At 71.2% G+C, this 57,671-nt stretch carries 50 protein-coding genes (2 of these 50 only partly in view); 29 read left to right on the top strand and 21 right to left on the bottom strand.

All coding sequences use genetic code 11. From position 1 onward, the window contains the following. The 3 genes in view from ABZ877_RS13820 to ABZ877_RS13810 are tightly spaced (at most 30 nt apart) and all read left to right on the top strand, a layout consistent with a single transcriptional unit that may run on beyond the window. Positions 1-1,220 carry the 3' portion of a DUF262 domain-containing protein gene (locus ABZ877_RS13820; protein WP_361069347.1) on the top strand. Its footprint begins 19 nt before the window's first position, so 1,220 of the gene's 1,239 nt are visible here — the last part of the coding sequence; its start codon lies off the left edge, out of view; the stop codon is at positions 1,218-1,220. Between the two features lie 19 nt (positions 1,221-1,239). Continuing rightward, positions 1,240-2,367: a DUF3696 domain-containing protein gene (locus ABZ877_RS13815; protein ID WP_361069344.1), complete on the top strand. Its 1,128-nt coding sequence runs from the start codon at positions 1,240-1,242 to the stop codon at positions 2,365-2,367. A gap of 30 nt (positions 2,368-2,397) precedes the next feature. After that, complete coding sequence (locus tag ABZ877_RS13810; protein WP_361069341.1) at positions 2,398-3,330, top strand: hypothetical protein; 933 nt, start codon at positions 2,398-2,400, stop codon at positions 3,328-3,330. A 6-nt stretch (positions 3,331-3,336) separates the two neighbouring features. Here the strand turns inward: ABZ877_RS13810 and ABZ877_RS13805 are convergent, their stop codons facing one another. Further along, positions 3,337-4,953 (bottom strand): sigma-70 family RNA polymerase sigma factor, encoded by a 1,617-nt coding sequence (locus ABZ877_RS13805; RefSeq protein ID WP_361069338.1) that lies wholly within the window; start codon positions 4,951-4,953, stop codon positions 3,337-3,339. A gap of 163 nt (positions 4,954-5,116) precedes the next feature. Here ABZ877_RS13805 and ABZ877_RS13800 point away from each other — a divergent pair, with 163 nt between their 5' ends. From ABZ877_RS13800 to ABZ877_RS13745, 12 genes are all read left to right on the top strand, one after another. Further along, the gene (locus ABZ877_RS13800; protein ID WP_361069336.1) at positions 5,117-8,281 is read left to right on the top strand and encodes a helicase-related protein; all 3,165 of its coding nucleotides are present in this window, start codon (positions 5,117-5,119) and stop codon (positions 8,279-8,281) included. Further along, positions 8,278-10,134, top strand: coding sequence for a DUF1998 domain-containing protein (locus ABZ877_RS13795; protein ID WP_361069333.1), 1,857 nt, complete (start codon positions 8,278-8,280; stop codon positions 10,132-10,134). The genes ABZ877_RS13800 and ABZ877_RS13795 overlap by 4 nt, the downstream gene beginning before the upstream one ends. Further along, complete coding sequence (locus ABZ877_RS13790) at positions 10,131-11,225, top strand: AAA family ATPase (protein ID WP_361069330.1); 1,095 nt, start codon at positions 10,131-10,133, stop codon at positions 11,223-11,225. Before ABZ877_RS13795 ends, ABZ877_RS13790 begins: the two co-directional genes overlap by 4 nt. An 86-nt stretch (positions 11,226-11,311) precedes the next feature. Next, a complete protein-coding gene (locus ABZ877_RS13785; RefSeq protein WP_361069327.1) occupies positions 11,312-17,989 on the top strand; it encodes a DEAD/DEAH box helicase in 6,678 nt (2,225 codons plus the stop codon). Next, the gene (locus ABZ877_RS13780) at positions 17,986-20,235 is read left to right on the top strand and encodes a UvrD-helicase domain-containing protein (protein WP_361069324.1); all 2,250 of its coding nucleotides are present in this window, start codon (positions 17,986-17,988) and stop codon (positions 20,233-20,235) included. Before ABZ877_RS13785 ends, ABZ877_RS13780 begins: the two co-directional genes overlap by 4 nt. A 145-nt stretch (positions 20,236-20,380) precedes the next feature. Next, complete coding sequence (locus tag ABZ877_RS13775) at positions 20,381-20,851, top strand: DUF2563 family protein (RefSeq protein WP_361069321.1); 471 nt, start codon at positions 20,381-20,383, stop codon at positions 20,849-20,851. A 100-nt stretch (positions 20,852-20,951) separates the two neighbouring features. Further along, positions 20,952-22,661: a hypothetical protein gene (locus ABZ877_RS13770; RefSeq protein WP_361069318.1), complete on the top strand. Its 1,710-nt coding sequence runs from the start codon at positions 20,952-20,954 to the stop codon at positions 22,659-22,661. Positions 22,662-22,676: 15 nt separating this feature from the next. Beyond that, a complete protein-coding gene (mycP, locus tag ABZ877_RS13765) occupies positions 22,677-23,999 on the top strand; it encodes a type VII secretion-associated serine protease mycosin (protein ID WP_361069315.1) in 1,323 nt (440 codons plus the stop codon). 39 nt (positions 24,000-24,038) lie between these two features. Further along, positions 24,039-24,446, top strand: a complete 408-nt coding sequence (locus tag ABZ877_RS13760) for a hypothetical protein (protein ID WP_361069470.1) — start codon at positions 24,039-24,041, stop codon at positions 24,444-24,446. Positions 24,447-24,542: 96 nt separating this feature from the next. Then, positions 24,543-25,868, top strand: a complete 1,326-nt coding sequence (locus ABZ877_RS13755) for a hypothetical protein (RefSeq protein ID WP_361069312.1) — start codon at positions 24,543-24,545, stop codon at positions 25,866-25,868. Positions 25,869-25,895: 27 nt separating this feature from the next. Continuing rightward, a complete protein-coding gene (locus ABZ877_RS13750) occupies positions 25,896-26,396 on the top strand; it encodes a hypothetical protein (protein WP_361069309.1) in 501 nt (166 codons plus the stop codon). A gap of 74 nt (positions 26,397-26,470) precedes the next feature. Continuing rightward, on the top strand, positions 26,471-26,869 hold the full coding sequence (locus ABZ877_RS13745) for a hypothetical protein (RefSeq protein WP_361069306.1): 399 nt from the start codon (positions 26,471-26,473) through the stop codon (positions 26,867-26,869). A 307-nt stretch (positions 26,870-27,176) separates the two neighbouring features. Here the strand turns inward: ABZ877_RS13745 and ABZ877_RS13740 are convergent, their stop codons facing one another. Genes ABZ877_RS13740 through ABZ877_RS13720 form a run of 5 tightly spaced genes read right to left on the bottom strand, consistent with a single transcriptional unit; the run spans position 27,177 to position 29,916 of the window. Beyond that, positions 27,177-27,332 (bottom strand): type II toxin-antitoxin system prevent-host-death family antitoxin, encoded by a 156-nt coding sequence (locus ABZ877_RS13740; RefSeq protein ID WP_361069303.1) that lies wholly within the window; start codon positions 27,330-27,332, stop codon positions 27,177-27,179. Positions 27,333-27,350: 18 nt separating this feature from the next. Continuing rightward, a complete protein-coding gene (locus ABZ877_RS13735; protein WP_361069300.1) occupies positions 27,351-28,256 on the bottom strand; it encodes a glycosyltransferase in 906 nt (301 codons plus the stop codon). Positions 28,257-28,300: 44 nt separating this feature from the next. Next, positions 28,301-28,888, bottom strand: coding sequence for a GrpB family protein (locus ABZ877_RS13730; protein ID WP_361069297.1), 588 nt, complete (start codon positions 28,886-28,888; stop codon positions 28,301-28,303). Next, entirely contained in the window at positions 28,888-29,235 is a 348-nt protein-coding gene (locus ABZ877_RS13725; protein WP_361069294.1) for a MazG-like family protein, read from the bottom strand. Before ABZ877_RS13725 ends, ABZ877_RS13730 begins: the two co-directional genes overlap by 1 nt. Before the next feature lie 51 nt (positions 29,236-29,286). After that, the gene (locus ABZ877_RS13720) at positions 29,287-29,916 is read right to left on the bottom strand and encodes a DoxX family protein (protein WP_361069291.1); all 630 of its coding nucleotides are present in this window, start codon (positions 29,914-29,916) and stop codon (positions 29,287-29,289) included. 119 nt (positions 29,917-30,035) lie between these two features. On the opposite strand from ABZ877_RS13720, the gene ABZ877_RS13715 reads away from it, so the two are divergent. Next, positions 30,036-30,359: a nuclear transport factor 2 family protein gene (locus ABZ877_RS13715; RefSeq protein WP_361069288.1), complete on the top strand. Its 324-nt coding sequence runs from the start codon at positions 30,036-30,038 to the stop codon at positions 30,357-30,359. Between the two features lie 61 nt (positions 30,360-30,420). Continuing rightward, positions 30,421-31,413, top strand: a complete 993-nt coding sequence (locus ABZ877_RS13710) for an aldo/keto reductase (protein WP_361069285.1) — start codon at positions 30,421-30,423, stop codon at positions 31,411-31,413. A gap of 10 nt (positions 31,414-31,423) precedes the next feature. Here ABZ877_RS13710 and ABZ877_RS13705 read toward each other — a convergent pair whose 3' ends face one another. The 3 genes from ABZ877_RS13705 to ABZ877_RS13695 all read right to left on the bottom strand — a co-directional run bounded on the left by ABZ877_RS13705 (position 31,424) and on the right by ABZ877_RS13695 (position 33,757). Beyond that, positions 31,424-32,299, bottom strand: coding sequence for a PhzF family phenazine biosynthesis isomerase (locus tag ABZ877_RS13705; protein ID WP_361069282.1), 876 nt, complete (start codon positions 32,297-32,299; stop codon positions 31,424-31,426). An 80-nt stretch (positions 32,300-32,379) separates the two neighbouring features. Continuing rightward, positions 32,380-32,844: a lamin tail domain-containing protein gene (locus ABZ877_RS13700; RefSeq protein WP_361069279.1), complete on the bottom strand. Its 465-nt coding sequence runs from the start codon at positions 32,842-32,844 to the stop codon at positions 32,380-32,382. 127 nt (positions 32,845-32,971) lie between these two features. Further along, complete coding sequence (locus ABZ877_RS13695; RefSeq protein ID WP_361069277.1) at positions 32,972-33,757, bottom strand: SDR family oxidoreductase; 786 nt, start codon at positions 33,755-33,757, stop codon at positions 32,972-32,974. Positions 33,758-33,904: 147 nt separating this feature from the next. Between ABZ877_RS13695 and ABZ877_RS13690 the strand changes: the two genes are divergently transcribed. Continuing rightward, positions 33,905-35,536, top strand: a complete 1,632-nt coding sequence (locus ABZ877_RS13690) for an alkaline phosphatase D family protein (protein ID WP_361069274.1) — start codon at positions 33,905-33,907, stop codon at positions 35,534-35,536. Between the two features lie 283 nt (positions 35,537-35,819). Here ABZ877_RS13690 and ABZ877_RS13685 read toward each other — a convergent pair whose 3' ends face one another. Beyond that, positions 35,820-36,818, bottom strand: coding sequence for a Gfo/Idh/MocA family oxidoreductase (locus tag ABZ877_RS13685; protein ID WP_361069272.1), 999 nt, complete (start codon positions 36,816-36,818; stop codon positions 35,820-35,822). Positions 36,819-36,921: 103 nt separating this feature from the next. Between ABZ877_RS13685 and ABZ877_RS13680 the strand changes: the two genes are divergently transcribed. From ABZ877_RS13680 to ABZ877_RS13670, 3 genes are read left to right on the top strand one after another with little or no spacing between them, the layout of a single operon-like run. Continuing rightward, positions 36,922-38,271 (top strand): multidrug effflux MFS transporter, encoded by a 1,350-nt coding sequence (locus tag ABZ877_RS13680; protein ID WP_361069270.1) that lies wholly within the window; start codon positions 36,922-36,924, stop codon positions 38,269-38,271. Further along, positions 38,226-39,407: a serine hydrolase domain-containing protein gene (locus ABZ877_RS13675; protein WP_361069267.1), complete on the top strand. Its 1,182-nt coding sequence runs from the start codon at positions 38,226-38,228 to the stop codon at positions 39,405-39,407. Before ABZ877_RS13680 ends, ABZ877_RS13675 begins: the two co-directional genes overlap by 46 nt. A 24-nt stretch (positions 39,408-39,431) precedes the next feature. Next, complete coding sequence (locus ABZ877_RS13670; protein ID WP_361069264.1) at positions 39,432-40,505, top strand: small ribosomal subunit Rsm22 family protein; 1,074 nt, start codon at positions 39,432-39,434, stop codon at positions 40,503-40,505. A gap of 51 nt (positions 40,506-40,556) precedes the next feature. Here the strand turns inward: ABZ877_RS13670 and ddaH are convergent, their stop codons facing one another. Together ddaH and ABZ877_RS13660 are read right to left on the bottom strand one after the other, a co-directional pair. Further along, positions 40,557-41,336 carry a dimethylargininase gene (ddaH, locus tag ABZ877_RS13665; RefSeq protein ID WP_361069467.1) on the bottom strand — a complete coding sequence of 260 codons (780 nt, stop codon included), beginning with the start codon at positions 41,334-41,336 and terminating at the stop codon, positions 40,557-40,559. Positions 41,337-41,493: 157 nt separating this feature from the next. Beyond that, positions 41,494-41,676, bottom strand: a complete 183-nt coding sequence (locus ABZ877_RS13660) for a DUF6243 family protein (protein ID WP_361069261.1) — start codon at positions 41,674-41,676, stop codon at positions 41,494-41,496. A gap of 131 nt (positions 41,677-41,807) precedes the next feature. On the opposite strand from ABZ877_RS13660, the gene ABZ877_RS13655 reads away from it, so the two are divergent. Beyond that, positions 41,808-42,494 carry a TetR/AcrR family transcriptional regulator gene (locus tag ABZ877_RS13655; protein WP_361069258.1) on the top strand — a complete coding sequence of 229 codons (687 nt, stop codon included), beginning with the start codon at positions 41,808-41,810 and terminating at the stop codon, positions 42,492-42,494. Here the strand turns inward: ABZ877_RS13655 and ABZ877_RS13650 are convergent. Then, positions 42,469-43,341, bottom strand: a complete 873-nt coding sequence (locus tag ABZ877_RS13650) for a glycerophosphodiester phosphodiesterase (RefSeq protein WP_361069255.1) — start codon at positions 43,339-43,341, stop codon at positions 42,469-42,471. The genes ABZ877_RS13655 and ABZ877_RS13650 overlap by 26 nt on opposite strands. Positions 43,342-43,482: 141 nt before the next feature. Between ABZ877_RS13650 and ABZ877_RS13645 the strand changes: the two genes are divergently transcribed. Continuing rightward, entirely contained in the window at positions 43,483-44,205 is a 723-nt protein-coding gene (locus ABZ877_RS13645; protein ID WP_361069253.1) for a bifunctional DNA primase/polymerase, read from the top strand. Between the two features lie 110 nt (positions 44,206-44,315). Here ABZ877_RS13645 and ABZ877_RS13640 read toward each other — a convergent pair whose 3' ends face one another. From ABZ877_RS13640 to efeO, 4 genes are read right to left on the bottom strand one after another with little or no spacing between them, the layout of a single operon-like run. Beyond that, positions 44,316-45,296, bottom strand: coding sequence for a hypothetical protein (locus ABZ877_RS13640; RefSeq protein WP_361069250.1), 981 nt, complete (start codon positions 45,294-45,296; stop codon positions 44,316-44,318). Positions 45,297-45,333: 37 nt separating this feature from the next. After that, positions 45,334-46,179, bottom strand: a complete 846-nt coding sequence (gene efeU, locus ABZ877_RS13635; protein ID WP_361069247.1) for an iron uptake transporter permease EfeU — start codon at positions 46,177-46,179, stop codon at positions 45,334-45,336. Position 46,180: 1 nt separating this feature from the next. Continuing rightward, positions 46,181-47,467 (bottom strand): iron uptake transporter deferrochelatase/peroxidase subunit, encoded by a 1,287-nt coding sequence (efeB, locus tag ABZ877_RS13630; protein ID WP_361069244.1) that lies wholly within the window; start codon positions 47,465-47,467, stop codon positions 46,181-46,183. A 6-nt stretch (positions 47,468-47,473) separates the two neighbouring features. Continuing rightward, positions 47,474-48,628 (bottom strand): iron uptake system protein EfeO, encoded by a 1,155-nt coding sequence (gene efeO, locus ABZ877_RS13625; RefSeq protein WP_361069241.1) that lies wholly within the window; start codon positions 48,626-48,628, stop codon positions 47,474-47,476. Between the two features lie 227 nt (positions 48,629-48,855). On the opposite strand from efeO, the gene ABZ877_RS13620 reads away from it, so the two are divergent. Beyond that, the gene (locus tag ABZ877_RS13620; RefSeq protein WP_361069238.1) at positions 48,856-49,497 is read left to right on the top strand and encodes a PhzF family phenazine biosynthesis protein; all 642 of its coding nucleotides are present in this window, start codon (positions 48,856-48,858) and stop codon (positions 49,495-49,497) included. Positions 49,498-49,571: 74 nt separating this feature from the next. Here the strand turns inward: ABZ877_RS13620 and ABZ877_RS13615 are convergent, their stop codons facing one another. Further along, positions 49,572-50,222 carry a biliverdin-producing heme oxygenase gene (locus ABZ877_RS13615; protein ID WP_361069235.1) on the bottom strand — a complete coding sequence of 217 codons (651 nt, stop codon included), beginning with the start codon at positions 50,220-50,222 and terminating at the stop codon, positions 49,572-49,574. Positions 50,223-50,381: 159 nt separating this feature from the next. Then, on the bottom strand, positions 50,382-51,266 hold the full coding sequence (gene map, locus ABZ877_RS13610; protein WP_361069232.1) for a type I methionyl aminopeptidase: 885 nt from the start codon (positions 51,264-51,266) through the stop codon (positions 50,382-50,384). A gap of 66 nt (positions 51,267-51,332) precedes the next feature. Between map and ABZ877_RS13605 the strand changes: the two genes are divergently transcribed. Next, complete coding sequence (locus ABZ877_RS13605; RefSeq protein WP_361069229.1) at positions 51,333-51,560, top strand: hypothetical protein; 228 nt, start codon at positions 51,333-51,335, stop codon at positions 51,558-51,560. Positions 51,561-51,573: 13 nt separating this feature from the next. Here ABZ877_RS13605 and ABZ877_RS13600 read toward each other — a convergent pair whose 3' ends face one another. Then, a complete protein-coding gene (locus tag ABZ877_RS13600) occupies positions 51,574-52,185 on the bottom strand; it encodes a hypothetical protein (RefSeq protein ID WP_361069226.1) in 612 nt (203 codons plus the stop codon). Positions 52,186-52,327: 142 nt separating this feature from the next. On the opposite strand from ABZ877_RS13600, the gene ABZ877_RS13595 reads away from it, so the two are divergent. The 3 genes from ABZ877_RS13595 (at position 52,328) to ABZ877_RS13585 (ending at position 54,493) form a co-directional block, all read left to right on the top strand. After that, positions 52,328-53,440, top strand: a complete 1,113-nt coding sequence (locus ABZ877_RS13595; RefSeq protein ID WP_361069224.1) for a sialidase family protein — start codon at positions 52,328-52,330, stop codon at positions 53,438-53,440. Between the two features lie 14 nt (positions 53,441-53,454). Then, a complete protein-coding gene (npdG, locus tag ABZ877_RS13590) occupies positions 53,455-54,192 on the top strand; it encodes an NADPH-dependent F420 reductase (protein WP_361069221.1) in 738 nt (245 codons plus the stop codon). Between the two features lie 118 nt (positions 54,193-54,310). Next, complete coding sequence (locus ABZ877_RS13585) at positions 54,311-54,493, top strand: hypothetical protein (protein ID WP_361069218.1); 183 nt, start codon at positions 54,311-54,313, stop codon at positions 54,491-54,493. On the opposite strand, the gene ABZ877_RS13580 is transcribed toward ABZ877_RS13585, so the two are convergent. Then, positions 54,480-55,283 carry a site-2 protease family protein gene (locus ABZ877_RS13580; protein WP_361069215.1) on the bottom strand — a complete coding sequence of 268 codons (804 nt, stop codon included), beginning with the start codon at positions 55,281-55,283 and terminating at the stop codon, positions 54,480-54,482. The genes ABZ877_RS13585 and ABZ877_RS13580 overlap by 14 nt on opposite strands. A gap of 436 nt (positions 55,284-55,719) precedes the next feature. On the opposite strand from ABZ877_RS13580, the gene ABZ877_RS13575 reads away from it, so the two are divergent. Beyond that, on the top strand, positions 55,720-57,671 hold the 5' portion of the coding sequence (locus ABZ877_RS13575; RefSeq protein WP_361069212.1) for a BTAD domain-containing putative transcriptional regulator. 1,306 nt of this gene lie beyond the right edge of the window; the window shows 1,952 of its 3,258 coding nt (coding positions 1-1,952); the start codon lies at positions 55,720-55,722; its stop codon lies off the right edge, out of view.

The raw sequence follows: 57,671 nt of genomic DNA, 5'->3' as shown, positions 1-57,671 counted from the left end.
GCAGCCAGGGGCGTACGCGGGACCGGCGGTCTGTGTACGAGCGGTATCAGGGAACCGGGGATCAGGGCGTCATCGAGCACGACCTCTTCTCCCTGGAGACCGCTTCCGACGGTCAGCCGACCGACGTCGAACGCGAGGACACCGACGCGGGCGTCGACGAGATCACCTCGCCCTTCGATCCCGAGCACATCGACATCGAGACCCGTACGACCACGGTCGACCTGCTGCTCTCGCGGCTCCGCAACGAGATGATCGACCTCGCCCCCGACTTCCAGCGCCGAGCCGGCATCTGGACGGACGAAAAACAGAGCCGTCTGATCGAGTCGCTGCTTCTGCGCATCCCCATCCCGTCCTTCTACGCCGCGGAGCAGAAGGACGGAAGCTGGGCCATCGTCGACGGCATCCAGCGCCTGACCTCGATCGCGCGATTCCTCGACGCCGACACGGTGAAGGCTCCGTCGCTGAAACTGAAGGGTCTGGAGTACCTGCGTAATTTCGCGGGGGCAGGCTTTCAGGACCTCTCCGGCAAGCTCCAGATCCGTCTCCGCGAGACCGAGGTCGTCGTCCACGTCATCCGGCGCGGCACACCGGAGCCGGTCATGTTCAACGTCTTCGCCCGGATCAACACGGGTGGTGAGCCGCTGACCCGGCAGGAGATCCGGCACGCGCTGATCCCGGGACGCGCCAGAAGCTTCCTTGCCGAACTGGCCGAGTCCGACGAGTTCCGCTACGCCACCGGCGGCAGCGTGGTCGGGGACCGGATGGCCGACCGCGAGATGGTTCTGCGCTTCCTGGCCTTCCGGCTCACCTCGCCGAACGACTACCGGCTCGGCGACTTCGACGCCTTTCTGGCGGACGCCATGCACCGCATCAACCGCCTCCCTGACGGGGAAGAGGAGCGTCTGCGGGTGGAGTTCTGCACCGCGATGACAGCGGCCGAGCGCATCTTCGGGCAACACGCCTTTCGTAAGTACCGGACAGGACAGCAGCGTAAGTCACCGATCAACAAAGCCCTGTTCGAAACCATCGCGGTGAACCTGGCCTGGCTCGACTCCCATGACCACGCCAAGCTGGTGCAGCTCGACGTGCTGGAAGCGTTCGCGGACCTCATGGAGGACTCGGAGTTCGAACGGTCCATCTCCGTGGCCACGGGCGACCCCAAGAAGGTGCGTAAGCGGTTCGACGCCGTACAGGAACTCTTCGAAGACCTCCTCTCCTGATCCCCGGAGCCACCCGACAGTGATCACTCGACTCACCCTGGTCAACTTCAAGGCGTTCCGCCGCCTGGAACTCCCTCTCGGCCCGCTGACCCTCCTCACTGGCCTGAACTCGTCCGGCAAGAGCAGTGTTCTGCAAGCCCTCGCTCTGCTGAGGCAGTCGTTCGGTCCTGATCGGTCGACGGCCCACGCGGACGGGAGTTTCCTGCTCAACGGGGACTTGATCGAGATGGGCACGGCACGAGACGTGCTGCATGACGATTTCGGCCCGGCGGACGACCTGCTCACCAGTGATGCTCCGGCTGTGGGGTTCGTGGTCGAAGCGGACGAGTCCTCTCAGTTCATCGCCCGTTACGATCTTGAGCAGCCTGACGAGGATGTGATGGAGGCCGACCTCCATGTCTTCGTCCCCCGGTGGCTCCATCTCCCCTTCCAGTACCTCCACGCGGACCGCATCACCCCGGCCGTCACCTACCCGCGCTCCCGCCAGATCGCCATCGACCGCGGCTTCCTCGGTGCGCGGGGCGAACACACCGTTAACTACCTCCGCCACAACGCAGAGCAGGAAGTCCCGGAAGGCCCGCTCCGGCATTCCGGCGCCACCTCCCCGCAGCTCCTCGACCAGACCGTCGCCTGGATGCAGGAGCTCTGCCCCGGTGTGAACCTCCAGGCCGACGCCATCGAGGGCACCGATTTCGTCCGCCTCTCCTACGGCTTCGGCGGCACAGCAGGCATCAACGCGACCCGTCGCCGCCGCCCCACCAACGTCGGCTTCGGGCTCACCTACGCGTTGCCCATCGTCGTCGCCTGCCTCACCGCGACACCCGAGAGCCTGATACTGCTGGAGAACCCCGAGGCCCACCTGCATCCCAAGGGGCAGAGCAGGATGGCCGCACTGCTCTCCGCTGCCGCCGCCACCGGCGCCCAGCTGATCGTCGAGACCCACAGCGACCACGTTCTGAACGGCGTCCGCATTGCCGTCAAGCAGGCGGTCCTGCAGCCCGAGGACACGGTCGTGCACTACTTCCAGGGCAACGGGGCCGGCACCGAGGTCGTCACCCCCCGCATCGACAAGGACGGCATGCTCCAGCAGTGGCCCGAGGGCTTCTTCGACGAGTGGGAGAACTCGCTCGACCAGTTGCTGGACTGACGGTACGGGCTTACACAGGGGGAGCAAGAGGTGCCACTGCTGTTTTTGAACGAGAAGTCCTGGGGGACGGCCTGCGACCCGGCGCGAGCCGAACGGGCCATGGCCGACTTCGTGAACGCCGTGCGCGCCGCCGCGAACGCGGGCGGGTCGGACACGGCGCTGGTGAGCGAAGTCGACGTCAAGGCGCTGGAGATCGCTGAGGGGTACCCGGTCAACAAGTGGATCGGCGCCAGCCCCCGCAACCGCGCTCTCTGGCAGCGCCTCCGTGGCTTACAGGGAAGATCTCCCGTGCGCAGCGTCTTCCCGGCGCGGGACGCCGCCGACCATCTGGAATACCGGCATGACGGCGAGATCGTCCTGGGACTGGGCGCCGCGCACTTCATGGACGGCATCGCGGTCGGTCTCGCGGTGGCCCGGCAGTGGCAGGCCGACCACGTGAGCCTGGAACGGAGCGAACTGGTCGAGGACGACGACGGCACACTGGAGATGCGGCAGGACACCGTCGATGTCCGGCATCTGGCAGCCGAGCCGCACCTCGACGGGCATCTGGACTGGATCCGCAAGACGCGCCAGGAAGGCGTCACCACCGGCCTGCGCATCTGGGACAGCCGGGCCGACCTCTACCCTCACCTCACGTTCTTGCCACGTGTCGAGGACCAGCTCAGCGACCTGAACCCGCACTGGGTCGTGCCCGTACGCCGCTGCCTGGAAAAGCTGGACGCGGCGACCGCCGCATGGGACCCGGCCACCATGGCCGAACCGGAATGGCAGACCAAGGTGACTCCAGAGGGCGAGACCCGGAAGCGGGTGTGCCAGTTCGAGGACCTGGACGGGAAGGTGGAGACGTTCCACCTCCATGCCCGCTTCACCCCGGGAGCCGGCCGCATCCACTTCCGCCCGATCAGGGAGGAGGGAAGGCTCCGTATCGCGCACATCGGTGGGAAGATCCGCCCGGACCTCTGACGCACCTCAGAACAGCGTCTCCTGGCCTTCCGGAACGCGCGACCGCTTGCCCCTGGGTGCCGGGGCGGTGACGTCCGCGACCGGTGCGGGCACGGGTGACTGCTGCGGCTCCTCTTCCTGCGCGGGCACGGGAGGCTGCGGTGACGCCTCCTCCTGCGCGGGCGGCTTGCGCTTGCGTCCCCGCTTGCCCCGAGGCGCGGGCACCCCGCCTTCCAGCACCTCCTTCAAACGGTCCCGCGCCCGCGTCTCCAGTTGCCGGATACGCTCGCGCGAGACCCCGTACTCCTTGCCGATGTCGTCGAGCCTCTCCCGCTCACCGCCCACCAGCCCGCAGCGCCGCCGCATCACGTCCGCCTCACGCTCGCTGAGGTCGGCTCGGGCCAGCAGTTCCTCCACCCGCTGCCGGGAGTACTTCGGGGCCAGCACCTCCTCCGGTGCGGGCGCGAGGTGCAGCGTCGCGATCAGGTCGCCCAGGTGTGTGCCGTCGCCGATCTCGCGATCCAGTGAGTCCGTCGGCCGACTGATGCGGCGGACCGCGTCGACCTCGGCCACCGTGAGGTTCGCCGCGACAGCCACCGCGCCCGCGGAGAGGGACTTCCCCTCGGCGGCCAGCCGTGACTCGACCATCGCGACCTTGCGCACCTTCTCGTGCATGTGCACCGGGATACGGATCAGCCGGCTCTCGTTGCCCAGCGCCCGCTCAAGGGCCTGCCGGGCCCACCAAGTCGCGTACGTCGAGAACTTGAAGCCCTTGGTCGGATCGAACAGACAGGCCGCGTGCATCACCCCGGTCATGCCGTGCTGCACCAGGTCCTCGTACTCGAGGCCCTGACCCTGCAGACGCTGGGCGAGTTTGTGCACCAGCCGGAGATTGTGCATGACCAGCGTCTCGTAGGCGCGGCGGCGGACGTCGGTGACGGGCAGCGCCGCCAGCTCGGCCTCCTCCACTCTCCGCCCGAGGTGTTCGGGGCCGCCCTTGAGGAGGACGCTCAGCCCGACCTCCTGCTCTGCAGTCAGCAGCGTCTTCCACGCCGTGTGCCGGAACCGGTCCTCGTCCATGCGGGCGTGCGCGGCGGCCACGGCCGCGCCCAGGTCCGTAAGAACCTCGCCCCGCCCGCCCAGCTCCTCCGGGGCGGGCTCCTCGGGGCCTTCCGGTGCGTCTGCCGCGTCGAGTGCTTTCGGCGTGGCAGTCTCGGTATCCAGCGCACGCCTGGGCGTCGGGATCTCGCCGATCACAACCCCCTCGCTTTGCAGGGTGGCGGTCAGCAACTCCCGCTCAGCGGCGTCCAGTCCGCACAGCGAGACCAAACCCGTGAAAGTGGGCGCGGGCACCGCGCCGGCTGTCACGTACTTGTGGACCAGCCCCAGGACCCGGCCCACCCGGACGCTCCCCTTGGAGGCGCCGGTGGCTCGCTCCACGACCAGACCCTGCTGCGCCAGCGCCGCTTCCAGCCGTTTCAGGCCCTCGGTATCCAGCCCCAGCGAAGCCGTCTCCGCCCGGAAGTCGTCCTCCGTCACGCGCCCGCCACGCGCGCGGCCGTGCAGGCTGGTCAGCAACGACGCCATCGCGCCGCGCAGTTCGCGCACCCTGATCCCCCGGGTGCCCGGTGCGTCCGCCGTCATGAGGAGACTGTGACACAGGGCACTGACAACGGACCTGAGGTGTCGGGACGCTGCGTCAACTGGCTGTGGCTGGAAGTGAGCGATTCCTCGCGAGGGGGAGCGCTTTCCGGCATATGCCGTCTACGATCTCCCGGACCGGTACGTTCGGTCGCCAGGGGGTTGCATGGGGGACACGGGAGCCATGGGGGCCATTGAGGTCGCGGGACCTAGAGAAGAACTCGTCGCGTTCGTACGCAGTCAGCTTGTCGGGCCCGCCTACGGTGAGCACGAGACGGTGACGACGCCGCCCGACCGGCTGTATCTGATGGGCACCCTCTACCCACAGGACGCGGACCTGCATCGGCAGTTGACGCTCTCCGGCGAGGTGCTCGACGCACCGGGTGCGGAGGAGCAGCGGGAGGACACCGCCCAGCGCGAGGACCCGGTGCCGGAGGCCAACTCATGGCTTCCCTCGTCTCTCGGGCTGTCGTTGTTCACCACGGCCGCCGAACTCCGGGTCACGGTCGAGGGGGCTCGCTATCCGACCGGGCGCGGTGAGCGCGGACGGCAGTGGCAGCGCATCCCGTTGCCCCCCGAGCCGCACTCCTTCAAACCGGGCGGAACCAGCCAGCTCGTGTTCGACGGACGCGGGGAGATCCGGGTGACCTGGCGGACGTTCGGGCACGGCCGGCTCGTCACCGTCGCCCTCGTCAACACCGCCCGCGCGCCCCACAAGCCACTCGGCGCCGTCGAGCGGGAGCGGCAGTGGGACAGCATGCTCTTCCAGGTGGGGCTGCGCGTCGAGGCGATCGACGGGGAGGTCCTGCCGTATCCCGGCGTGCGGCTCGCCAGCCGGGACGAGGAGGAGCAGGAACTGCGCCTCCAGTACCGGCACGTGAAGACCTACGCCGTCGGCCACTGCTGTGCCGCGAGGGAGGTGCGTGCGGAAGACGGAAGGGTGACTCGTGTCCATGCCGAGGTGATGCCGCGGACCGAGGTGCCCAGGGTACGGGCGGCCGGGCCGAAGACGCCGGTACTACTGCTGGCACGGCTCGCCGACGCCTCGCTGCCCGTCGAGCAACTTCGCGCAGAGCTGGACGAGTTCGTTCGGGGCTACCGCGCCTGGAGTGACGAGCAGTCGGCCACGGACGTACCGGCCTGGGCCCGGCCCGCCGCCCGGCGCATCCTGGAGCGGATCTCGACCGCCGTACAGCGCATGGAGTCCGGCGTGCGAGCCTTGTGCGCCGAGGAGAACGAGGACCTGCGGCGCGCCTTCCGCACCGCGAACGCGGCGATGGCGCTCCAGATGCGGCACAGCGCACCCGACCAGGCGGGACAGCGACACGCGCGCGGGGCCGCTGTACAACTGGACCCGGCACCCGACCCGACCGCCGCATGGCGGCCCTTCCAGCTCGCTTTCTTCCTCATGGCGCTGGAGGGCGCGGCCGATCCGTCGCATCCCGACCGGGAAACGGTCGACCTGATCTGGTTCCCGACCGGTGGCGGCAAGACCGAGGCGTATCTGCTGCTCGCCGCGTTCGTGATGGTCCTGCGACGGCTCCGGCCGCGCGGCACCTCCGGCGGCGGGACCTCAGTATTGAGCCGGTACACGCTGTCGCTGCTGACCACGCAGCAGTTCCAGCGGGCCGCCACCACCGTGTGCGCCTTGGAACGGCTGCGTGAAGCCGATCCGGTGACGCTCGGGAACGAGCCGTTCACCATCGGGCTGTGGGTCGGTGAGACGACGACCCCCAACTCGTACCAGTCGGCCGTGGACGCCTACGACGAGGTGCGCGCCGCGGCCACCCCGGACGACCGGTTCATCCTCGACCGCTGCCCCTGGTGCGGCACCCGCATCGTGCCCGAGCGCAAGTCCCCGGACCGCGACGACTACGGCATCGACGCCCGCGCCTCGTCCTTCAGATTCTTCTGCCCGCGCGACGACTGCGCCTTTCACGACCGGCTGCCAGTCGCCGTCGTCGACCACCACCTCTACGACCATCCGCCGACGTTCGTCCTCGGCACCGTGGACAAGTTCGCGCGGCTCGCCTGGGAGAAGGACGCCGGCCGGCTCTTCGGCACCGGTGGCCACCTGCCCCCCGACCTCGTCATCCAGGACGAGCTGCACCTGCTCACCGGCCCCCTCGGCACGACCGTCGGCCTGTACGAGGCGGCCATACTGCAACTGTGCTCGCCCGCCCAGCACGGGCCGAAGGTCGTCGCCTCCACGGCCACCATCCGCCGTTCCAACGAACAGGTCCGCAGACTCTACGGCCGCCCCGTGCAGCTCTTCCCGCCCGCCGGGCTCGATGCCCGCTCCTCCTACTTCGCCGAGCCCGACACCGAACGCCCCGGCCGTCTGTACGTCGGCGTGATGGCGCAGGGACACACCGCCGGCCGGGCCACCGTCACCACCGCCGCGACCCTGCTCCAGGGACCGCTGCAATTGCCCGAGGAACATCGGGACGACTACTGGACCCTCGTCGCCTACCACCACAGCCTGCGCGAACTGGGACGTACCGTCACCGCCGCGGCCGACGACATCCCCGCGCAACTGGCCGGCATCGGGGCGGTCGCCGAGCGACGCGTACTCACCGAGGGGCAGGTGCAGGAGCTCACCAGCGGCCTCGACCGCAGCGAACAGCCGCTTGTCCTCGACCGATTGGAGAAGCCGTGGGACCACCCGGCGGCGATCTCCTTGCTGCCCTGCACCAACATGCTCTCCGTGGGCGTGGACGTGAAGCGCCTCGCGCTGATGCTGATGCTCGGCCAGCCCAAGGCAACCGCCGAGTACATCCAGGCCACCAGCCGGGTGGGACGTCACGACGTGCCGGGATTGGTCGTGACGTTCCTCAACGCCACCAAGCCGCGCGACCGTTCCCACTACGAGACATTCGGCACGTACCACTCCGCCCTGTACCGGCACGTGGAACCGACCACCGTCACCCCTTGGTCCGTACCCTCCCGCAGGCGTGCCCTGCACGCGGCCCTGGTGGTGCTCGTCCGGCACGGCCTGGGGCTCGACGCGGAGGACGCGGCCGGGGAGGTTCTCGACCGGGTGGCCGACGTCAGCACACAGGCGGAACGACTCGTGGACTGGGTCACCCGCAGTGACCCCGAGGCGGCGCCCGGAGTCCGTGACGACCTGTTCGGGCTGTTCCAGGACTGGCTGGAGGCGGCGCGGGAGGCGCGGAGCGATGGCAAGCGGCTGCACTACCGCACCCAGGGCAAGGGCCAGCACAACCTGCTGCGCGACTTCGACCGGGGCGGGGGCCTGTGGGAGACCCCGCACTCCATGCGCAACGTCGACCGGGAGTGTCAGGTCGTGGTGAAGGGAGCCGACGCATGAGCCGCCGCAGGGTGCGCCAGGCACAGACCGTGGTGCCCTTCGGTACCGGTGCCGTCCTCGACGTCCAGGGTGAGTCCTTCGTCGCGGCGGGCATCGGCGACTGGCCCCGCGCCCACCAGCCCGTCTCCTCGCCCCGGCTCGCCGCCCGGCTCGGCGTCAGCGGCTTCCGTGCGGCGCCGCCCGCACCGCATGACGCCTGGGACATCCCGGACGCCGCCGGGCCGCCGTACATCCGCTTTCCCGCCTGGCTGTTCTGCCCGGCCTGCCGGCGCATGACGCACTGGCGGGTGGCCGATGAGCGGCCCGGACAGCCGCCGCGCTGCCGTAGCTGCTCGCCGCAGCGGCAGCTCACCCCCATGCGTTTCGTGCAGATCTGCCCTTCCGGCCACCTTGGAGACGTCGACTGGTGGTATTGGGCACACTCCGAGCTGACCCCACACCAACGAGAGTCCTGCCCCGACCGCGAGCACCTGCGGTTCCGGTTCGAGGAACGGGCGACCGGCCTGGAAGCCCTGTCGGTGGCCTGCACGGCGCAGGGCTGCCGTGACGCCTCCCGGGACCTGCTCGACGTACTCGGCGCCAAGCGGATGCGCTGCTCGGGCCGCAACCCGTGGCAGCGGCGGAGCGAGGCCGTCAAGGACTGCCCGGGCCCGGTCCAGATCGTCCAGCGCACCGCCGGAAACCTGTACTACCCGGTCGTCCACTCCGCCCTCGACATTCCCGAGAGCAAGGGCGAATCCCTCACGGACGGCGAACTCGCCGAGAGCGTCCGCCTGCACGAAATGTGGCTGGCCCTGTGCAAGGCGCCCGACGGGCCACGCGCCCCGCTCATCCGGTCAATGATCACGGAGGACACGGGAGCGGGTGACGCCCTCCTCGACGCGCTGCTCGCGGAGGAGGCGGGTACCCCGGCCGACGAGCCCACCGACCGTTCCCACCAGGTGGTGTACCCAGACCTCAGCAGCGACGAATGGGCCGCCTTCACCACGCCCGTCCCGGAGCCCACTCGGGACTTCGTGATCCGGGAGGTCGGGCTCGGTCTGGAGGACGAACCTGAGGCACCTTGGGCGCGGTTGAAGGAGAAGGTCGCCCGAGTGATCGTGGCGGACCGACTGCGGGAGGTCCGTGCCATCCAGGGGTTCAGCCGTGTCACCCCCACGGCCAGATTCGTCCCCGTGGACACCGGGCGGCGGGCTCGCTGGCTGCCCGCCGTCGAGGTGTTCGGCGAGGGAGTCTTCCTGGCTCTGGACGAGCGCGAGCTGGCGGCGTGGGAGCGGGAACGCGCCGTACGCGACCGGGTGCGCGGGATGCGCGACGACCTCGACCGGGCCTTCCAGAAGGACCGGCTCGAAGCCCTCACCGGGCCCAATCTCCAGCCTCGGTTCGTTCTCCTGCACACGCTCGCCCACCTCCTGGTACGGCAGCTCTCCTTCGAGTCGGGCTACTCCACCGCGTCCCTGCGCGAGCGCGTCTACGCCCGGTCCGGCAGCACCGGCCAGGCGGGCGTCCTCGTCTACACGGCGGCCGGGGACGCTGAGGGCACCCTGGGCGGCCTCGTCCGGCAGGGCGAACCGCCCCGGCTCGCGGAGACCCTTTTGCGCCTGACCGAGGCCGCCGCCTGGTGCTCCGCGGACCCGCTGTGCGCGGAGCACAGCGGACAGGGCTATGCCAACCTCAACCGAGCGGCCTGCCACGCCTGCTGTTTGCTGCCCGAGACGAGCTGTGAGACCGGCAACGCACTCCTCGACCGCGTGCTGCTCGTCGGTGGAGCGGGCGTGCCCGGTTATTTCGAGGACGTCATCACGACGGCCCGTGAACTCGCCGCCCGGGAGATCGAGGACGACGTCCGGTGAACCTCACCTACCTGGACCTCAGCGAGGAGCAACAGGACCTGCTGCGCGACCTGCCCTTCGACGGGAACCACCTCGTCACCGGGCCGCCCGGCTCCGGCAAGAGCCTGCTCGCCGCCCAGCGTGCCGACCTGCTCGCGCTCACCGGCCTCCGGGTCCACCTGCTCACCCGCTCGAACCTGCTGCGGCAGACCCTCTCCGTCCACGGAGACGTCGAGGTCTCCACCGTGCACGCGTGGATCCATGCCTGCCACCGGGCCCGTACCGGTGAGCCCGCCCCGCGAGCCGCCGAGGACTGGTTCGACTGGCGCGAATTGTTCGCCCTCGCCGCGATGGAGGAATCGGCCGAGCCGTACGCCCTCGTCGTCGATGAAGGACAGGACCTGCCCCGCGCCTTCTACCGTCTGTGCCTCCTGCTCGGAGCATCCGTCACCGTTTTCGCCGACGAATGTCAGCGCATCACCGACACCCAGTCCACGCTCGACGAGATCGGCACCGGCCTCGGCGGCTGCGCCCGCTACGAGCTGACCCAGCAGCACCGCACCACCCGGCCCATCGCTGCCTTGGCCGACCGTTTCCACACCGGCCCCACGACCCCGCTCCTGCCTTCTCGCCCAGGGCCCGTTCCCCGGCTGTGGCGCTACGCCGACCAGCGCACCCTCGCGTCCCAGCTCGTCGCCCACGCCGAACGCCATCCGCAGCGCACCATCGGTGTGATCCTTCGCACCACACGCCGCCAACTCGCCCTGCATGAGCACCTGGAGCGCACCGCCCCCGCCACGCGCTCCCAGGTGTACGTCGGCACCGCCGCCGAGGGCGCCCACCGCACGCTCGACCTGCGACGGCCCGGGATCCGCGTCATCAGCCGGGCCAGTGCCAAGGGACTCCAGTTCGACAGCGTCTTCGTGCCCGACACACACACCGACACCGGTGACCCGTCGGCCGCGGCGCTGAGAATGACGTACTACGTGCTCCTCACCCGGGCGCGCGAGGAGGTCCACCTCGGATACGAAGGGGACCGGGAACCGCCGCCCTTCGCCGGAATCCCGGGCAGCCTGCTGGTTCGCGCCGGGAACGATGCCGTAGGCGTATAGGAGACTTCGTACCAGCCGCTGCCGGAGCCGGTCGCAGCTCAGAAGCCGTAGCAACCGTCCAAGCCGTTGAAGACAGGAGCCGCCGGGTGCGCCCCACTCTCGCCGCCGAACAGGTGGGGGACAGCCTCACCCAATACCTGACCACCACGTTCGCGATCGCGGACGAGGGGGAGCGGCGTGCGCTGGAAGAGTTTTTGCGAGACGAGCAGGACGGCATCTTCCGCGGCCCGTACCTCCGTATCCGCACCCCCTTCAAACCCGCGGGGAAGGCGTGGAAGTCGTCACTGGAGTGGGTGCCCGACGGCTTCGAGCCCTATCGCCACCAGGCGCAGGCCTGGCAGCGGCTGTCCACCCTGCGCGGTCCCGCCCGGCCCACCCTGATCACCACCGGCACCGGATCGGGTAAGACGGAGTCCTTCCTGGTGCCTGTGCTCGACCACTGCCGACGCGCGCGGGCGGCCGGGCAGGACGGTGTCAAGGCGATCCTGCTGTACCCGATGAACGCGCTCGCCACCGACCAGGCCCAGCGCCTCAACGACCAGTTGAAGGACCCACGCCTCGCCCAGGTGTCCGCCGCCCTCTACATCGGTGACGAACCCGCCACCGGTTACGCACGCGTGGAGACCGACCGGTCGCGCATCCGCTCCACCCGGCCCGACATTCTCATCACCAACTACAAGATGCTGGACCTGCTGCTCCAGCGCGCCGAGGACGTTCCGCTCTGGCAGGACGGCGCCCTCGCCTACGTCGTCGTCGACGAGTTCCACACCTACGACGGCGCCCAGGGCACGGACGTCGCCATGCTGATGCGCCGGCTGGGAGCGGCCACCGGCAAAGCCCGTCCGGGCCGCCCGCTCGGTGATGTCTGCCCCGTCGCCACCTCGGCGACCCTGGGCGAGAGCGCCCCCTCCGTGACCGGGGCGCCGCACCTGCCGGCCGCCGAGGGCGGCGGGACCATCCTCGACGTGGCGGGGCAGGTCTTCGGCACACCGTTCGGCCCGGACGCGGTGATCGGCGAGGACCGGATGACCGTCCAGCAGTTCGCCGGGAAGTCGGACTTCACGCTGCCCTTCCCCGCCCCCCAGGACGTCATCTCACTGGGGGACCCGCTGCGCGACCCCGGCGCCATGGACCGTCTCGTCGCCGCCTTCACCAGCCGGCCGGGCGAACACCGCGACCGCCCACCGACACCGGTCGAGCTCGGTGAGATTCTGCGCACCCACCGCCTCACCGCGGCCGTCCTCGAGATCCTCGATGGTCGGCCCAAGACCCGCGCCGAGATCATGGACGCGCTGCCGCGCTACGCCTACCACTGGGGCATGGCCGTCCAGCAGCAGCCCGAGGAGGCCGCGCAGGCCCTGTCCCGGTTCATCGCCCTCCTCTCCGTCGCACAGGGGCCGGACAGCACGGAGAAGCGGCCGCGCCCGCTGCTGACGGTAGAGGTCCACCAGTGGGTGCGGTCGGTCTCACGGGTGCTGCGCGGGGTCGGTCCGCGTGCGGAGTTCCGGTGGGACGAGGACCGCCCGCGAGCCGAGCAGTCGGCCTCCGCCGTCGACGCCGGTGACGTGCCCGTGGCGGACGAGCCCGAGGCAGCCGCGGCCCTCGACTCCGCCGTACCGCCGGCGAACATCTTCCTGCCCGCCGTGCACTGCCGGCAATGCGGCCGGTCCGGCTGGGCCGCGCTCTCCCGTGAACACGACAGGGCTGAGCTGGAAATGAGCCCGGCGAAGATCCGCCAGGCCTCCCTCAGCAGGGACAAGCGCCTGGTGCGCACCCTGATCACCGCCACGGTCGCGGAGGCCCATCAGTCCGCCTTCGATCCGGCGGAGGACTCGGGGCGACGCGGCTCGGTCCTCGTCCTCGACGCGGAACAGGGCCGTGTCCGTCCCATCGATCCCGACAAGGACTTCGAGCGGCCCGACCGGCACGGGGTGCGGGCGGCCAAGGGTCTCAGGGACGCTGCGTTCGTCCGCGTCGACCTGATGAACGACCAGGCCGCCGCTGACGACCGCTGCCCCAACTGCGCCACCGGCAACGCCATCCGTTTCCTCGGCCGCGGTCTGGCCCCTTTGGCCGCCGCGTCCATCACACAGCTGTTCACCGGCGGTGAGCTGGCTCCCGGGCCGGAGCGGCGCACGCTGCTGTTCAACGACTCCGTGCAGGACGCCGCCCACCGCGCGGGCTTCGTCGCGAGCCGGGCCTACGACTTCTCCCTGCGCGCCCTGCTCGCCGCCCAACTGAACGAAGAGACGGCACGGCCGCTCAACGACATCGTGGCCGACTGCCTGGCCGAAGTCGTCGACCGTGACGTCCTCGCCGCTGTCGCGCCCCCGGACCTGCACGACATCCAGGGCGTCGATCTGCTGCTGTCCGGCCGCAGCAAGGGAAGTGGTCCCACGTGGCAGCTCATCGGCGAGCGCCTGTCCTTCGCCGCAGTCCTCGAGTTCGGGCTGCGCTCCCGCCAGGGCCGCACCCTGGAACTGACCCGCACCGCCGCGGCCGAGGTCGATCTCCCGGACCCCGCCCTGGCCGGCGGACTGGTCCGGGACCTGCTCCAGCGGACCCCGGCACCAGTGGCCCTTCGGGACGGCAGCGTGCCGGACGAGGAGCGCTACCGCGGGTACGTGCGCGGCATTCTGGAACGCCTGCGTCTCCAGGGCGCCGTACGCCATCAATGGCTCGATCCCTGGCTCGACGAAGCCGGAGTCCGCCGCTGGCTGGTGTGGGGTGGACGGCCGGCGGGCATGCCCGCGTTCCCGCCGGGCATCTCCGCACCCGCTTTCCTTCTCGACCGGGCCAAGGACAAGACACAGTTCGTCACTCTCGCCTCGGCGCAGAACTGGTACCAGGACTGGACCACGCGTTGCCTCGGCCTGCCCCGCGACGCGGCCGCCGAGTTCGTCCGGGCGCTGCTGCCCCTCCTGGCCGAAGAAAGAATCCTCTCCGTTCGTACGGCACGGGACGGCGCCACCCGGGTCTACGGTCTCCAGCCCGGCCACGTCCGGGTCCGGGCGCTCGCCGACGACGTGGTGGGCGACGCCTACGCGCGCTGTCCCGTGTGCTCCTGGCAGCAGACCGTCCACCCCGACCACCTGGACCGCTGGCACCGGCAGCCCTGCCCGCGCTACCAGTGTCCCGGCAACCTCGTCACCGCCGGGGCGTGGGACGCCGAGCCCGACAGCGGCTCGACAATCCGTCTGCGCGACTACACCAAGGACTACTACCGGCGGCTGTACCGCGAGACGGGTGCCTACACCGTGGTGACCGCCGAGCACACCGGTGCCCTCACCCGGAAGGAAAGGGAAAGCGTCGAGGCCGCCTTCCGACGCGGCACCCACTACACCGACCCCAATGTTCTCTCCTGCACGCCCACTCTGGAACTCGGCATCGACATCGGCACGTTGTCGGCCGTCGTGCTCGCCTCCCTGCCCAAGGGACCGGCGAACTACGTCCAACGGGTCGGCCGTGCCGGACGCTCCAGCGGCAACGCCTACCTCCTCACCTTCGTCGACCGAGGTCCGCGCGACCTCTACTACCTCCAGGAACCCCGGCAGATGATCGCGGGCGAGATCCACCCGCCGGGCTGCTACCTGTCCGCGGCGGAGATCCTGCGCCGCCAGTACATGGCCCGCCTCCTCGACCTCGCGGCTAGGGGCCTGCTGTGCGGCCCGGACGAGGACGGCGCCCCCGAGGTTCTCCCGTTGCCCCGACTGGCCTCCGCCCTGTTCGGAGACACCGGCTGGTTGCACGACTTCACCGACGCGGCCCTCGCCCAGGGTGCGCGCTTCGTCGAGGAGTTCCTGAACTTGTTCGCGGACCAGGATGGCGTTTCCGCCGTGGACGAGGAGACGGCCGACGCCCTGCGCTCCTTCGCCACCGAGGGACTTCGCCCCGCCGTCGAACGAGCGGCCGCCACCTGGGAGGAGCGACTGTCCGACCTGCGCGGCCGCCTCACCGCAATCGATGAGGCCCGCGCCCAGCTCATCGCCGGCGACCCCGAGCACGCCCGGCAGGACCGCGAGCTGCGCGCCGAACGCGTCGCGGTCTCCCGTCGGTTCGCCGAGATCGGCCGGGAGAGCGCCCACGGCACCCTGGTCGACCTCGGCCTGCTGCCCAACTACAGCCTGGTGGACGGCGGTACGGAACTGGAGGCGACGCTCACCTGGAGCGATGAGGACGAGGACGGTAGAACCGCCTATGACAGCCACGTCGTCAGCCACGAGCGGGCGGCCCGGCTGGCGCTCACCGACTACGCACCCGGCAACCTTTTCTACTTCAAAGGCTATAAACACCGCGTCTCCGGCCTGGACGTCGGCAGCGCCGAGCGCCCCAAGTGGCTGGTCTGGCGGGTCTGCCCCAGCTGCGGCTATGTCCGTACACACCGGGCCGAGGACGACACCGACCCCTGCCCCCGTTGTCACAGCACCGCCATCGGCGACCGCGGCTGCCTGCACCGGGTGCTTCAACCCACCCGCGTCACCTCCCGTGATCGGCGCGACGACGCCCGCGTCAGGGACGAGTCGGAGGACCGTGAGCGCCTGTCGTACACGGTCGTCACCGCCGTGGACATCCCCACCGAGGACATCGAGTCCGCGTGGCGGCACCAACAGGCGACCTTCGGCTGGGACTTCAGCCGACGAGCCGCGGTCCGGGCCTTCAACCTCGGCCAGGCACGCTTCGACGTTCCCGCCACAGACTCCTTCGCCGGCGAGGACGTCCGGCTCAACCCCTTCTACGTATGTACCCAGTGCGGGGGAGCCACCGCGAAGGGACGGCCCGCACCCGACCAGTCCCCGGACGCCTTGAGCCCGTCCCTGGCACGGCGTCCCGACCGATCCCACCACCGTCCTTGGTGCCCCCGTTTCCGGGGCCGGGGACGCCCGGACGCCGACGTCTCCCTGCTGCTCGCTCACGAGCTGCACACCGAGGCTCTGCGCATCCTTCTGCCCGCCGCCACCACCCACGTCGAGGAACGGCTGTCCTCCTTCAAGGCGCTGCTGCGGGCAGGCATCGCCGAGACCTACGGCGGCAACCCCGACCACCTGGAAGCCGTCGTCGCCTCCATGCCCGACCAGTCGGGCGGCGGTGAGATCCGGCGCCGCTTCCTTGTGGTGTACGACACCCTCCCTGGTGGCACCGGCTATTTGCACCGCCTGGCCGGCCCGGACACCTTGCGGGACGTCCTCATGGCCGCCCGCCACCGCATCGACACCTGCCCCTGCGAGCAGGAGGGCAAGGCCGCCTGCCACCGCTGCCTTCTGCGACACGTCTCGGGTACGGAGTATGCGCATGTCAGCCGCGTCGCCGCGCTGGGCATGCTGCGCGAGATCCTCGGCGACACCGTGGAGGGCTGGCAGGTCGCTCCCGTAACCGCGACCCACGACATTCCGCTGGGACGGCAGGTGGAGAGCGAACTCGAAGCCCGATTCCTGGAAGGGCTTGTCGCATGGGCCCGGCGCAAGGACACCCAGGCGAGCGTGCGGCACGCCCAGGACCCCTCCGGCACCATCGCCACCGATCTGCGGCTCACCGCGCCCGACGGGCGTACCGTCGTCCACTGGCAGATCAAGCCCCAGGAGGACCTCGGCTGGACCCGGCCGGACTTCGTGATGCGCAGGCTGGACGCCGAACCCGTGCGCGTCGCGGTCTATCTCGACGGTTTCCAGTACCACGCCTCCGCCGACCACAACCGCATCGCCGAGGACGCCGCCCGCCGGGCCCGGCTGCGTGCCGAGGGCTGGACAGTGTTCCAGCTCACCTGGACCGATCTGGCCTGCTGGGACGGTGGCAGTCCCGTGCCGGAGCGGCCGGCGTGGGAGCCGTACCAGAACAACGCCATGCGGATCGCGGGACAGGTCCTCCAGGGGCAGTACGGTGGCGATCCCCGCGAACTGCGTGACACCGTCTGGCAGAACCCGGTCGTCACGCTGCTGAAGTTCCTTGCCGACCCGGATCCGCGGCACTGGCGGCTGCGCGCCCAGGCCGCTCTGTCCGGCCTGATCGCCCTGCCCGAGGCGGTGCGGACGGCAACGACGGTCCAGGACGCGGCCGCCGTGATCAACGGCCACCTCCGTGAGGAGAAGGTGACGGACACCGGCGGACAAGGGGCCCTCCAAGTGGTGAGGGTGGCCGACGCGAGCGGTTGTCCGCTGGTTCTCGCGGTCGACCTGACACCCGGTCCGGCGAACGCCGCCTGGACAGCGCTGGCCGTCCTGGACGACAGCGCCGACGCTGTCACCAAGGACTCGACGGCGCACCAGCAGCGCTGGCAGGCCTGGCTGTACTGGGGCAACCTCATCCAGTTCCTCGGCGCGGGAGAGGGCGACGCCCGGCAGATGGCGGCGAGCGAGCTGCCGCTCTTCGACGCCGCCCAGCTCTCCGTCGCGGCGGGCGTCGGCGCGCGGAGCGGGCGCCCCGAGCCGGTCCGGGACGCTGCCTGGGACGAGGTGCTGCCCCTCCTCGACGACGAGGAACCGGGCCTCCTCGACCTCGCACGCCGACTGGCTGACGCGGGCGTGCCCGCGGGCCGGGCAGGACATGAACTGGGTGACGCGGGCTGGCAGGCCGAGCTGGCCTGGCCGGAGGTGAAGGCAGCCGTTGTCCTGGCCGCCCATGAGGACGACGGGCCCGACTACGAGGCGGCCGACCGCGACAGGGCCTTCGCGGATGCGGGCTGGGACGCCCGGACCGCCGTCCAGTGGGACCCCACTGACCTCGCACGCCGTATCGACGGCACGGATCGCACGGGAGCAGACGACCGATGACCACGCCCACCCCCGCCGCCGCGACCAAGGTCACGCTGCGCCTGCTGGAGAAGACCGACCGGGAGATCGTCAAGCTCGACCGGGCGATCGTCGGCGCCGTCTACAAGTTCCAGCACGACTTCCGTGCCAACCCCCGCCATCCCGGCCTGCGGCTGAAGCAACTCGAAGGCCACGACCGCCTGTACTCCGCGCGCGTCAACGCCGATTACCGGGCCCTGCTGCTGCACCTGAGTGAGTCCGAGTGGCTGCTGGTCGCTGTCAAGCACCGAGGCCACGTGTACGACAACCTGGACCGTCTGTCGTACGGCATCAACCAGGTCACCGGCAGCATCGACTATGTCGACCTGGAGATCGTCGAATCAGGCATGCTGCGCAAGGGCCGGCCGCCCACAGCCCCCACTGCGCCCCAGCAGGCACGAGAGCGTCCGCTGTTCGCGGACGTGACGCCGGAGCAGCTCGCCGACCTCGGCGTGGCGGAACCCCTCATCCCGGTCGTCGGACGGCTCACCACCGACGAGGAACTGCTCGGTCTCGTCGAGTACGCGCCCCGGCACACCGGCGAGGTGCTACTGCGACTGCGCGACACACCGTACGAGCAGGTCCTCGAAGAGGTCACCCGGCCCGTGGAGGTCAAGGACGTCGACCCTGACGACTACCAGACGGCGGCGGAACGCACTGACACCACGGTCATCACCACGGACAAGGACCTCGAAAGCATCATCGAGGAACGCGACTTCGGGCGCTGGAAGGTATTCCTCCACCCCACCCAGAAGCGGCTCGTGACCCGTCGGTACTCCGGACCTGCCCGGGTCGGCGGCGGCCCGGGCACCGGCAAGACGATCGTCGCCCTGCACCGGGTGAAGTACCTTGTGGACCGGCTCAGCCCCGGCAACACGAAGCCGGTCCTGCTCACCACCTTCAACAAGAACCTCGCCGCTCACCTGCGCGCGCGGTTGCTGGCGCTCGGAGGCCCCGAAACCCTCGCCCGAGTGGAGATCGCGCACGTCGACCAGTTGGCGACTCGTGTGGTCAGGGAGGCGGACCCGGGCAGCGGCAAGAGCCGTATCGACGACACACGAGCCCTGAACGAGTGGCGGCAGATACTGCTCGAAACCGGCGAGACCAAGTGGGACGCCGACTTTCTGATGGACGAATGGACGCAAGTCGTCCTCGGCCAGGCGGTCAACTCCCGGGCCGGGTACTTCAAGGCACGCCGAGCCGGACGCGGCAGGAGCCTTACCCGCGCTGACCGGGCCGAAATCTGGCAGTTGACCGAACGCTTCACTCAGCGGCTCGACGAGAAGAACCTCGAAACACACCGTCAGGTCGCCGAACGGGCCGCCCGACTGGAGATCGAGCGCACGGCGCGGATCGAGGCTGCGGCGCGGGCGAGGGATGAGCGCGACGGGCTCGGTAACGTGCACGCCGACTCCGCGACCGGTGCCTGGCAGCGGCACCGTTACCGGCACATCGTCGTCGATGAGGCCCAGGATCTGGCCGCCGCCCACTGGAAAATGCTGCGGGCCATGGTGGCCCCTGGGCCGGACGACATCTTCCTGGCCGGCGACACTCACCAGCGCATCTATGACAACCGGGTCACTCTGGGGAGTCTGGGCGTGCACATCCGGGGTCGCTCCGCCAAACTCACCCTGAGCTACCGGACCACCCGGGAAATCCTCAGGTCCGCCCTTGGTGTGCTCGGCGACGAGCACTACGACGACCTCGACGGAGACGAGGAAACGCTGGCCGGTTACCGCTCGGTCTTGTACGGGAGCGAGCCGGTGGTGCGGCGCACCGCCTCCTTCGACGAAGAACTGGACGCGATCACCGAACAGGTCAAGGCCTGGCATGACATCCGCCGTGAGGACATCGCGGTGTGTGTGCCTACGAACGACATGGTCACTCAGGTGGCAAGCCGACTGGCGAAGAACGGCATCGTGTCGACCGAGATCACGGCCGACGGCCCGCGGGGTGACGAGGGCGTCCACATCGGGACGATGTACCGGTTCAAGGGACTTGAATACCAGCGCATGATCATCGCGGGTGTACAACGAGGGCTTGTTCCCAGGGCCTCGGTGGAGGCACTGCGCCGCACGGATCCGGTCCGCTACCAAGCGGAGTGCAAGCGGGCCCGGTCACTGCTCTTTGTCGCCGCGACGCGGGCCAGGGACGCGCTCACCATCGTCTGGCACGGCGAGCCGAGCCCGCTGCTGGGAGGCCTCGCAGCCACTGCCCTGACCCACTGAAACAACCCTCACCGCCCGCCCCCGGACTCCGGGTCCGTAAGGCGGAAGGTGACTTCCCGTGGTTGCTTCTGTTAAAGATGAGGTCATTGCGCGGGCCCCCGTGGAATTTGTTTCCGTCCTGGGGGAGTAGGGGGAAGGTGTGATCGTGTCCGACGGCACGGGGAGAGCCGCGATGGCGGCCGGAACAGCCGGAGCCGCGAAGGCGATGCTGGTCGAGGGCGAGACGCTGTCGACGTTCAAGCGCCGGGTCGACGCTCTGCTGCGGGACCTGGAGAGTTCGAAGGCGGCGCCGAAGTCGCTCGCGACCGGAACCATGCCCAGTGGCCGCCTGGGCACTTTCGACGAGGCCGACGGCCTGCACTCCGCTTACACGAAGGTGCACAGCCAACTGGAGAACCTCTCCAAGATGCTGGCCCTGCAGATCGAGGGCCTCGTCGCGACGGTCGACGCGACCAAGACGGGTTACGACAACCTCGACGACGACGTACGAGCCCGGCTGAACCGCATCCGCTCCCAGGCCGACGCGCTGGAACGCACGGGCCCGCACAGAGCGCACGGCCCACGGCACGACGAGCCCGCACCGAAGACGACCGACAGCGAAGCCGGTGGTCTGTGATGGCACCCAGCGTGGAGACGCCTGTGGTCGAGGAAGGACACGGGGCATGAGCGGTTGGGGTTCCCACATGTGGAACACGGCCAAGTCCTACCGGTTCGCCGTGCACAGCCCGGAAGAACTGTGGGCGATGGTCGAACCGGCGGACGGCGGCACGGCCTCCGACCTCGGCGCGCTGCTGACAGCGGCGGCCAAGACCATCAAGGAGATCGGCGGCGACCTCAAGACCCACAGCACGTCGGTGCAGTGGGAGGGCGAAGGCGCCGACGCCTTCCACAAATGGATCGACCAAGCCGCGCGGGCCACCCTGAGCCTCGGCGACTACAGCGAGACCGCCGGGAAATGGCTCGGCCACGCGGCGGACACGCTGCACGAGGTCAAGCCGCAGATCGAGGCGCTCAAGAACTCCAGCGCGTCGGCGCGCTCGGTCCTCGACGCGCACGACGCGGCGTCGAAAGACGTGGGCAACCACGACGGCGGCCCCTCGACGTCCGCCGTCAAGACGGCCAAGACGCAGTACGACAACGACCGCGCGGAAGCGGCGTTGCTGATGACGAAGCTGGCGCAGTCGTATGCGGCGTCGACGGAGCAGATCGAGGCGTTGCAGGCGCCGGAGTTCCCCGAACTTCCTGAGAGGTTCGTGCCCTGGCGGCGCGACGGCAGGGAAGACGTGTCGCCGTCCTCCGACACCCCGCCGGGTACGGGCACAGCCGCGGCGGTGAGTGGAGTAGGCGTTGCCGCCGCCGGTGCTGCCGCGCTCAAGGAAGCGGCGCATGGCGCCTCCCTGGCAGGAGGCGGCCATCAAGCCTCCCCGACCCACCAGGCTTCCCCGCTCAGCGTGCCGCCGAGAGCGGTTCCGTACATTCCGCCGAGCGGCCCGAACACCGGCCTCGACGGGGTTGGCGCACTTCCGCCGCCTGCCGCTCCTGCCCCGTCCCCCACAGCGACGACACCACCGTCTTCCCTGCCGGGAGGTGCTCCCAGCCTCGCCACGCCTCCGCCGGGGGCGCCGGCGATCTTCGGTGGCGCCGGCCGGTCCGCTGCTCCGCAACGAGGGCCGGGAGGTGGCCGTGGCCCCACCGCACCGTTTCCGCGTGGGCCGTTGGCAGCCTCCGAGGACACCGGCCGCGCTGGTACCCCGGGTGTGGCAGGCACGCCAAGGGGAGCGGCGCCCGAGCGAGGTGTGTCCGGGGCGGCACGGCCGGGAGTGCCTGCCGTGGAGGGCGGCAGGGTGTCGCCCGTGCGGGGGCCCGGCCCAGCCAGCCCCGAGCGGTCGCCCCACGGGATCGCCGGTGGCCGTGCGGCTTCGACGCAGACCGGTCGTGCGGCGGGTTCGATTCCTCGGGGCACAGTGGTCGGAGGGTCCCCGGCTCAACAAGCCCCTGGCTCCCGAGCGGGTACTTCCGAAGGCGCGCGTCGTGGGACGACGAGCCCCGGCCGAGGCATTGCGGCCGGCAGTGGGCACGGCAGTGGCGTACCAGGCGCACGGATGCCCGCGCACGCGGACGGTGTCGCGGGCGGGCAGCCGCAGAAGGCGAAGCCGAACAGGAACGCGTCGGCCGCGGTCGACCGGTCAGGTCTGGCGCGCCGGGCGGCCGACGATCCGGCCGAGGCGCGCCGGGGACCCACGGGCAGCTCGTCTGCCTCGTCACGAAAAGACGCGGCGCGGACTGTGTCCGCGCCGCGCCCCCGCGGTGAGCGGTCCGCGGAGGAAGGTGAGCAGCCCGAAGAGGACAAGGCAGAGCCGGAGCAGCAGACTGCACAGTCGATGCCCGCCCCGCGACTTCCAGGTCTGCCTCACGAGAAGGCGTGACGACAAAGGATGACCATGCGTTCCCGTACCGAGCAGGTCCGTAAGCTGTGGCTCACCGCCTTCCTGTCCGGCATCGTCCTCACGGGCGTCGCCACAGTGCCCGCCCACGCGGAGACCGTTCGCGACCAGCAGTGGTACCTGGACGCCATGCACGCGGAGCAGATGTGGAAGGCCAGTACGGGCAAGGGGGTCACGGTCGCGGTAGTCGACTCCGGTGTCGACGCGAACCTCCCCGATCTGCACGGGCAGGTGCTTCCGGGCAAGGACTTCTCGTACCGCCCCGGTGACGAGCACACGGACTACGACGGCCACGGCACCGACATGGCCGTGCTCATCGCGGGGACCGGTGCGAAGGGCCAGGCGACCGGTTCGTTCGGTGTGGCTCCTGGAGCGAAGATTCTCCCCATCCGGGTACCGGACTTCATCGAACAGAGCCGTGAAGACGGCAACCCGGATGATTACCCCACCAGCGTGGCCAAGGCCATCCGCTACGCAGCCAATACGGAGGCGCACATCATCAACGTCTCTCTGGGTGGCAAGGAGCACTCGCAGATGCTGGACGACGCGGTCGCTTACGCCTTGTCCAGGAACAAGCTCGTCTTCGCCGCCGTGGGCAACCTGGGCGCCGGAAGCAACCCAGTGGAGTACCCGGCGGCAACGCCTGGCGTGGTGGGAGTCGGTGCGATCGGCAAGGACCTGAAAAAGACCGCCGAGTCCCAGTACGGAGCACAAGTGGACCTGGTCGCACCCGGTGACGACATGGTCCACACCTGCAACGGGAAGACCGGCCTGTGCAAGTCGCACGGAACGAGTGACGCCACCGCGCTCGCATCGGCGTCGGCGGCGTTGATCTGGTCGAAGCATCCCGAATGGACGAACAACCAGGTGCTGCGGGTCATGCTCAACACCGCGAGCGGCCCGGTAAGTGGCCGGGACCGCACTGACCAGATCGGTTACGGCGCCGTCCGTCCCCGGATCGCTCTCACCGACCCCGGCAACCCGGGCCCGGCCGACGAGTACCCGCTGCCGGACTACAAGGCCGCAGGCTCGACGGCGCCGGGCGGTGCGAGCGCCAAGCCGTCCGCCGGCGCCTCCGCGTCCTCCGGTGACTCATCGAACGCCTTGCCGTGGATCGTGGCGGGGGTGGCTGGGCTCGCGGCGCTCGGTGCGGGCGGTGGGGCGCTCGCTGTGCGCAGCCGTCGACGCCGGGCGCCCGTACCCGCGCCGTCGACGCCTCAACAGGGTTGGCCGCGGCCGCCCCACCCCGGCCGGCAGCCGGACGCGGGGCAGAGGCAGCCGTGGCCGTACGGAGACACCGACCACACAGGCAGGCAGTGACATGACGGGGATCGAGCGGGGACTGGCTTCGTGAGCGACATGAACGGGGATCGGCACGCAAGGGGCAGCGCGGTCGGCACGCGGCTGAACGGGATGCCCGGCGCCGAAGGGCCAGCCAGTGGCGGGCAACCGGATCTCACGTCGAGCCCGGCGCGGAAAAAAGCGGCCGCGCGCGCCATCGAGAACCACATCGAGCCGGACACCCGAAAAGCGGGCGACTGGGCCGACACCGAAACCGGCACGGCCGTCAAGGAGCTCCGCGACGGATGGCTCACCTCGGAGGCGCTGGAGAAAGCCCACAGGACGTGGAGCCAGCAGGTGCACGCCCTGCTCAACCGGCTCGCCTCGGAGAAGGCCGCGCTGCGCAGCGCCGACAACACGCTGCGGGACACCGATGGCGGCGTCGGAGCGCGGACCCGCTCCCTGTCCTCCCTCGACGGGTTCTGACCCGACAGAGCCAACGGCTCCTTCGCGCACGCCACTTCGACCGACAACCCGCCACCGCGGGACCACGGGGAATCCATGCCGACCTACCACGACCTCATGACGGTCGACCTGTCCGTCCTCACCACGGCCGCGGACCGCTGGGAGGGGATGGCCCAGGAGTTCCACACCCAGGAACGTGCTTATGACCGTGATGTGCACGGCATATCCATGGGCCCGACCTGGTCGGGGCTGAGCGCGGACGCCGCCAACCGCCGCTTCGACATCACGCTGGAGGAATTCCGGAAGGCCCAGACCGAGGCCAAAGCCGTTGCCTCCCTGCTACGGGAAGCACATCACCGATTCGCCGAGGTCCGCAAAGAACTCACCTCCGCCCGCGCGGACGCCATCAGGGCGGGCATGGCCGTATCCGCCGAGGGCGTCGTGTCCTTCGACACCACCGACCTCACCACGGGCGAACGTAACGCCCTGACCCACGACCCCTCCTACCAGGAATCGGTGAGACAGGCCGTCACGGCCTGGCAGGAGCACCTCGACCGGATCGTCAAGGACGCGGAAAAGGCCGACCATTCCGTCCAGACGGCTCTCCACGGCGTGGTCATCGACTCCGCCCCGACCGACGGAACCCCCACAGGCTTCAACGGCGATGCCAAGGATCATCTCAAGGACTACAGACCCGTCGCCAAAGACGGTGAGAAGCCCGGTGGTTGGCAGCGGGATTGGAAGTGGACTCTCGACGAATGGGCGCCGTCCTTCAGCGCCTCCGCGGACCCCAAGTACGGCAAGGAGGGTTCGATCAAGTCGGGTTTCGACCTGTTCCATCTGAGCGGCAAGGGAGCACTGACGAACGGTGACTTCGAGCTCGCCGGGGTTTTGGACTTCTCCACCGGTGGACGCGGCAGTGCGAACTACGGGTTCAGCGACAAGGGCCTGTCGGCGAAGGCCGAGATCTCCGCGGCTTCGCGTGGGCTGGCCGAATTCCGAGTCGGGTACGGCGAATATGGCGGCGTCTACGAGCGTGGCGACGCCTTCGCAGGCGGTGAAGCCGGAGTCACCGCCAAGGTGACCAAGGACAACATCGGCCTCAACGCCAAAGCCTTCTACGGGGCGAAAGCGTCGCACAGCACGGGCATCGAGGTGGCCGGCATCGGCATCGGCGTGACTCATGAGATCGGCGCCGGGGAAGGCGTCGAGTACGACTTCGGCATCAAGAAGCGAGAAGACGGTACGTGGAAAGCCAACGTAGGGGGTTTCGCTTCGGAAGTCGTAGGGGCAGGAGCGGGCGCCGAGATCACCTTCGACCCCGGAAAGTTCACCAAGACCGCCGGGGACGCGGCCGATGCCGTCGGTCTCGGCGGTGCGGCCAGGACAGTCGGCCACGGTGCGAAGTCCCTCAAGGACACCGTCACCGGCTGGTTCGACTGATCACTACTGACGAAAGGAGCGTCCGAGGTGCCCAAACAGCTCCCCACGGCGGTGGACTTCCGACTGCCTCAAGGATGGTCCCCGGCCCCGCCTGAGACATGCGAGAGCTTCGGCGTGTCCTTTGCCGCGCTGCATCCCCACGCTGATGCCGGATTCACCGCCAACATCGCGCTCGACGGGGTGATCCCGCCCACGGACACATCGCTGGCCGACCTTGCCGACACGTCCCTGGAACTCCTCGCGCAGACCGCGGACTCCGTACACCTGGTGGACCGGAGTGAGGCCGGTCCCGCCGACGCTCCCGCGTTGGTCCAGCGTGTGGTTCTGGCGGCCGCGATCGAGCAGGAGCGGCGCGTTCTGGCTCAGACCCAGGTGTACTTGCCGCTTGTGGATGCGGACGATCCTCAGAAGTACGCAGTGATCAAACTGGCGCTGACCTCGACGACGGAACAACACGACGAAGTCCTGGAGGACTTCCAGGCCTTTGTGCGCACCGTGCGCCCGAGTGAGCAGGAGGAGAGGCAGTAGTGGGGCGCTATCGCGACTGGCGGACAGGAACCCGGTACCCGGAAGAGGGAGCGGAGCCGCTACCGCGCTCACACGTGGAAGAGGCGCTGTTGGCGATCAACGATCCGAACAGACCTTGGCGGGTGCGCACCGCACTCGCGGAAGAAGACGCCGACGTGGTGGCGGAGTGGCACATGATGGAGCCCGCCTGGGGCAAGGGCAGGGACCGGCGACAGACCGAGCGAACATTCAAGTTCCGCCTGCGCCTGGACGGAAAGAGCCATGAGGCACGGGTCTGTGCCGAGGTACGGGAGATCACCCGGGCGGGACAACCACCCGGTCGCATCGTGGCACGTAGAACAGGTAAGGGGCCTCGGACCCGGGTGTTCTCGCGATCGAGCGACTTCGACTTCGACTCGAACTACATGCGGACCCCGCTGCAGAAGGTCGTCCTGACGGCGGGGTGGACGTGGCGAGGCACGCGCAACCCTTGACCCGAGTTGCGGAAACATGAGCGTAGCCACGCCTCACGTTCATGGTGGCCGAAGTACGGGATCACCCGGGCGCAGGCCATGACCCGTCGGAGAACATCGGCGTACGTCGAGAAGTCGCTGGGAGAGCCATGACGCGCGCGTACACCCGCCGCACATGGAACACAACCCGTGCCGCCATATCCGTATAACTAGGATCTCCCTCCCATCCGGCCGGGTCGACGTGGATGCCCGTCACCCGCCGGCTCCTTCGGCTCGTCCATGGTCGTGGTGACGTCGGCTTCGTCGGCCCTGTCGCGTGCGACGGCCTCTATGGGGCTGCGCGCGCTGGCAGGGGAGCGGGCAGGTGGATGGTCTCCTGCCAGGAGTCGTAGTCCTCGGCGGACATGAGGACCGCGTCGTCGTTTCTGGAGTCGACGCGCTTGATGAGAGGGAAAAGGTCCTTACGGGCCTCGCTGACGCTCATGGTCACCTCCGCCGTCCGTCAGATCAGCGGCGGGCGGCCGAGCCGCGTCATGCGCCACACCGTGCGCCACCGCATCGGCCGCCGTTCGCCCGCCGACGTGCGCACGCCCTCCACGAAGCCGCCCGCCCACGCGCGCAGGCCGCCGAGCGAGCGCGTGCGCAGCAGGGTCAGCAGCGTCCATGTGCCCAGGTAGAGCGGGATGAGCGGGAGCGGGAGGCGGCGGCGGGCCAGCCAGACGCGGTTGCGGGCGGTCATCCGGTAGTAGACCGCGTGCCGCGCCGGGGAGGTCTTCGGGTGCTGGAGCAGCAGCGACGGCTCGTAGAGGACCTTCCAGCCCGCGTCGAGCGCCCGCCAGGCCAGGTCCGTCTCCTCGTGGGTGAAGAAGAAGTCGGCGGGCCAGTCGCCGGTCTCGGCGAGCATGTCCATGGAGAAGGCGTGGCCGCCGCCGAGGAACGCGGTGACCAGGCCGCGCCGCATCGGGTCCTTGGCGCGCAGGCGCGGCACGTGGCGGCGCTGCGTCTCGCCGAGTTCGTCGGCGATGCGGAAGCCGACGATGCCCAGGCGGGGATCGGCCGCGTACAGGCGCTGGATCGTGGAGAAGACGTCGGCGTCGACGAGGAGGCCGTCGTCGTCCAGCTCCACGGCCACGTCCACGTCGCCGAACTCGCGGAGGCGGGCCAGCGCCACGTTGCGGCCGCCGGGGCAGCCGAGGTTCTCGTCGAGCTCGACGGTCGTCACCTCGAAGGGCAGGCCGGTGAACTCGGGCAGCGGCGTGCCGTTGCCGATCAGGACGACGCGGGTGGGCGGGGCGTCCTGCTTGGCCACCGACTCCAGGAGCGCGTCCACGTCCTTGGGCCGGTTGCCCATGGTGACGATGGCCACGCCCAAGCGGGGGAGTTCGGTGGTTCGGCGCCTGTCTGTCATGGCGGCGATGGTAGCCGTTCACCTTCGGCGGGCCGCGCGGCGGATCAGGCGTGCGGGCGCCACCCGGTCCGCGCCGCCCACTGCTCCGCGACCACCGCGACGAGGTCGACGACGGGGTCCTTCACGTCGGCGTACGTGTCCGTGTCGGGCACGACCCCGGCCAGCAGGTACTTGAAGCGCGCGTACGCGGGGACCGCCTCCGGTGTCGCGCGCAGCCAGTCCCGGAACAGCAGCGCGAGCCGTTCGTTCGGTGAACCGGCCCTGCGCACATGCAGGTTGACGGGGTCGGCGTCCGGGGTGCGCCGGGACCAGTAGCGCTTCGCCCAGTCGGCGGGGTCCTCGGTCGCCTCGCGCCCGGCGGGCACGTGATCGCTCTCGTACGGCTGTCGTACGAAGCCGAGCGCGGCCAGCGGCGCGTCGAAGGCGGCCGGGGCGGCGGCCAGGTCGGCGACGCTGACCTGCACGTCGTAGATCGGCTTGGCGGCCATGCCGGGTACGGAGGTCGAGCCGATGTGGTCGACGTGGAGCGCCGACGGGCCGAGGGCCGTGCGCAATTGGGCGCAGAGCGCGGCGCCGTGCGCCGCCCACGCCGGGTCGTGCGGCACGACGACCGGCTTCTCGTCCGCCGCCATCAGCGCCCGCCCTGCGGCGCGACAGGCCCCAGCGAGCGCTCCGCGACCTTCGCGAGGTGCGCGGCGAGCGTCCCGCGCGCGTCCGGGGTCAGGGTGCCGAGCGCGACGAGCGCCGTGACCACCACGTCGCACAGCTCCGACTCGACGTCCTGCCAGGTGTGGCTGGCGCCCTTGCGCGGGTTCTGCGCGACGGCGCCGATGACGGCCTCGGCCACCTCGCCCACTTCCTCCGAGAGCTTCAGCATCCGGATGAGCAGGGCCTCTTGGGGCGGTAGTTCGTTGTGGTCGTCCAGCCAGGCGCGCAGTCGGTCGACGGTGGTCCACAGGTCGTCGTCGTTCGTCGTCACGAGGGAGAGCCTAGGCGTGCCCACTGACAGAAGGGCTCCTGGCCCCTCGCGTCATGCGCCGCCGGTCCCGGCCTCCTCCGGGTCCTGGGCCCCCTGGGTCTCCTGAGCGGTCCGGGCCGCCTGGGCGCGCTTGCTGCGGGAGCCGACCACCGCGAGCGTCGCCGCCGCCGCGCCGACGAGTGCGGCCGGGACCATCCAGTGCCGGTCGAGGACATGGCCGAGCGCGTGGTCGAGGGAGTAGCGGCCCGCGCCCGTCACGGCGAGGCCCGCCGCGACGAAGCCGAGGAAGGCCGGGTACTCGTAGCCGCCCTCCATCGCGAAGAAGCCGTTCGGGGCGTGCACGGCCGCCGCGCCCGCCATGGTCCCGGCCGCCGCCGCGCCGCCCAGCGGGGTCGCGAGGCCCAGGGCGAGGAGCGTGCCGCCGCCCGCCTCGCCGAGCCCGGCCGCGAGGGCGCTGGCCTTGGCGGGGGAGTAGCCCATGGCGTCCATGGCCTGGGCCGTGCCGGAGACGCCGCCCCCGCCGAACCAGCCGAGCAGCTTCTGGGCGCCGTGCGCGGCGAGGACCCCGCCGGTGCCGACGCGCAGGGCGAGGAGGCCCAGGTCGAGGCGGGAGCGACAGGTGGAGGACGGGGTCGCCGAGGAGAGGGCGGAGCGGGCGATACGGGTGTGTGTGCAGGTCATGTCCCCACCGTCCGGCAGCCCCGCGCCGCCCACCCGGCGCGCGGGCCCATTCGGGTGGCGGGCCCGGCCGCGCGCGACGGCCGGTGGCGGGCCCAGGGGCGCGGTGCGAGCCTGAACGCATGCCCATGCAGACCGCGAAACTCAGTGATCCGGCCGTCCGCGCCTTCGTGTCGGCGCTCAATGCCCACGACCGGGAAGCCTTCCGCGCGGCGCTCGCGCCCGACGCGACGATGGCGGACGACGGCTTCGAACGTGACCTCGCCGACTGGACCGCCCGGGAGATCTTCGACTCCCACGGCCACATGGAGATCGAGAAGGAGACGGCGGGCGGCCGCTCCCTCGTCGCCAGCTACCGCAACGACGCCTGGGGCGAGATGCGCACCAAGTGGACGTTCGACGTGGCGAACGGCAAGGTCGTCCGCTTCGAGACCGGCCAGGCCTGAACATCCGCACGCAGCAACAGGGTTGCCTTCGCGCGCGCTCCAACTCCTAGCGTCGCGCGGCATGGACATCACCACACGCGCCCTCGGCGGCAGCGGCATCCAGGTCAGCGCGCTCGGCTTCGGCTGCTGGGCGATCGGCGGCGAATGGCGGGACACGGACGGCAACCCGCTCGGCTGGGGCCCGGTCGACGACGCGGAGTCGGTCCGCGCCGTGCGGCGCGCCGTCGACCTCGGCGTCACCTTCTTCGACACGGCCGACGCCTACGGCACCGGGCACAGCGAACGCGTCCTCGCCCGCGCCCTCGGCACCCGCCGCGACGACGTCGTCCTCGCCACCAAGTGGGGCAACGTCTTCGACGAGCGGACCAGGACCCTCACCGGCAGCGACGACTCCCCGGCCCACGCCCGGCGCGCCCTGACCGCCTCCCTCACCCGCCTCGGCACCGACCGCATCGACCTCTACCAGTTGCACATCGCCGACGCGGACCCCGAGCGCGCCGCCGCCCTCCGCGACACCTGCGAGGAGTTCGTGCGCGAAGGGCTCGTCCGCGCCTACGCGTGGAGCACCGACGACCCCGAGCGCGCCCGCGTCTTCGCGAAGGGCCCGCACTGCGCCGCCGTCCAGCACCGCTGCAACGTGCTCCAGGACGCCCCCGAACTCCTCGCCCTCTGCGACGAGCTGAACCTGGCGAGCATCAACCGCAGCCCGCTCGCCATGGGCCTGCTCGGCGGCGGCCACGGCACCGGGCGCCGTCTGCCCGCGGGCGACATCCGCAGCGCCCCGCCCGCCTGGCTGCCCGGCTTCGGCGCGGGCGGCGGCGCCGACCCGGACTGGCTGGCCCGCGTCGACGCCCTGCGCTCGGTGCTCACCAGCGGCGGCCGCACCCCCGCCCAGGGCGCGCTCGCCTGGCTGTGGGCGCGCAGCCCGCGCACCATCCCGATCCCCGGCTTCCGCACGGTGGCGCAGGCCGAGGAGAACGCGGGCGCCCTCGCCCACGGCCCGCTCACCCAGGCGGAGCTGGCGCAGGTCGAGCACATCCTGCGCCGCGCGTGACCTCGTACGGCTACGGGATCGGGACCGCGGCCCCGCTCACCCGCACCCGCGGATCGCCGTCCCGCAGCGTCACCGTCAGCTCACCGGGGCGCCCCATGTCGGCGCCCTGGTAGAGGGTCAGCTCGGCCGCCGACGGCACCAGGCCCAGTTCGCGCAGGTACGCGCCGAACGCGGCGGCGGCCGCCCCGGTGGCGGGGTCCTCGACGACGCCGCCCACGGGGAACGGGTCGCGCACGTGGAAGGTGGACGCGTCCTCGCGCCACACCAGTTGGACCGTGGTCAGGTCGAGGCGGTGCATCAGGTTCAGGAGCCGGTCGAAGTCGTAGGAGAGGTCGGCGAGGCGCTCGCGGGTGGCGGCGGCCAGGACGAGGTGGCGGGCGCCCGCGTAGGCGATCCGGGGCGGGAACGCCGGGTCGAGGTCGTCGGTGGGCCAGCCGAGCGCGGCCAGCGCCTCGGTGAGGTCGCCGTCGGAGACGTCCTCCAGGTGCGGGGCGACGCTCGTGAGCGTCCCGCGCAGCACGCCGTCCGCGCGGTCCACCGTGACCGGCACCTCGCCGGCGGGGGTGTGGAACAGGTAGTCCCCGGTGCCGTGGCGCTCCGCGAGGGCGACGGCGGTGGCGACGGTGGCGTGGCCGCAGAACGAGACCTCGGCCTTCGGGCTGAAGTACCGGATCGTGTGAACGTTCTGGTCGCTTCCGGCCGGTCCCGGGGTCACGAACGCCGATTCGCTGTACCCGAGTTCGGCGGCGATCTTCAGCATCTCCGCGTCGTCGAGGGCGGTGGCGTCGAGGACGATCCCCGCGGGGTTGCCGCCCGCCGGGTCGGTGGCGAAGGCGGTGTAGCGCAGCACGGTGTCGGCTGCCGGAACGGTCGTGTGGTCGGTCATGAGGACATGATGCCGCCGGAAGCCGGGAGGGGGCGTCCGGATCCGCGACCCGGACGCCCCCTCCACCCCCCTCGTGATGGTCAGTGGCAGTTGACCGCGCCCGAGCCCCGGCGGTTCCAGGCGCAGGAGTCGAGCTGCGAGCCGTTCGGCTTGATCAGGCGGGCCTTGTCGCCGGTGTTGTTCCACACGTACGAGCCGCGGCCCCAGTAGCGGACGCCCGCCGCGTCGCGGCCCTTGCCGGTGCGGACCTTGACGGTCTTGCCCGAGCCGATCTTGTAGCTGCCGAAGGTGTACGTGTAGCCGGTGTTGTCCTTCAGCTTGTAGCCCTTGAGCTGGATCGTGGAGCGGGAGTTGTTGTGGATGTTCACCCACTCCCCGTTCAGCGAGGCGTTGCTGCGGTTGTCCGAACCGGGGCTGTCGAACTGGATGTACCCGAGGTGCAGCCCGCCCTGGTGCGAGGCGGCGGAGGCCGGGGACGCGGCGAACAGCGAACCGGTCAGGGCGACCGCGGCGAGGGCGGCCGGAGCCGCGGAACGTATGCGCAAGATGCACTCCAAATGTGAAGTTCTCGTGGAGAGGAATTGAGCATACGGGGTGCGGTGTCCGGTTCCGGGGCGGTAGAGGGAATTCCGCTTGTGGAGATTTAGGTCTCAAGCAAGCGCGGCCGCCGACTCAGCCGCGCCCGATGTAGGGCATGTCGGTCGCGATGACGGTCGCGAACTGCACGTTGGCCTCCAGCGGCAGCTCCGCCATGTGCCGCACCGTGCGCGCCACGTCCGCCACGTCCATCACCGGCTCGACCGCCAGCTCCCCGTTGGCCTGCGGAATGCCCGCCCGCATCCGCTCCGTCATGTCGGTCGCCGCGTTGCCGATGTCGATCTGGCCGCAGGCGATCCGGTACGGGCGCCCGTCCAGGGAGAGCGACTTGGTCAGGCCCGTCAGCGCGTGCTTCGTCGCCGTGTACGCGACCGAGCGCGGCCGGGGCGCGTGCGCCGAGACCGAACCGTTGTTGATGATCCGCCCGCCCTGCGGCTCCTGCTCCTTCATCAGCCGGAACGCCGCCTGCGCGCACAGGAACGCCCCGTTGAGGTTGGTGTCGACGACGTGCCGCCACGCCTCGTACGCGAGATCCTCGACCGCCACACCGCCGGGCCCGAACGTCCCCGCGTTGTTGAAGAGCAGATCGAGCCGCCCGAACCGCTCCCGTACGGCGGTGAACAGATTCTCCACGTCACCGGGGTCCGAGACGTCCGTACGGACGGTGAGGGAGTCGGCGCCCGGCGCGAGGGCGGCCGTCTCCGCCAGGGTCTCGGTCCGCCGACCGGCGAGCGCCACCCGCCAGCCGCCGCGCAGCAGCTCCAGGGCGACGGCCCGCCCGATGCCGGACCCGGCCCCCGTGACCACGGCGGTCCGTGTCGCTGTGCTGCTTCCTGCCTCTGATGTGCGCTGATCGTCCATGGGGCCGCAGCGTACGGGCGACGGGACCACCGGGAGATCATCGATCCGCCATGTGGCTGTTGTGTACGCGACAGTCGAGCGTCGTCCCGTGCCACTCGAATTCCCCTGAGACCGCACGACAGCAGCAGCATTCAGGGGAGGGGCTCCATGTCGCACGCACCCCAGCACGCACCCGAACTCCGTGTCGCCGCCCAGCATCTGGGCCGTCGGCGCTTCCTCACTGTCGCCGGCGCCGCCGCGGCGCTAGCCTTCAGTGTGAACCTGCCCGCCGCGGGCACCGCGGCCGCCGCCGAGCTGGACGCCCGCAAGGTGACCAGCGACCCCTTCACCCTCGGTGTCGCCTCGGGCGACCCCCTGCCCGGCTCCGTCCTGCTGTGGACGCGCCTCGCACCCAAACCGTACGAGACCGGCGGCGGGCTGCCCGCCGCACGCGTCGAGGTCCGCTGGGAGCTCGCCCAGGACGAGCGCTTCCGCCGCGTCGTCAGACGCGGCACCACGACCGCGCACCCGGAGTTCGACCACTCCGTGCACGTCGAGGTCGACAACCTCGCGCCCGGCCGCGTCTACTACTACCGCTTCCGCGTCGGGAACCACCTCAGCGAGACCGGCCGTACCCGCACGGCGCCCGCCGCCGCGAGCCACGTCTCCGAGCTGACCCTGGCCGCCGTCTCCTGCCAGGCGTACCACGACGGCTACTTCACCGCCTACAAGCACCTCGCCGAGGACGACGTCGACGTCGTCCTCCACCTCGGCGACTACCTCTACGAGTACGCCGTCAACTCGGCCGGCGGCGCCCGCAAGTACACCGACCGCGTCCTCCCCGACCTCTTCAACCGGGAGACCGTCACCCTGGAGGACTACCGGCTGCGCTACGCCCTCTACAAGTCCGACCCGGACCTGCGGGCCGCGCACGCCGCGCACCCCTTCGTCGTCACCTGGGACGACCACGAGGTCGAGAACAACTACGCCGACGACATCTCCGAGAACAACGACCCGCCGACCGAGTTCCTGCTGCGCCGCGCCTCCGCGTACCGCGCGTACTGGGAGAACCAGCCGCTGCGCCGCCCCCAGTTGCCCACCGGCCCCGACGCGCGCCTCTACCGCCGCCTGATCTGGGGCCGCCTCGCCCAGTTCGACATCCTCGACACCCGCCAGTACCGCTCCGACCAGGCGTACGGCGACGGGGCGCACGTGCCGGGACCCGAGTCGGACGACCCGGCGCGCACCCTCACCGGCGCCACCCAGGAGCGCTGGCTCATCGACGGCTGGCGCCGCTCCCGCGCCCTGTGGAACGTCGTCCCGCAGCAGGTCACCTTCTCCGAGCGCAAGCTCGACCTCAACGCGCAGGCCAAGCTCTCCATGGACGCGTGGGACGGGTACCGGGCCTCGCGCCGGCGCGTGCTCGACGGGGCGAAGGCGGCGCGCGTCGAGAACCTGATGGTCCTCACCGGTGACGTCCACGTCGGGTACGCCTTCGACATCAAGGACGACTTCGCCGACCCCGCGTCGCGCACCCTCGGCACCGAGATCGTCGCCACGTCCATCGCCTCCGGCAAGGACGGGTCCGAGCGGCCCGCGAACTGGGACACGTACATGCGGGCCAATCCGCACCTGAAGTTCTACAACGGGCGGCGCGGGTACGTCACCGTGGACCTGGGCGAGCATTCGGCCCGCGCCGACTTCAAAACGGTCCCGCTCATCTCGGTCCCCGGGGCGCCGATCAGCACGGCGGCCTCTTTCGTGACCGAGGTCGGCAACCAGGGCCTCCGTCCTGCGTGATCCGGTCGACGCGGGCCGCGGCCCGGTGGGGGCTGGTCGCGCAGTTCCCCGCGCCCCTGAGATGCGCACTTCGTGCGCCATCTCAGGGGCGCGTCACGGGGTACGTCGTGGGGGGAAGGCGCGGCGAAGCCGCAGGCCTTCGGGGGCGCGGGGAACTGCGCGAGCGGCCACGACGAAAGCCGCGCCCGACAGCCGGACGAAATGCCGCACGCAGTGCGCATGCAGGGGCGCGGGGAACGGCGCGACCAGCCACGACACGACCCGCACCCGGCAACGAAACCGCTCACCCCTCCCCGGGATACCGCACCCCCACAACCCCCCGCACCCGATCCAGGGTCCGCATGACCGCCAGGGAAGAAGAGAGCGGCACAAGCGGCGACTCCGTGTCCCCGGCCCGGATCCGCCCCATCACCTCGAGCGCCTCGTGCCGCAGCGAGTCCCGGGGCCCGTCCTCCGGCGCCGCCTCGAACAACTCCGGCTCTCGCCCGTCCCGGTGCAGAACAAACCGCTCCGGGTAGAAGAACCCCGCCGGTACGTCGATCCGCCCCGCGGAACCCGTCACCGACGCGGTCACCCCCGTACCCGAGTTGATCGCACAGTGCAGCAGCGCCTGCGCCCCGCTCGCCCAGGACAGCAGCATCCCGGTCTGCAGATCCACGCCCTCCTCGGAGAGCACCGCCCGCGCGGTGACCTCGGCCGGCTCCCCGAGCAGCAGATGCGCGAACGACACCGGGTACACCCCGAGATCCAGGGTCGCACCGCCCCCCTGGGCCGGGTCCCGCAACCGGTGCGCGGGCGGGAACGGACCGGCGAGCCCGAAGTCGGCCTGCACGGTGCGGACCTCACCGACGGCGCCGTCGTCGACGAGCGCCTTGAGCCGCCGGATCAGCGGATTGCAGTACATCCACATGGCCTCCATCAGGAAGACGCCCCGCGCCCGCGCGAGCGTGACCAGCTCCTCCGCCTCCCGCGCGTTCAACGTGAACGCCTTCTCGCACAGCACCGCCCGCCCCGCCTCCAGACAGAGCCCGGCGGCGGCACGGTGCGCGGAGTGCGGCGTGGCCACGTAGATCACGTCGAGGGAGTCGTCGGCGGCGAGGGAGGCCCAGTCGCCGTAGGCGCGCTCGATCCCGAACCGTTCGGCGAACGCCTTCGCGGATCCCTCGCTGCGTGAGGCGACGGCCGCGACCTCGGCGTCGGGCAGGTCGAGCAGGGCGCCCGTGAAGGACGCGGCGATGCCGCCCGTCGAGAGGATTCCCCACCGCACGCGCCGCGCTGCCATCTCTTGCCCACCTCGGATGTTGGTCTCGACCGCTCCGCCGAGCTGAGAGCATAGGTAATCGCACGTACGGCCGGGAGAGACGAAAGGGATCGAGGAGCGACGAGTGGGCAACGGGACGGCGGAGAGCAGAAGTACGGGAAGCACCCCGGAGACGACGCACACCACGAAGTCCCCGCAGGCCACCTCATCCAAGAGCCCAACTCCCGCCCCCGGCGCGGCGGTTCGCACCGGCCTTCTCGTCACCCTCGTGCTCGGCGGCCTCACCGCCGTCCCGCCGCTGTCCATGGACATGTACCTCCCGGCCCTGCCCGAGGTCACCGGCGCCCTGCACACCTCCGCCGCCACCGCCCAGCTCACGCTCACCGCGTGCCTGACGGGCATGGCGCTCGGCCAGCTCGTCGTCGGACCCATGAGCGACAAGTGGGGGCGGCGCAGGCCGCTGATGATCGGCCTGTTCGTCTACGTCGTCGCCACCGCGATCTGCGCGCTCGCCCCGAACGCCGCGCTGCTCGTCGCCTTCCGTCTGCTCCAGGGCCTCGCGGGCGCGGCGGGCATCGTCATCGCCCGCGCGGTCGTGCGCGACCTCTACGACGGCGCGGCGATGGCCCGCTTCTTCTCCACGCTGATGCTGATATCGGGCGTCGCCCCGATCGTCGCGCCGCTGATCGGCGGCCAGATCCTGCGCGTCACGGACTGGCGCGGCGTCTTCGTCGTCCTCACCCTCATCGGCATCGCGCTCACCGCGATCGTCGGCAAGTTCCTCCCGGAGACGCTGCCGCCGGAGCGGCGCCACTCGGGCGGCACCGTCGAGGCCCTGCGCACCATGCGCGCGCTCCTCGCCGACCGTGTCTTCACCGGGTACATGGTCGCGGGCGGCTTCGCCTTCGCCGCGCTGTTCGCGTACATCAGCGCCTCGCCGTTCGTGATCCAGGAGATCTACGGGGCGTCGCCCCAGACGTTCAGCCTGCTGTTCGGGCTGAACTCGGTCGGCCTGATCGCCGTCGGCCAGCTCAACGGCAAGGTGCTCGTCGACCGCGTCAGCCTCGACAAGGTCCTCGCGGTCGGCCTGGCCCTGATCGTGCTCGCCGCCGCCTTCCTCCTCCTCGTCGCGACGGGCGTGCTCGGCGACCCGGACGGCCTCGGCATCGTCCCCGTGGCCGCCGGACTCTTCGTCCTCATGGCCTCGATGGGCCTCGCCCTGCCCAACACCAACGCGCTCGCCCTCCTGCGCACCTCGCACGCCGCCGGTTCCGCCTCCGCACTGCTCGGCACGTCGTCGTTCCTGATCGGCGCGGTCGCCTCCCCGCTGGTCGGCATCGCGGGCGAGCGCACGGCGGTGCCGATGGCCGTGGTGCAGCTCTCCTGCGGCCTGGCGGCGGCCGTCGCCTTCGTGGCACTGTGCCGCCCGTGGCAGCGCGCGGCCAGAGCGACCGAGGAGGTGACGGAGGTCTGAGCTCCCCACGACTGCGCCACGGCACCCCCGAGCGGGCGGGCCTGCGCACCGCCGAGATCGCCCGCCTCGTCCGCGACGTGCGCGCCCTCCCCGAGGGACCGCGCCCCTGGTGCGCGGGCGCCGTCCTGCTCGCCGGGCGCGGTCCGGTCCTCGCCGCCGAGGCCGCCACCGGCTGGGCCGTGCGCTACGCGGCGTACGACGAGGAGGCCGACCGGGGCGTGGAGCTGCCGCCCGAGGACCGCGTCCCGATGACCCTCGACACCGTCTTCGACCTGGCCTCGCTGACCAAGCTCTTCACCACGGCCGCCGCCGTCCAGCAGATCGAGCGCGGCACCCTCGGCATCGACGCCCGGGTCGGCGCCTACCTCCCCGAGTTCACCGCCGCCTCCCGCCACGACATCACCGTCCGGCAACTCCTCACCCACACCTCGGGCCTGCGCCCGGAACTCCCGCTGTACGAGGCCCCGGACGCGGCGGCGCGGCTCGCGCTCCTGCGCGCCGAGGCCCCCTCCTCACCGCCGGGGGAGTACCGCTACTCCGACCTGAACATGCTGCTGCTCCAGCACCTCCTGGAACGCCTCACGGGTCGCCCGTTCGACGCCCTCGTCCGCGACGGCATCACCCGCCCCCTCGGCATGGCCGCGACCTCCTTCGGACCGCGGCCGGGCGCCGCCGCCACCGAGGACCAGCGCCGCCCCTGGGCCAAGGCCGACCGCGGCATGGTGCGCGGCGAGGTCCACGACGAGAACGCCTGGGCGCTCGGCGGCGTCGCCGGTCACGCGGGCCTGTTCTCCACCGCGTACGACCTGGCGGTCCTGTGCCGCACCCTCCTCAACGGCGGCTCCTACGGCACCGCCCGCATCCTCGGCCCCGACTTCGTCGACCTGATGCTGACGGCGCCGGGCCTCGGCTTCCGCGTCGACCAGCCCTCCTTCATGGGCGAGCTGGCGGGCGCCGGGGCGGCGGGCCACACCGGCTTCACGGGGACGTCCCTGGTCCTGGACCCGGTGAGCGACACCTTCCTCGTCCTCCTGGCCAATACGGTCCACCCGCGCCGCCGCCCCGCCGACAACGGCCCGCGCGCGGCGGCGGCGACCCGGCTCGCCCGCGCGGTCACGGGCCCGCCCGGTTCGTGACGCCCGGCACCTTAAAATCGTCGGGTGAACGCCCCGACCCACCCCACCTCGCACTCCGCGCCCACCGACCCCGCCGAGACCCTGCGCGCCGCGCTCGCCGGGCTCCTCGACGGGCTGCCGCCCACCCAGGCGGCGCGCGCCGTGGAGCGGCTGATCGCGAACTACCGGGGCACCACCCCGACCGACGCGCCGATCCTGCGCGACCGGGCGGACGTGGCGGCGTACGCGGCGTACCGGATGCCGGCCACGTTCGAGGCGGTCGCGAGCGGCCTCGACGCGCTCGCCGCCGCCGCGCCCGCCGACTGGGCGCCCTCCGGCCACCTCGACATCGGCGGCGGCACCGGCGCGGCGGTCTGGGCGGCCCGCGCGGTGTGGCCGGCGCCGCGCCCGACGACGGTCCTCGACTGGTCGGAACCCGCACTGGCGCTGGGCCGCGAACTGGCGTCGGCCGACCCGCAGTTGACCAGCGACGTCCACTGGGAACGCGCCCGCATCGGCACGGGCGGCCCCCTGGATCCCACGGGCCTGGTGACGATCTCGTACGTCCTGAAGGAGCTGACGGCCGCCGACCGCGCGGCCGTGGTCGACGCCGCCGCCGGGGCCGCGACCGAGGCCGTCGTCGTCATCGAGCCCGGCACGCCCGACGGCTACACCCGGATCATCGAGGCCCGCGACCGCCTCGTCGCGGCGGGCTTCCACGTCGCGGCCCCCTGCCCGCACAGCGACCGCTGCCCGATCGTCCCCGGCGAGGACTGGTGCCACTTCTCGGCCCGGGTCAGCCGCTCCTCCCTGCACAGGCAGGTCAAGGGCGGCTCACTGGCGTACGAGGACGAGAAGTTCTCCTACGTCGCGGCGACCCGCTTCCCCCCGGCCCCGGCCCCGTCCCGAGTGGTCCGCCGCCCCCAGATCCGCAAGGGCCAGGTACTCCTGGACCTGTGCGTACCGGAGGTGGCCCTGACCAGAACGACGGTGACGAAGAAGCATGGGGAGGAGTACAAGCGGGCACGCAATGTGAACTGGGGCGACGAATGGCCCCGACAGGGGCGCGGGCTGTATCGATTTGCGGCTCCGCCGCGTGGGCGCGACCAGCCACGATGAACCGCTGTCCGCCAACGACCCCCGCGCCCCACGGCGATGGGGCAATCCGGCTCAGCGAAGCTCAAGCGTGCAGCACTTCACACTCCCGCCCCCCTTCAAAAGCTCGGACAGATCCATGGGAACCGGCACAAACCCCCGCTCCCTGAGCGCCGAGAACAACCCGGCGGCAGCCTGCGGCAGAAGCACATGCCGCCCGTCCGAAACCGAGTTCAACCCAAAGGCGACCGCGTCGGCCTCATCGGCGATCAGCGCGTCGGGAAACAACCGCCGCAGCACTCCCTGACTACCCGCCGAGAACGCCGGCGGGTAGTACATGACCTCGTCGCACCGGTCGTCGAGAACGGCGAGCGCCGTGTCCAGGTGGTAGAAGCGCGGGTCGACGAGGTCGAGCCCGATGACGGGCCGCCCGAACACCTCCTGCGCCTCGCCGTGCGAGAGCGGCGAGGCGCGGAACCCGCGCCCGGCGAGGACATAGGAGGCGGTGACGGCGAAGTCCCCCTCGCCTTCGTTGACGTGGACGGGTTCGTGCACGTCGGCGTAGCCGTGGGAGCGGAACCAGGCGAGGTGGGCGGCGGCCTCGCCGGCCCGCTCCGGGTAGGCGAACCGCGCCCCGAGGACCCGCCCGTCGACGACGGTCGCGCCGTTGGCCGCGTAGACCATGTCGGGGAGTCCGGGCAGCGGGTCGAGCACCTCGACGGTGTGGCCGAGGGAGCGGTACCGGTCGCACAGGTCCTCCCACTGCGCGACGGCGAGCGGGACGTCGACGGGTTTCGCCGGGTCCATCCACGGATTGATCGAGTAGGTGACCTTGAAGTGTGCCGGTGGGCACATCAGATAGCGCCGGGGTGTGGCGCGTCGTTCGACGGAACACCCGGGAGACTGCTCACGCAATGAGGGCTCCTCACCACCGCAGGGGTCTGGTGCGCCCATGGTGCGGTCGGAGGAGCCCTCTCGGCTGTGAACCGAACGGGTGGTTCACGGCCCGGATTCACCGGGTGGTGTCGGTGTCGCGCCTCTCCTGCAACTTCCGCAACAACTCCCGCTTCTGCGCCACGGGATCGGTGCCCCCGCCCACCTGTCCGCCCCGGCCGCCGCCGCGCAGCGCCTTGCGGGAGAGGTGACGGCGCGTGCCGCCGACGCCCAGCATGCCGCCTGCTCCGCCTCGGGTCATGGTCCGCCTCTTTCCTCTTCGTCGGGTGTCGGGCCGACTGCCTGACGTGGTCCACTCTGAACGAGACGTATCGTCTTGTCAAGCATTTTCGAGACGGTACGTCTCGCCTCGCTCGCTGCTACATTCGAACCATGTCCGCTACCCCCAGTCGCGCCCAAGCCCAGGCCCAGGGCCAGAAGAAGACGGCCCCCGACTCCGCCCGCCGCAGCGAGCGCTCGCGCCGGGCGATCTACGACGCCGCACTCGCCCTGGTCGGGGAGATCGGCTACCCCCGTACGACCATCGAGGGCATCGCCGCCCGCGCCGGTGTCGGCAAGCAGACGATCTACCGCTGGTGGGGCTCGAAGGCGCAGGTGCTCATGGAGGCGTTCATCGACCTCAACGAGCGGAACCAGCAGGCCGCCGCCGAACACCACCCCGACGTGCCGCTCAACCCGGTCGCCCTGCCCGACACCGGCGACCTGGAGGCCGACCTCAAGATCGTGCTCCGCGCCACCGTCGACGAACTCCTCGACCCCCGCTTCGACGCCCCGGCCCGCGCGCTCGCCGCCGAGGGCGTCGCCAACCGCGACTTCGCCCGCGAGTTCGTCGCCAAGCTCCTCATGCCGGGCCTGGAGCTGTACGCCGCCCGGCTGCGCGCCGCGCAGGACGCGGGCCAGGTCCGCGCCGACGTCGACCCCGAGATCGCCCGCGACCTGTTCTCGGGCCCGCTCGCCCAGCGCTGGCTCCAGGAGACGGGCCCGCTCGACCACGCCTACGCCGACCGCCTCGTCGAGTACGCCCTCTACGGGATCAGCGCCCGCCCCCAGGAGCGGTAGCCGCGACCATGGACGTGGCCGCGAGCAGGCCCGGCGCGTCCGTGATCACCCCGTCGCAGCCGAGCCGCAGCACCCGGTCGCGGTCCCCGGGCGTGTTCACGGTGTGCGCCCACACGTGCGGCACCCCGGAGCGCACCGCCCGCAGGAGGTCGGCGTCGCGGGCCGTGTGATCCATGTCCAGGACGTCGACGTACGCGGCCCAGCGCCGGGGCCGGTCGGTCCGCATCTGCCGCGCCGAGCGCCACACCTGCGTGACCAGGCCGAGCCGGTGCGCGCGCTCGGCGACGGCCGGGCGGTTGGAGTTGACGAGCACCGAGCGGGTCAGGCCCCGTACCCGGATCAGCCGGGCAAGACCGGTCAGGGAGCGCGGGTCCTTCGCCTCCAGCATCAGCACGGTCCGGCCGCCGAACCGGTCGAGGACCTCCGCGACGGTCGGCGGCCGCTCCCGGGGCCAGTGACCCGGCAGCGACGCGTCGGGCCGCAGCCGCACGCCCTCCCAGGCCGCCCGGTCCAGCGCCGCCACCGGGCCGTGCGCGGTGGTGGTGCGGTCCAGGGTCGCGTCGTGCAGGACGACGAGCGTGCCGTCGCGCAGCATCCGCGTGTCGAAGTCGAGGACTCGCGCGCTGCCCCGTACGAAGGCGGCGGCGAGGCCCGCCATGCTGTTCTCCGGCACCTCCAGGGCGCCGCCGCGGTGCGCGGTGTATGTGATTCGGGGCAGCGAGTCCACGGTGAGCGGTCCCGCGCCCCGGCCGAGCGCCGGCGCGAAGGCCAGGACGGTCAGGGAGAGCGCGCCGGTGAGCACGGTGACCGGCACGGTTCTCGCGGCGAGGGCGGCCATGGCAACCATGCCGACCACCGTAGGTCCGTAAATGCATACAAACAGGGCAATGACACCCTGTGGCCCCTTCGGACGCGGGATGGTGGGACCATGGTGGTCCGGGTATCAACCGGCACCCGGCTCGACGGCGATGGTGTGGCAAGGGGATAGATGGGCGCGGAGCACGGTGACAGCGCACGTTCGGGCCTGAACAGGTTCACCCGGTGGCTGAGGTCGGGCCGGGGCCCGAAGGAGAGCCCGACGGACGTGGACCGCGAATCCCTGCTGCTCGCCGCTGCCGCCGCCGGACTGCCGCTCGCCCCGGCCGCCCACCCCGTCGACTACCGATGTTCGTGCAACCGCATCGGCTGTCCGACCCCCGGCCGCCACCCCGTCTCCTTCGCCTGGCAGACCCAGTCCACGACGGACCGCGCGCAGATCGAGCGCTGGGCCCGGCACCAGCCGCAGGCCAACTTCATCACCGCGACCGGCATGGTCCACGATGTCCTGGACGTACCGGTCGAGGCGGGGCGCGAGGCGCTGGAGCGCCTGCTGTCGACCGGCGTCGACGTCGGCCCCGTAGCCGTCTCCGGCGGCGACCGCATGCTCTTCTTCACGGCGACGCGCGGCACGCCCGAGGACGAGGACGAGTGGTGGCCCTGCGAGCTGGACTGCCACCCCGAGACGATGGACGAACACCCCGGCCTGCGCTGGCACTGCCGCGGCTCCTACGTCCTGGTGCCCCCGGCCCGGCTCCCCGGCGACCGCACGGTCGACTGGCTGCGCGGCCCCGAACACCCGCTGCCCGACCCGCTCACCCTCCTGGAACCCCTGACGGACGCCTGCGCCCGCCACGCGGGAGCGGAACCGACCTACGAGTCGGCCTGGCCCTAGGGGTCCCTAAGAGCCTGTCTTTGAACCCCCGCCTGCGCCCCGACGCCCGGCACGCACGCTCGCCGCTGCGCCCGCGCTTCGCGCGGACGACGGGGGTTCAAAGACAGGCTCTAAGACCCCTCGGCGGTGGTGATCCCCTCGACCCGGTTCAGGACCTGGACACCCTCTCCGGTGCCGGATCCGACCAGGGCCGTCTGGTTGGACACGAACCCGTACGTCACCGACTGCTTCGCGTCCCCGGTCATCAACGCCTTCACACTGGGGCTGATCGCCGGAAGGTCGCTGCCCGCGAACGCGGTCTGCTTCTCGTAGCGCCGTGTCACGAAGAAGACGAGCGCCCCGCCGTCCTCGGTGCGCAGCGCGAGCGGCGCGTAGTCGCCGGACGTGAGCGGCTCGTCGATGAACTGCGTGGCCAGGCCGGGCCGCGTGGCGTTCTTCTTCCGCGCCGCGCGCCACTCGGAGGTGTAGGGCCCGGCCGCGAACCCGTCCCCGCCGTCCTTGAGGTAGGCGGCGTACTTCTTGCTCAGGTCGGCGGGGCGCATCGCGAGCTTGTCGTCGTCGGCGGCGACGGCCTCGGCCCAGCCGTCCGCGTCCTTCTTGAACTTGGGGAGGGTGTTGCCGTGGAACACGGTCAGGTAGGAGACCGCCCATGGCTCGTCGACGTCGTCGCGGGTGAACACCATGACCCAGCGGGAGTCCGTGACGCGGTTGTTGGCGCTGTCGGTGACGAACCAGCGCGGCCAGCCGGCCTTCTTCGGGATGGTGAAGTGCGAGTCGGTGAGTTCGAGCGGCTTGTAGTTCGGGTTGCCCTGCGGGTCCACCGCGCGGCCCGCCTTCAGCTTGGCCGCGTCGATGGCGCCGAGCGCCCCGGTGACGTACTTGGCGTCGGCCGTGCGGTCGTACTTCTCGTCCGCCTTGTTGTAGGCGGTGACGAAGGTGTCCAGCGCGCGTGCGGCCTGCGCCTTCGTGGTCGTGGGCACGATTTCGAGCTCCCCGTGCACGGTCACGCAGCCGCTCGCCGTGAGGGACAGCACGACTGCCGCCGCCGCTGCCGCGACAGGTCTGCCGAGCCCGATCCTGACCTCGCTCATGACGTTGCTCTCACCTTCCCCTTCCCGGGGCGGAACCCTACCGGGAAGAGGGGGCGCCCACTGCCTCGCCCCTGCGGGACAGCAGCCCGGGCGGGGCGAGGAAGAGGGCCAGGGTCGGCACCAGGTACACACACCAGACGACGACCTGGAGGACCGTCGGGTCCGGCTGGAAGTTGAGGACGCCCTTCAGGAGCGTGCCGAGCCAGCCGTCGGGGGCGATGGTGGAGCTGATGTCGAACGCCAAGTTGTTCAGACCGCCGATGAAGTCGGCCTCCTGGAGGTCGTGGAAGCCGTACGCGAGGACGCCCGCGGCGACGACGACCAGCATGGCGCCGGTCCACGTGAAGAACCTCGCCAGGTTGATGCGCAGGGCGCCCCGGTAGAACAGCCAGCCGAGCAGCACCGCCGTGGCGAGGCCGAGGAGTGCGCCGACCACCGGTTCGACCGTGCCGTTGTCGGTGGCGTGCACCGCCGTCCACACGAACAGGGACGTCTCCAGACCCTCCCGGCCGACGGCGAGGAACGCGGTGACGACGAGCGCGGCCGTGCCCGCGCTCAGCGCCGTGTCCAGCTTCCCGTGCAGCTCGCGCTTGAGGTGCCGGGCGGTGCGCCGCATCCAGAACACCATCCACGTCACCAGGCCCACGGCGATGATCGACAGCGAGCCGCCGAGCGCCTCCTGCGCCTTGAACGTCATCTCCTGCGAGCCGAACTCCAGGGCCGCGCCGAACGCGAGCGCCAGGAACACGGCGACACCGATGCCCAGCCATACGGGCTTCAGCGCGTCCCTGCGCTCCGTCTTCACCAGGTAGGCGATGAGGATGCAGACGACGAGGCTGGCCTCAAGGCCCTCGCGCAACCCGATCAGATAGTTCGCGAACATGTCACGCCCCGCCCTTGGTGCTCGCCGTGTCGTCGAAGAGGCCGCGGCCCCACCAGTCCTTGCTGTCCCGCACACCCGGCGGCACCGCGAACACCGCGGACCCCACGTGCTGGATGTACTCGTTGAGCGCGTCGTGCGCCGCAAGGCGCCGCTGCACCGGGATGAACCCCGTGCGCGGGTCCTTCTGGTACGCGAGGAAGAACAGCCCCGCGTCCAGGCGCCCGAGGCCGTCCGTACCGTCGGTGAAGGAGTAGCCGCGGCGCAGGAGCGTCGCCCCGTCGTTCGTGTCGGGGTGCGCGAGCCGCACGTGCGCGTCCGGCTTCATCGCCTTCAGGAACGGCTCGTCGCGCTCCTTCGCCTTGCCGACGGGCGCGCCCTCGCCCTTGTCGCGGCCGAACACGTCCTCCTGCTCCTGGAGCGAGGTGCGGTCCCACGTCTCGATGTTCATCCGGATCCGCCGGGCGACGAGGTAGGAGCCGCCCTTCATCCACCCGGCGCCGTCGCCGCCGTCCGCCCATACGTGCGCGTCGAGCCGCTTCGTGTCCGTCCCCGCGATGTTGCGGGTGCCGTCCTTGAAGCCCATCAGGTTACGAGGGGTCTGCGCGTCCGGGGTCGTCGACGACGTCTTGCCGAAGCCGAGCTGCGACCAGCGGATGGCGACCTTGCCGAAGCCGATGCGGGCCAGGTTGCGGATCGCGTGCACGGCGACCTGCGGATCGTCCGCGCACGCCTGCACGCACAGGTCACCGCCGCTGCGCGTCCTGTCGAGGTTGTCGCCGGGGAACTTCGGCAGCTCCACCAGCGCGGCGGGCCGCTTGTCGGCGATCCCGAACGCCTTCCCGTACGTCGCGAAGAGGGACGGCCCGAAGCCGATGGTCAGCGTCAGCCGGGACGCCTTGAGGCCGAGCGCCTCGCCGGTGTCGTCCGGCGGCGCCTCGGCGAGCCCGCCGTACGCGCCGTCGCCGACCGGCCGCCCCTCGGTCATCAGGGCGGCGGCCTCCGTCCAGTCCTTGAGGAGCTGCACGAACGCGTCGCGGTCGTCGGTCTTCACGTCGAACGCGGCGAAGTGCAGCCGGTCCTGCACCGCTGTGGCGATCCCGGCCTGGTGCTCGCCGTAGAACGGTACGGGGCCGCCCGACTCCGCGGCGGGCTCCATGGCGTCACCGTCGGAGCTGACCAGGGCGACGGCGCCGCCCGCGGCCACGGCACCCAGCGCGAGCCCGGCGCCCCCGGCGGTGAGCAGCGAACGCCGGGACGGAGCCGGGGAGTTCGTGTTCTGGTTGTCCATGGATGCCTACTTGACGACGGCCGCGGCCAGCTTCGACAGCGGCTCCGCGAGCGCGTTGACGGCGTCGGACAGCTCCTTGCGGTCCGCCTTGCCGACCTTGTCGTAGGAGACGAACGTGTACGCGTCCGGGTCTGTGTTCTTGTCCGTGCGGTAGGTGGCGAGGAGCTTGTCGAGCGCGGCGAACTGCTTGTCCAGTTCCTTGGTCAGGGCGGCGTCGTTGGCCGAGGCGACGGGCTTGAGCAGGTCGTACGCCTTCTCCGCGCCCTCGACGTTGCCCTTGAAGTCGACGAGGTCGGTGTGCGAGTAGCGCTCCTCCTCACCGGTGACCTTGCCGGTGGCGACCTCGTCGAGGAGTTCCTTGGCGCCGTTGGCCATCGAGGTCGGGGTGATCTCGGCCTTGCCGACGCGCTGCTGCCAGCTCGCGAGGTCCTTGTCGAGCTGGGTGGCGAGGGCCTTCTCCTCGGCGCCGATCTTCTTGTCCTGCCAGAGCGCCTTCTCCAGACGGTGCCAGCCGGTCCACTTCTGGCCCTCTTCGAGGCCGTCGGCGCGGGCGTCGGTCTTCGGGTCGATGTTGCCGAAGGACTCGGCGACCGGCTCGGTGCGCTCCCAGCCGATGCGGGAGACGGCGTACGCCTTCTTCGCCGCGTCCAGATCACCCGCGCGGACGGCGTCGGTGAACGTCTTGACGCGGGGCAGCGTCGCGTCGGCCTGCTCCTGCGCGTACGCCCGGTAGTCGGCGACGGCCTTGTCCAGGCGCGGGTCGCGCTTGGCGGCGGCCTTGCCGCCGGTGACCTTCACGTCCTGGCGGTGGCCCTTGCCCTTCATGCCGGGGATGCAGGCGATGCGGTAGTCGCCGCTCTTCACCTCGGCGGTCAGGGTGTGCCGGGTGCCGGGGCCGATGTTCTCGCGCTCGGAGACGATGCGGTCGTCGGGGAAGAGGATCTCGACCTCGGTGACGCGCGAGCCCTTGTTCTCGACGGCCAGTTCGACGTGCCCGGCGGGGAACTCGGTCTTCGCCACCTCGCAGCCGTCGTCGGTGGCGGTGACCTTGATGGCGCCGGAGCCGCCCTTGGCGTCGCTCTTCTCGGTGCAGCCCGTGACGGCGGTCAGGGCCGCCACCGTGGCGACGGCGGTGGCGACGGAGAGACGGACGGCTCGCATGCGGGCTCCAGAGGGGAATGCACAGCTCGTGCACAGAACAGGTGCTAAGGCGGCCCTAACTTATATGAGGCTTCCCTTAGTGCTACCCGCTCGTCCCGTGATTCACCTCTCATCGAAACCACCTGGTCACAGCGGGGAGACAAGCGACCCTCGGACGACCCAGGGAACGGTCAAGCAGCGGTCAAGGACGCTCTTTCCCGTGCGGCCCCGCATGGTTCACTGCCCCCGTGGACTACGACGTACTGAACGTGTTCTGCGGCCCCGACGGCGGCCACGGCAACCGGCTCGCGGTCGTGCGCGAGGGCGCCCGGATGCCCGACCGCGCCCGGCGCCAGGCCTTCGCGGGCGAGCTGGGCCTCAGCGAGACGGTGTTCGTCGACGACCCCGAGCGCGGCGTCCTGGACATCTACACCCCGACCCTGCGCCTGCCCTTCGCCGGACACCCGTGCGTCGGCGCGGCCTGGCTGCTCGACGTGCCCGAACTCGTCGTGCCCGCGGGCGTCGTCACCACCCGCCTCGACGGGGAGTTCACCTGGATCGAGGCCCGCCCCGAATGGGCGCCGCCGCGCACCCTGCGCCGGTACGGCTCGGCGGCCGAGGTCGATGCCCTGCCCGTGCCCCCTCCGGGAGAGTGGATTTACGCCTGGGCCTGGGAGGACGAGGCCGCGGGCCGGGTACGGGCCCGCGCCTTTCCCGGCCGGAACGACGGCATCGAGGAGGACGAGGCGACGGGCGCGGCGGCCCTCCTCCTGACGGCCCACTTGGAGCGCGCCCTGAACATCAGACAGGGCAGAGGCTCCCAACTCCTGACGGCACCTCAGCCGGAGGGATGGATCGAGGTGGGCGGCAGGGTCGGACTGAGCGACTGAAGCCGATCCGCACATTCAAGCCCCTCCGGCGATTGAGGAGCGGGGTCCGGGGCAGAGCCCCGAGACGGCAACCCCTACGCGGCGGCGGAGAACTCCTCACCCAGAGCCCGAAAAACCCCGGTGTTCAAAGCGAACGCGGCCTTGCACTCAGCAATGACCCGCTGCTTCTCCAACTCGTCCACCTGAATCCCGTCGAGCAACTCGCGATACCCCCGCTTGAACGCCGCCGGGTTCCCGACCCGCTCGAACACATAGAACCGCACACCGTCGCCCTTGCGCGCGAACCCCCACGTCCGCTCGGCCTTGTCCCGGATGATCTGACCGCCGGAGAGATCGCCGAGGTAGCGGGTGTAGTGGTGGGCCACGTACCCGGCCGGCCAGGAGGCGACGCACTCCTCGATGCGCGCCGCGTACGCCTCAGTGGCGGGCAGCGCGGAAACCGTGTCCCGCCAGTCGTCACCGCGCAGGTGCCGCAGGTCCCGCTCCAGTTCGGGCAGGCGCTCCAGCTCGGGCTGGATGAACGGTCCGGCGACGGGGTCGTCGGCCAGCCGTTCGGCGCCGCTCTCCAGGGCCCGGTAGACGAACCACAGTTGCTCCGTGTACCGCGTGTAGGCGTCGACGCCGAGCGCGCCGCCGAGCAGGTCGCTCATGAACGTCGACGTCTCGGCCTCGGTGTGCTGCTCGTGCGACGCGGTGCGGATGAGAGTGGAGAACGAGGGATCCATGCAAGGCCTCCGCCGACGGGGTCTAGGTAGGTTAGCCTTACCTAACATAACAGCTTTCCCGACATGCTGTCGGTAAAAAGGTACCCGCTTTCTTGATCGGGAACGCCAGGAGCCCGCCCCGGTCGTCGGGGCGGGCTCCTGAGCAGGGCGTCGGCGGCGCTACGGCAGCGTGAGGATCTCCGTCCCCGTCTCCGTCACCACCAGCGTGTGCTCGAACTGGGCCGTGCGCCTGCGGTCCTTGGTGACGACCGTCCAGCCGTCCTCCCACATGTCGTACTCGTGGGTGCCGAGCGTCAGCATCGGCTCGATCGTGAACGTCATGCCGGGCCGGATGACGGTCGTCGCGTGCGGGCTGTCGTAGTGCGGGACGATCAGGCCGGAGTGGAACGACGTGTTGATGCCGTGGCCGGTGAAGTCGCGGACGACGCCGTAGCCGAAACGTTTGGCGTACGACTCGATGACGCGGCCGATGATGTTGATCTGGCGGCCCGGCTTCACGGCCTTGATGGCGCGGTTCAGCGACTCCCGGGTCCGCTCGACGAGCAGCCGGGACTCCTCGTCGACGTCGCCCACCAGATAGGTGGCGTTGTTGTCGCCGTGCACGCCGCCGATGTACGCGGTCACGTCGAGGTTGATGATGTCGCCGTCGCGCAGCACCGTGGAGTCGGGGATGCCGTGGCAGATGACCTCGTTGACGCTTGTGCACAGCGATTTGGGGAATCCGCGATATCCGAGCGTCGAGGGGTAGGCACCGTGGTCACACATGTACTCGTGCGCGATCCGGTCCAGCTCGTCCGTGGTGACGCCGGGCGCGATCGCCTTCGCCGCCTCCGCCATCGCCCGCGCGGCGATCCGGCCCGCGACCCGCATCGCCTCGATCGTCTCCGGGGTCTGCACCTCGGGGCCCGTGTACGGGGTCGGCGCGGGCTTGCCGACGTACTCGGGGCGCCGGATGTTCCCGGGGACGGAACGGACGGGGGACTGCTGTCCCGGTACGAGGACGTGGGACGGGGACTGCGCGGACTGCGTCGGCTGGCCAGACATGCCAGCGAGTGTAACGAGCGGCCGTGGGGGACCATGGCCCTGAGCGTCTGAGGAGAGGAGTCGGCCGTGGCCCTGTTCAAGAAGCGGACCGCAGGCAAGCCGGGCGAATGGTTCTACTGCCTGGAGCACCACAAGGTGGAGGAGGGGCCCGAGTGCCCCGCCAAGGACCGGTTCGGCCCGTACCCGTCCCGCCAGGAGGCGGAACACGCGATGGCCACCGCCCGCGAGAAGAACCTGGAGTGGGAGAACGACCCGCGCTGGCACGACAGCGCCGCGCGCGGCGACGACGACTAGGGAACCGGGGGCGCTACCAGCGGGCCGGTGGCGGGGACGTCAGGTGGTCCGCCAGGCGGGAGAGGCGGTCGCGGAACGTGCGGCGGGCGCGGGTCGTGTGGCCGCCGTTCTCCCCGGCCGCCGCGCTGACCAGGTGCTGCACCGTGTCGAGGTCGAGGTCGGTGTCGCCGGGGACGCTCAGCGCGTCGTGGGCCATGGCGTGCAGGTCGCCGTTGCCCGCCGGGCCCGCGTCCAGGGCGAGGACCGTCGCCCCGGCGCGGCGCGCGTCGTGGACCCGTTCAAGCAGGGGCGCGCCCGCCGCGTCCGGCGCCACCACAAGGAGCGTCTCCCCGCGCTTGGCCGCCGCGAGCCGCCCGAGGCCGACCGCCAGGTGCGCCGGGTCGTCGGGGCGCGCCGCATGACGTACGAGGGTCGGCGCCAGCTCGGGCATCCCCGACCAGGCCGCCTCGTCCACCAGGTGCGCGGCCAGGTGCCAGGGCTCGTACGTCGCGGAGCCCACGAGGAGCAGGCCGCCCCCGTGCGCCGCGACCGAGGTGCGCAGCGTCCCGGCGAAGCGACGGGTGGCGGCGGGCCACTCGGTCCCGGCGAGGACCTCACGCAGCAGGGCTACTCGTACGGCGTCCATGGGCACGCATGGTGCCTCACCCGGCGCACGCGCCCCGCCCGTTCACCGAAAAGACCGCCCGTACGGGTCGCCGCCCGCCGAACGCACCGGGAGTTCACCTGGAATTGCCTTCGGCGAGAGACATGGCGGGCATGACGGGCCCATGACCGACACCGGAGCGCTTTCCGAACCGCGAGAGACGTCCGTGCCGTTCCGCGCCGGGCGGGACGGCTACGCCAGTTTCCGCATCCCCGCCGTCGTGGCGGCGCACGACGGCACGCTCCTGGCCTTCTGCGAGGGCCGGGTGGCCTCCGCCGCCGACAGCGGCGACATCGACCTCGTGCTGCGCCGGTCGCGGGACGGCGGCCGCACCTGGTCCCCGCTCCAGGTCGTCGTCCGCAACGGCCGGGACCTCGCGGGCAATCCCGCGCCCGTCGTGCTCGCCTCGGGCCGCGTGCTGCTCGTCCATGTCCGCAACGCGGCCGCCGCCACCGAGGACGCCATCCGCCGGGGCCGGGTCGCCGCCGCCGACGGGCGCCGCGTCTGGGTGACGCACAGCGACGACGCGGGCGCCACCTGGGCCCCCGGCACCGAGATCACCGCCGACGTGAAGCTCCCGGCCTGGCGCTGGTACGCGACGACGCCCGGCCACGCCCTGCTCACCCGCGAGGGCCGCGTCGTCGTCCCCGCCAACCACTCCCTGCCGCCCACCGGCTCCGACACCGGCACCGAGGGCAGGTACGACGGCGGCCACTGCCTCCTCAGCGACGACGACGGCGCGACCTGGCGGATCGGCTACGTCGACGACAACCCGGACGGCTACATCAACGTCAACGAGACGACGGCGGCCCAACTCCCCGACGGCCGGATCTACTTCAACGCCCGCAACGACTCGCCGTCCCCCGGCACTCGCGCCGACGCCCACTCCCTGGACGGCGGCGAGAGCCTGCACAAGCCCTTCCGTCCGCAGGCGGGCCTCGCCGGACCGGTGGTCGAGGGCAGCGTGCTCCACCTCGGCGAGCCGGACGTCCTGCTCCACTCCGGCCCCGCCGACCCGTCGGCCCGTGCCCTGATGACGATCCGCCGCAGCGTCGACGGCGGCACCACCTGGACCACCGCCCACACCGTCGACGGCCTGCCCGCCGCCTACAGCGACCTCGTCCGCGTCGACGACGTCACCGTCGGCCTGCTGTACGAGACCGGGGACTTCTCCGCGTACGGGACGATCACCTTCCGACGCGTCCCGGTCGCCGCGCTCACCGGGCCCGACCGCTGAGTAAGGTCGCTGACATGACTACCAGCGACAGTGACAACGCGCAGAACAGCGGGCAGCCCAGCGGCGGGCAGGCACCCGCGAAGAAGGACCCCTGGGACCTGCCCGACGTGTCCGGGCTCACCGTCGGCGTCCTCGGCGGCACGGGCCCGCAGGGCAAGGGGCTCGCCTACCGGTTCGCCCGCGCCGGCCAGAAGGTGATCATCGGCTCGCGCGCCGCCGAACGCGCGGCGGCCGCCGCCGAGGAGCTCGGCCAGGGCATCGAGGGCGCCGACAACGCCGCGTGCGCGCGCCGCAGCGACATCGTGATCGTCGCCGTGCCCTGGGAAGGACACGGCCCACTCCTCGAAGCCCTGCGCGAGGAGCTGGCCGGCAAGCTCGTCATCGACTGCGTCAACCCGCTCGGCTTCGACAAGAAGGGCGCCTACGCCCTCAAGCCCGAGGAGGGCAGCGCCGCCGAGCAGGCCGCCGCGCTCCTCCCGGACTCCCGCGTCACCGCCGCCTTCCACCACCTGTCGGCCGTGCTCCTCACCGACCCGGAGGTCGAACAGATCGACACGGACGTCATGGTCCTCGGCGAGTCCCGCGCCGACACCGACCTCGTCCAGGCCCTCGCCGCCCGCATCCCCGGCATGCGCGGCGTCTTCGCGGGCCGCCTGCGCAACGTCCACCAGGTGGAGTCCCTGGTCGCCAACCTCATCTCCACCAACCGCCGCTACAAGGCACACGCGGGCCTGCGCGTCACGGACGTATAACGCCCGTTGCCGCCGGTTCCTTATCTTTTCCGTACGTTCAGGGCGGCTTCATCCGGCAGCGGGGCATGGGGGACACTGGTCGGCGAACACCGAGCCGTGCCGTATTGGAGCCGACCCCATGCCCCGCATCGCACTCTTCGCCCTCGTCGTCTGCGTCCTCGCCGTGGCGGCGGCGGTGGTGTCCTTCGTGGAGGGCAGCTTCCTCGGGATCGTGTGGGTCCTCATCGCGGGCATCACGTCGAACATGACCTGGTTCTACGTGCGCAAGGCCAAGATGGAGAAGACGTCTACGACCGCGTGACGGTGGAGATGTCGGGGGTGCCCTCCCAGAACCGGTAGAAGCGCTGGCCCCAGTACGTGTCCCACTCCGTGACGCCGAGCGCGCGCAGCAGCGCGTCGACCGCGTCGAAGAAGAAGTGGTTGACGCCGGGGATCCACAGCACGGCGAAGACGGCGAGCAGCCCGAACGGCGCGAAGGGTTCCACCTGGCGCCTGACGTTGTACGACAGCCAGGGCTCGATCACCCCGTAGCCGTCGAGCCCCGGGACCGGCAGGAAGTTCAGGATCGCCGCCGTCACCTGGAGCAGGGCCAGGAACCCGAGCGCGTAGCGGAACGTGTCCGGCACCCCGTCCAGCGCGTCCAGCCAGAACGGGGCCGTGCACACGACCGCGAACAGCACGTTCGTCAACGGCCCCGCCGCCGAGATCAGGCTGTGCTTCCAGCGGCCCTGGATCCGCCCCCGCTCGATGAAGACGGCCCCGCCGGGCAGCCCGATCCCGCCCATGATCACGAAGATGACGGGGAGCACGATGCTGAGCATGGCGTGCGTGTACTTCAGCGGGTTCAGGCTCAGGTAGCCCTTCGCCCCGATGGTGATGTCGCCGCTGTGCAGGGCGGTGCGGGCGTGCGCGTACTCGTGCAGGCACAGGGAGACGATCCAGGCGGCCGTGACGAACAGGAACACGGCGAACCCCGGCGCGGAGGCGTAATCCGTCCACACGGCCCACCCGGACACGGCCGCGACCGCGACGATGCCGAGAAAGACGGGGCTGACCCGGCTGTCGCCGCGCCGGGATGTGGCGGTGGTCATGAGAGGGCTCCCGATCGTCGACGATGCATGGCGGCCAGCGTCCCAGAACGTACCCGCCACCCCGAAAACGCACGACCCCGACAAAGGAGTTCCGAACGCGCCCGGGACCACACGAGATGGCGCACGCAGTGCGCATCTGAGGGGCGCGGGGAACGGCGCGATCAACCACGACGCACGGCAAGCCTGCCGACGTCCCCGATGAGATGGCGCACGCAGTGCGCATCTGAGGGGCGCGGGGAACGGCGCGATCAACCACGACGTACCGCAAGCCTGCCGACGCCCCCGATGGGATGGCGCACGCAGTGCGCATCTGGGGGCGCGGGGAACTGCGCGAGCAACCACGACGAGACGCGAGGACGCCGATCGCACACCGGGCCCCCGACCCCGAGGGCGCCACCCCGAACCCCCACCCCCGAGAACCGGCGACAATGGCCCCGTGCGCTACCGCATCCTCGGCCCCACCCAGGCACTCCACGACGACGGCACCCCGGTCCCGGTCGGCGGAGCCCGCCTGCGCGGGCTGCTCACCGTGCTCGCCCTGCACCCCGGCCGCCCCGTGCCCGCCACCGTGCTCGTCGACGAGGTGTGGGGGAGCGAGCCACCCGCGGACGCGCCGGGCGCGCTGCAGGCGCTCGTGGGGCGGTTGCGCCGGGCGCTGGGCCCGGGGGCGATCGCGTCCGGCGAGGGCGGCTACCGGCTGGCGGCGGGCGCCGAGGACGTCGACCTGTTCCGGTTCGAGCGGCTGACCGCGGACGGCGCCCGCGCCTTCGCCGACGGTGACCCCGTCAAGGCCGCCGACGCCCTGGAGGAGGCGCTGGACCTGTGGCGCGGGCCCGCCCTCGCCGACCTGCCGGACCGCACCGCGGACGCGGCCCGCTGGGACGCCCGCCGCCTGGACGCGCGCCGCACGCTGCTCGCCGCCCGCCTCGCGCTGGGCCGGGCCGACGAGGTGCTGCCCGAGCTGTCCGCGCTGTGCGACGCGCACCCGCTGGACGAACCGTTGCAGGCGCTGCGCATACGGGCCCTGCGCGACGTCGGCCGCGCCGCCGAGGCGCTGGCCGCCTACGAGGACGTACGGCGGGAACTCGCGGACCGCCTCGGCGCCGACCCGGGCACCGAGCTGCGCTCCCTGTACGAGGAGCTCCTTGACCCGGCGCCGCAGGCGCCCGCGCCGGGGCGGCGGCAGGCCCGGGGTAACCTCCGCGCCCGCCTCACCTCCTTCGTCGGCCGCGGCGACGACCTCGACGCGATCCGTACCGACCTCGGCCGCGTCCGCCTCGTCACGCTGCTCGGCCCCGGCGGCGCGGGCAAGACGCGCCTGTCGCAGGAGGTGGCCGACGGCATGGCGGACGCGCTGCCGGACGGCGCGTGGCTGGCGGAGCTGGCGCCGGTGAGCGATCCGGCGGCCGTGCCGGAGGCGGTCGTGAGCGCGCTCGGGGTACGGGAGACGGTGTTGCGCGGCGCGGGCGCGGAGGAGCTGCGCGTGGCGAGCGAGCGGCAGGGCGACGATCCGATGGTCCGCCTGGTCGAGCACTGCACGGGCCGCCGGATGCTGGTCATCCTCGACAACTGCGAGCACGTGGTCGACGCCGCCGCCACGCTCACCGAGCACCTCCTCGCGCACTGCCCCGGCGTCACCGTCCTCGCGACGAGCCGCGAACCCCTCGGCGTTCCCGGCGAGTCGCTGTACCCGGTCGAGCCGCTGCCGGAGCCGTACGCGCTGCGTCTCTTCGGGGAGCGGGGCGCCGCCGTGCGCCCCGGGTTCACGGTGGAGCAGGCGCCGGAGGCGGTGGCCGAGATCTGCCGCCGCCTGGACGGCCTGCCGCTCGCGATCGAGCTGGCCGCGGCTCGCCTGCGGATGCTCACGCCGCGCCAGATCGCGGACCGCCTGGACGACCGGTTCCGCCTGCTGACCTCGGGCGCCCGGACCGCGCTGCCCCGCCAGCAGACGCTGCGCGCGGTGGTCGACTGGTCGTGGGACCTGCTCGACGCCCCCGAGCGCACGGTCCTCGCTCACTTGTCCGTCTTCAGCGGCGGCTGCGACCTGGCCGCCGCCGAGGCGGTGTGCGGCCCGGACACCCTGGAGGCGCTGGCCTCCCTGGTCGACAAGTCGCTGGTCGTCGCCGCGCCCGACGGCGACGACGGCGAGATGCGCTACCGGCTCCTGGAGACCGTCGCCGAGTACGCGGGGGAGCGCCTGGACGAGGCCGGCGACCGGGCGGGCGCCGAGCGCGCCCATCTCACGTACTTCCGTGAACTGGTCCGCACCACCGACCCGTTGCTGCGCGGCCACGGCCAGCGCGCCGCCCTCGCCCGGATCGAGCGGGACTACGAGAACATCCGCTCCGCGCTGCGGCGCGCCGTCGCGGGCCGGGACGAGCAGGAGGC

The organism is Streptomyces sp. NPDC046939, assembly GCF_040644575.1.
Classification (GTDB): domain Bacteria; phylum Actinomycetota; class Actinomycetes; order Streptomycetales; family Streptomycetaceae; genus Streptomyces.
Note: the sequence above shows the minus strand (reverse complement) of the source record. Positions and strands in the feature narration are given on the sequence as shown.

Coding starts and splice junctions, on each gene's coding strand:
- ABZ877_RS13805 (WP_361069338.1), bottom strand. CDS start 4,953: ATGACGGCGGACGCACCGGGCACCCGGGGGATCAGGGTGCGCGAACTG.
- ABZ877_RS13800 (WP_361069336.1), top strand. CDS start 5,117: ATGGGGGACACGGGAGCCATGGGGGCCATTGAGGTCGCGGGACCTAGA.
- ABZ877_RS13795 (WP_361069333.1), top strand. CDS start 8,278: ATGAGCCGCCGCAGGGTGCGCCAGGCACAGACCGTGGTGCCCTTCGGT.
- ABZ877_RS13780 (WP_361069324.1), top strand. CDS start 17,986: ATGACCACGCCCACCCCCGCCGCCGCGACCAAGGTCACGCTGCGCCTG.
- mycP (WP_361069315.1), top strand. CDS start 22,677: ATGCGTTCCCGTACCGAGCAGGTCCGTAAGCTGTGGCTCACCGCCTTC.
- ABZ877_RS13760 (WP_361069470.1), top strand. CDS start 24,039: ATGAACGGGGATCGGCACGCAAGGGGCAGCGCGGTCGGCACGCGGCTG.
- ABZ877_RS13755 (WP_361069312.1), top strand. CDS start 24,543: ATGACGGTCGACCTGTCCGTCCTCACCACGGCCGCGGACCGCTGGGAG.
- ABZ877_RS13740 (WP_361069303.1), bottom strand. CDS start 27,332: ATGAGCGTCAGCGAGGCCCGTAAGGACCTTTTCCCTCTCATCAAGCGC.
- ABZ877_RS13735 (WP_361069300.1), bottom strand. CDS start 28,256: ATGACAGACAGGCGCCGAACCACCGAACTCCCCCGCTTGGGCGTGGCC.
- ABZ877_RS13730 (WP_361069297.1), bottom strand. CDS start 28,888: ATGGCGGCGGACGAGAAGCCGGTCGTCGTGCCGCACGACCCGGCGTGG.
- ABZ877_RS13720 (WP_361069291.1), bottom strand. CDS start 29,916: ATGACCTGCACACACACCCGTATCGCCCGCTCCGCCCTCTCCTCGGCG.
- ABZ877_RS13715 (WP_361069288.1), top strand. CDS start 30,036: ATGCCCATGCAGACCGCGAAACTCAGTGATCCGGCCGTCCGCGCCTTC.
- ABZ877_RS13710 (WP_361069285.1), top strand. CDS start 30,421: ATGGACATCACCACACGCGCCCTCGGCGGCAGCGGCATCCAGGTCAGC.
- ABZ877_RS13705 (WP_361069282.1), bottom strand. CDS start 32,299: ATGACCGACCACACGACCGTTCCGGCAGCCGACACCGTGCTGCGCTAC.
- ABZ877_RS13695 (WP_361069277.1), bottom strand. CDS start 33,757: ATGGACGATCAGCGCACATCAGAGGCAGGAAGCAGCACAGCGACACGG.
- ABZ877_RS13690 (WP_361069274.1), top strand. CDS start 33,905: ATGTCGCACGCACCCCAGCACGCACCCGAACTCCGTGTCGCCGCCCAG.
- ABZ877_RS13685 (WP_361069272.1), bottom strand. CDS start 36,818: ATGGCAGCGCGGCGCGTGCGGTGGGGAATCCTCTCGACGGGCGGCATC.
- ddaH (WP_361069467.1), bottom strand. CDS start 41,336: ATGTGCCCACCGGCACACTTCAAGGTCACCTACTCGATCAATCCGTGG.
- ABZ877_RS13660 (WP_361069261.1), bottom strand. CDS start 41,676: ATGACCCGAGGCGGAGCAGGCGGCATGCTGGGCGTCGGCGGCACGCGC.
- ABZ877_RS13655 (WP_361069258.1), top strand. CDS start 41,808: ATGTCCGCTACCCCCAGTCGCGCCCAAGCCCAGGCCCAGGGCCAGAAG.
- ABZ877_RS13650 (WP_361069255.1), bottom strand. CDS start 43,341: ATGGTTGCCATGGCCGCCCTCGCCGCGAGAACCGTGCCGGTCACCGTG.
- ABZ877_RS13645 (WP_361069253.1), top strand. CDS start 43,483: ATGGGCGCGGAGCACGGTGACAGCGCACGTTCGGGCCTGAACAGGTTC.
- ABZ877_RS13640 (WP_361069250.1), bottom strand. CDS start 45,296: ATGAGCGAGGTCAGGATCGGGCTCGGCAGACCTGTCGCGGCAGCGGCG.
- efeU (WP_361069247.1), bottom strand. CDS start 46,179: ATGTTCGCGAACTATCTGATCGGGTTGCGCGAGGGCCTTGAGGCCAGC.
- efeB (WP_361069244.1), bottom strand. CDS start 47,467: ATGGACAACCAGAACACGAACTCCCCGGCTCCGTCCCGGCGTTCGCTG.
- efeO (WP_361069241.1), bottom strand. CDS start 48,628: ATGCGAGCCGTCCGTCTCTCCGTCGCCACCGCCGTCGCCACGGTGGCG.
- ABZ877_RS13615 (WP_361069235.1), bottom strand. CDS start 50,222: ATGGATCCCTCGTTCTCCACTCTCATCCGCACCGCGTCGCACGAGCAG.
- map (WP_361069232.1), bottom strand. CDS start 51,266: ATGTCTGGCCAGCCGACGCAGTCCGCGCAGTCCCCGTCCCACGTCCTC.
- ABZ877_RS13600 (WP_361069226.1), bottom strand. CDS start 52,185: ATGGACGCCGTACGAGTAGCCCTGCTGCGTGAGGTCCTCGCCGGGACC.
- ABZ877_RS13595 (WP_361069224.1), top strand. CDS start 52,328: ATGACCGACACCGGAGCGCTTTCCGAACCGCGAGAGACGTCCGTGCCG.
- npdG (WP_361069221.1), top strand. CDS start 53,455: ATGACTACCAGCGACAGTGACAACGCGCAGAACAGCGGGCAGCCCAGC.
- ABZ877_RS13585 (WP_361069218.1), top strand. CDS start 54,311: ATGCCCCGCATCGCACTCTTCGCCCTCGTCGTCTGCGTCCTCGCCGTG.
- ABZ877_RS13580 (WP_361069215.1), bottom strand. CDS start 55,283: ATGACCACCGCCACATCCCGGCGCGGCGACAGCCGGGTCAGCCCCGTC.